This window comes from Sphingobium sp. 3R8 (genome assembly GCF_020166615.1).
Lineage (GTDB): Bacteria > Pseudomonadota > Alphaproteobacteria > Sphingomonadales > Sphingomonadaceae > Sphingobium > Sphingobium bisphenolicum.
On record NZ_JAIQXR010000001.1, the window covers coordinates 227,701 to 284,213 of the forward strand.

Annotated in this window: 56 protein-coding genes and 4 tRNA genes (2 of these 60 only partly in view); 42 read left to right on the forward strand and 18 right to left on the reverse strand. The window is 64.1% G+C overall.

The annotated features are described in order from the left end of the window. The 9 genes from K9B33_RS01065 to K9B33_RS01105 all read right to left on the reverse strand — a co-directional run. Positions 1-664, reverse strand: partial view of a DUF4175 family protein gene (locus K9B33_RS01065; protein ID WP_224546041.1) — the 5' end (the start) only. Its footprint begins 1,445 nt before the window's first position; the window shows 664 of its 2,109 coding nt (coding positions 1-664); the start codon lies at positions 662-664; its stop codon lies off the left edge, out of view. Then, positions 661-1,806: a BatA domain-containing protein gene (locus K9B33_RS01070; RefSeq protein ID WP_224546042.1), complete on the reverse strand. Its 1,146-nt coding sequence runs from the start codon at positions 1,804-1,806 to the stop codon at positions 661-663. The genes K9B33_RS01065 and K9B33_RS01070 overlap by 4 nt, the downstream gene beginning before the upstream one ends. After that, entirely contained in the window at positions 1,803-2,696 is an 894-nt protein-coding gene (locus K9B33_RS01075) for a DUF58 domain-containing protein (protein WP_224546043.1), read from the reverse strand. The genes K9B33_RS01070 and K9B33_RS01075 overlap by 4 nt, the downstream gene beginning before the upstream one ends. Positions 2,697-2,709: 13 nt before the next feature. Further along, entirely contained in the window at positions 2,710-3,699 is a 990-nt protein-coding gene (locus tag K9B33_RS01080; protein ID WP_224546044.1) for an AAA family ATPase, read from the reverse strand. Positions 3,700-3,745: 46 nt separating this feature from the next. After that, a complete protein-coding gene (locus K9B33_RS01085) occupies positions 3,746-4,453 on the reverse strand; it encodes a DUF4159 domain-containing protein (protein WP_224546045.1) in 708 nt (235 codons plus the stop codon). Positions 4,454-4,469: 16 nt separating this feature from the next. Beyond that, entirely contained in the window at positions 4,470-5,807 is a 1,338-nt protein-coding gene (locus K9B33_RS01090) for a TldD/PmbA family protein (RefSeq protein WP_224546046.1), read from the reverse strand. Between the two features lie 20 nt (positions 5,808-5,827). Then, the gene (locus tag K9B33_RS01095; protein WP_224546047.1) at positions 5,828-7,462 is read right to left on the reverse strand and encodes a TldD/PmbA family protein; all 1,635 of its coding nucleotides are present in this window, start codon (positions 7,460-7,462) and stop codon (positions 5,828-5,830) included. Positions 7,463-7,735: 273 nt separating this feature from the next. Continuing rightward, positions 7,736-7,812, reverse strand: a tRNA-Pro gene (locus K9B33_RS01100). 105 nt (positions 7,813-7,917) lie between these two features. Then, positions 7,918-8,211 (reverse strand): JAB domain-containing protein, encoded by a 294-nt coding sequence (locus K9B33_RS01105; RefSeq protein WP_224546048.1) that lies wholly within the window; start codon positions 8,209-8,211, stop codon positions 7,918-7,920. Positions 8,212-8,361: 150 nt separating this feature from the next. On the opposite strand from K9B33_RS01105, the gene thyA reads away from it, so the two are divergent. From thyA to K9B33_RS01125, 4 genes are all read left to right on the forward strand, one after another. Continuing rightward, the gene (gene thyA / locus K9B33_RS01110) at positions 8,362-9,300 is read left to right on the forward strand and encodes a thymidylate synthase (protein WP_224546276.1); all 939 of its coding nucleotides are present in this window, start codon (positions 8,362-8,364) and stop codon (positions 9,298-9,300) included. A 119-nt stretch (positions 9,301-9,419) separates the two neighbouring features. Continuing rightward, complete coding sequence (locus tag K9B33_RS01115) at positions 9,420-10,715, forward strand: 3-methyl-2-oxobutanoate dehydrogenase (2-methylpropanoyl-transferring) subunit alpha (RefSeq protein ID WP_224546049.1); 1,296 nt, start codon at positions 9,420-9,422, stop codon at positions 10,713-10,715. 38 nt (positions 10,716-10,753) lie between these two features. Further along, the gene (locus K9B33_RS01120) at positions 10,754-11,758 is read left to right on the forward strand and encodes an alpha-ketoacid dehydrogenase subunit beta (protein WP_224546278.1); all 1,005 of its coding nucleotides are present in this window, start codon (positions 10,754-10,756) and stop codon (positions 11,756-11,758) included. 5 nt (positions 11,759-11,763) lie between these two features. Then, positions 11,764-13,086, forward strand: coding sequence for a dihydrolipoamide acetyltransferase family protein (locus tag K9B33_RS01125; RefSeq protein ID WP_224546051.1), 1,323 nt, complete (start codon positions 11,764-11,766; stop codon positions 13,084-13,086). Positions 13,087-13,127: 41 nt separating this feature from the next. Here the strand turns inward: K9B33_RS01125 and K9B33_RS01130 are convergent, their stop codons facing one another. Next, positions 13,128-13,583: a hypothetical protein gene (locus K9B33_RS01130; protein ID WP_390902448.1), complete on the reverse strand. Its 456-nt coding sequence runs from the start codon at positions 13,581-13,583 to the stop codon at positions 13,128-13,130. A 198-nt stretch (positions 13,584-13,781) separates the two neighbouring features. On the opposite strand from K9B33_RS01130, the gene K9B33_RS01135 reads away from it, so the two are divergent. From K9B33_RS01135 to K9B33_RS01150, 4 genes are all read left to right on the forward strand, one after another. After that, complete coding sequence (locus tag K9B33_RS01135; protein WP_224546053.1) at positions 13,782-14,936, forward strand: AI-2E family transporter; 1,155 nt, start codon at positions 13,782-13,784, stop codon at positions 14,934-14,936. Between the two features lie 42 nt (positions 14,937-14,978). Continuing rightward, positions 14,979-15,055: transfer RNA gene (locus tag K9B33_RS01140), tRNA-Asp, on the forward strand. A gap of 82 nt (positions 15,056-15,137) precedes the next feature. Further along, positions 15,138-15,214, forward strand: a tRNA-Asp gene (locus K9B33_RS01145). 81 nt (positions 15,215-15,295) lie between these two features. Then, positions 15,296-15,372: transfer RNA gene (locus tag K9B33_RS01150), tRNA-Asp, on the forward strand. Between the two features lie 81 nt (positions 15,373-15,453). Here the strand turns inward: K9B33_RS01150 and aqpZ are convergent. The 5 genes from aqpZ to K9B33_RS01175 all read right to left on the reverse strand — a co-directional run bounded on the left by aqpZ (position 15,454) and on the right by K9B33_RS01175 (position 17,998). Next, entirely contained in the window at positions 15,454-16,185 is a 732-nt protein-coding gene (gene aqpZ / locus K9B33_RS01155) for an aquaporin Z (RefSeq protein ID WP_224546055.1), read from the reverse strand. 260 nt (positions 16,186-16,445) lie between these two features. Continuing rightward, complete coding sequence (locus K9B33_RS01160) at positions 16,446-16,688, reverse strand: DUF2842 domain-containing protein (protein WP_224546057.1); 243 nt, start codon at positions 16,686-16,688, stop codon at positions 16,446-16,448. Beyond that, complete coding sequence (locus tag K9B33_RS01165; RefSeq protein WP_224546058.1) at positions 16,685-17,272, reverse strand: 5-formyltetrahydrofolate cyclo-ligase; 588 nt, start codon at positions 17,270-17,272, stop codon at positions 16,685-16,687. The genes K9B33_RS01160 and K9B33_RS01165 overlap by 4 nt, the downstream gene beginning before the upstream one ends. Before the next feature lie 203 nt (positions 17,273-17,475). Next, the gene (locus tag K9B33_RS01170) at positions 17,476-17,811 is read right to left on the reverse strand and encodes a cell division protein ZapA (protein ID WP_224546060.1); all 336 of its coding nucleotides are present in this window, start codon (positions 17,809-17,811) and stop codon (positions 17,476-17,478) included. After that, positions 17,804-17,998, reverse strand: coding sequence for a hypothetical protein (locus K9B33_RS01175; RefSeq protein ID WP_224546062.1), 195 nt, complete (start codon positions 17,996-17,998; stop codon positions 17,804-17,806). The genes K9B33_RS01170 and K9B33_RS01175 overlap by 8 nt, the downstream gene beginning before the upstream one ends. Positions 17,999-18,191: 193 nt before the next feature. On the opposite strand from K9B33_RS01175, the gene tkt reads away from it, so the two are divergent. The 3 genes from tkt (at position 18,192) to K9B33_RS01190 (ending at position 22,556) form a co-directional block, all read left to right on the forward strand. Next, positions 18,192-20,153, forward strand: coding sequence for a transketolase (tkt, locus tag K9B33_RS01180; RefSeq protein ID WP_224546063.1), 1,962 nt, complete (start codon positions 18,192-18,194; stop codon positions 20,151-20,153). Between the two features lie 43 nt (positions 20,154-20,196). Further along, on the forward strand, positions 20,197-21,207 hold the full coding sequence (gap, locus tag K9B33_RS01185; protein WP_224546064.1) for a type I glyceraldehyde-3-phosphate dehydrogenase: 1,011 nt from the start codon (positions 20,197-20,199) through the stop codon (positions 21,205-21,207). A 146-nt stretch (positions 21,208-21,353) separates the two neighbouring features. Next, positions 21,354-22,556, forward strand: coding sequence for a phosphoglycerate kinase (locus K9B33_RS01190; protein WP_224546065.1), 1,203 nt, complete (start codon positions 21,354-21,356; stop codon positions 22,554-22,556). 20 nt (positions 22,557-22,576) lie between these two features. Here K9B33_RS01190 and K9B33_RS01195 read toward each other — a convergent pair whose 3' ends face one another. Further along, entirely contained in the window at positions 22,577-23,776 is a 1,200-nt protein-coding gene (locus K9B33_RS01195; protein ID WP_224546066.1) for an MFS transporter, read from the reverse strand. Positions 23,777-24,039: 263 nt separating this feature from the next. Here K9B33_RS01195 and K9B33_RS01200 point away from each other — a divergent pair, with 263 nt between their 5' ends. From K9B33_RS01200 to aac(6'), 27 genes are all read left to right on the forward strand, one after another. Further along, on the forward strand, positions 24,040-24,945 hold the full coding sequence (locus K9B33_RS01200; protein ID WP_224546282.1) for a fructose bisphosphate aldolase: 906 nt from the start codon (positions 24,040-24,042) through the stop codon (positions 24,943-24,945). Between the two features lie 210 nt (positions 24,946-25,155). Next, on the forward strand, positions 25,156-25,863 hold the full coding sequence (gene thiE, locus K9B33_RS01205; protein WP_224546067.1) for a thiamine phosphate synthase: 708 nt from the start codon (positions 25,156-25,158) through the stop codon (positions 25,861-25,863). 211 nt (positions 25,864-26,074) lie between these two features. Continuing rightward, positions 26,075-27,172, forward strand: a complete 1,098-nt coding sequence (locus tag K9B33_RS01210) for a L,D-transpeptidase (RefSeq protein WP_224546068.1) — start codon at positions 26,075-26,077, stop codon at positions 27,170-27,172. Beyond that, positions 27,169-27,744: a M23 family metallopeptidase gene (locus tag K9B33_RS01215; protein ID WP_224546069.1), complete on the forward strand. Its 576-nt coding sequence runs from the start codon at positions 27,169-27,171 to the stop codon at positions 27,742-27,744. Before K9B33_RS01210 ends, K9B33_RS01215 begins: the two co-directional genes overlap by 4 nt. A 221-nt stretch (positions 27,745-27,965) precedes the next feature. Beyond that, positions 27,966-28,532: an elongation factor P gene (gene efp, locus K9B33_RS01220; RefSeq protein ID WP_066602282.1), complete on the forward strand. Its 567-nt coding sequence runs from the start codon at positions 27,966-27,968 to the stop codon at positions 28,530-28,532. Positions 28,533-28,537: 5 nt separating this feature from the next. Next, on the forward strand, positions 28,538-28,918 hold the full coding sequence (locus K9B33_RS01225) for a hypothetical protein (RefSeq protein ID WP_224546071.1): 381 nt from the start codon (positions 28,538-28,540) through the stop codon (positions 28,916-28,918). A 38-nt stretch (positions 28,919-28,956) separates the two neighbouring features. Then, positions 28,957-29,772 (forward strand): inositol monophosphatase family protein, encoded by an 816-nt coding sequence (locus tag K9B33_RS01230; RefSeq protein ID WP_224546073.1) that lies wholly within the window; start codon positions 28,957-28,959, stop codon positions 29,770-29,772. A gap of 129 nt (positions 29,773-29,901) precedes the next feature. After that, the gene (locus K9B33_RS01235; RefSeq protein WP_088184016.1) at positions 29,902-30,276 is read left to right on the forward strand and encodes an NADH-quinone oxidoreductase subunit A; all 375 of its coding nucleotides are present in this window, start codon (positions 29,902-29,904) and stop codon (positions 30,274-30,276) included. Then, on the forward strand, positions 30,267-30,821 hold the full coding sequence (locus tag K9B33_RS01240) for a NuoB/complex I 20 kDa subunit family protein (RefSeq protein ID WP_224546074.1): 555 nt from the start codon (positions 30,267-30,269) through the stop codon (positions 30,819-30,821). The genes K9B33_RS01235 and K9B33_RS01240 overlap by 10 nt, the downstream gene beginning before the upstream one ends. A 1-nt stretch (position 30,822) precedes the next feature. Then, positions 30,823-31,617 carry an NADH-quinone oxidoreductase subunit C gene (locus tag K9B33_RS01245; protein WP_224546076.1) on the forward strand — a complete coding sequence of 265 codons (795 nt, stop codon included), beginning with the start codon at positions 30,823-30,825 and terminating at the stop codon, positions 31,615-31,617. Next, positions 31,617-32,852 carry an NADH-quinone oxidoreductase subunit D gene (locus K9B33_RS01250; protein WP_224546078.1) on the forward strand — a complete coding sequence of 412 codons (1,236 nt, stop codon included), beginning with the start codon at positions 31,617-31,619 and terminating at the stop codon, positions 32,850-32,852. The genes K9B33_RS01245 and K9B33_RS01250 overlap by 1 nt, the downstream gene beginning before the upstream one ends. After that, entirely contained in the window at positions 32,852-33,520 is a 669-nt protein-coding gene (locus tag K9B33_RS01255) for a complex I 24 kDa subunit family protein (RefSeq protein WP_224546081.1), read from the forward strand. Before K9B33_RS01250 ends, K9B33_RS01255 begins: the two co-directional genes overlap by 1 nt. After that, complete coding sequence (locus tag K9B33_RS01260) at positions 33,517-33,666, forward strand: hypothetical protein (protein ID WP_224546083.1); 150 nt, start codon at positions 33,517-33,519, stop codon at positions 33,664-33,666. The genes K9B33_RS01255 and K9B33_RS01260 overlap by 4 nt, the downstream gene beginning before the upstream one ends. Then, complete coding sequence (nuoF, locus tag K9B33_RS01265; protein WP_224546085.1) at positions 33,666-35,009, forward strand: NADH-quinone oxidoreductase subunit NuoF; 1,344 nt, start codon at positions 33,666-33,668, stop codon at positions 35,007-35,009. The genes K9B33_RS01260 and nuoF overlap by 1 nt, the downstream gene beginning before the upstream one ends. Before the next feature lie 2 nt (positions 35,010-35,011). Continuing rightward, positions 35,012-37,018, forward strand: coding sequence for an NADH-quinone oxidoreductase subunit NuoG (gene nuoG / locus K9B33_RS01270; protein ID WP_224546088.1), 2,007 nt, complete (start codon positions 35,012-35,014; stop codon positions 37,016-37,018). Continuing rightward, positions 37,015-38,064: an NADH-quinone oxidoreductase subunit NuoH gene (gene nuoH, locus K9B33_RS01275; RefSeq protein ID WP_224546090.1), complete on the forward strand. Its 1,050-nt coding sequence runs from the start codon at positions 37,015-37,017 to the stop codon at positions 38,062-38,064. The genes nuoG and nuoH overlap by 4 nt, the downstream gene beginning before the upstream one ends. Then, positions 38,061-38,546, forward strand: coding sequence for an NADH-quinone oxidoreductase subunit NuoI (nuoI, locus tag K9B33_RS01280; RefSeq protein ID WP_224546092.1), 486 nt, complete (start codon positions 38,061-38,063; stop codon positions 38,544-38,546). The genes nuoH and nuoI overlap by 4 nt, the downstream gene beginning before the upstream one ends. A 29-nt stretch (positions 38,547-38,575) precedes the next feature. After that, a complete protein-coding gene (locus K9B33_RS01285) occupies positions 38,576-39,187 on the forward strand; it encodes an NADH-quinone oxidoreductase subunit J (protein ID WP_224546094.1) in 612 nt (203 codons plus the stop codon). Next, complete coding sequence (gene nuoK / locus K9B33_RS01290; RefSeq protein WP_224546096.1) at positions 39,184-39,489, forward strand: NADH-quinone oxidoreductase subunit NuoK; 306 nt, start codon at positions 39,184-39,186, stop codon at positions 39,487-39,489. Before K9B33_RS01285 ends, nuoK begins: the two co-directional genes overlap by 4 nt. Before the next feature lie 10 nt (positions 39,490-39,499). Next, a complete protein-coding gene (gene nuoL, locus K9B33_RS01295) occupies positions 39,500-41,566 on the forward strand; it encodes an NADH-quinone oxidoreductase subunit L (protein ID WP_224546098.1) in 2,067 nt (688 codons plus the stop codon). Then, positions 41,566-43,113: an NADH-quinone oxidoreductase subunit M gene (locus tag K9B33_RS01300; RefSeq protein WP_224546099.1), complete on the forward strand. Its 1,548-nt coding sequence runs from the start codon at positions 41,566-41,568 to the stop codon at positions 43,111-43,113. Before nuoL ends, K9B33_RS01300 begins: the two co-directional genes overlap by 1 nt. Next, complete coding sequence (nuoN, locus tag K9B33_RS01305) at positions 43,113-44,549, forward strand: NADH-quinone oxidoreductase subunit NuoN (protein WP_224546101.1); 1,437 nt, start codon at positions 43,113-43,115, stop codon at positions 44,547-44,549. The genes K9B33_RS01300 and nuoN overlap by 1 nt, the downstream gene beginning before the upstream one ends. Before the next feature lie 2 nt (positions 44,550-44,551). Further along, entirely contained in the window at positions 44,552-45,253 is a 702-nt protein-coding gene (locus K9B33_RS01310; protein WP_224546284.1) for a biotin--[acetyl-CoA-carboxylase] ligase, read from the forward strand. Positions 45,254-45,263: 10 nt separating this feature from the next. Continuing rightward, positions 45,264-46,043 (forward strand): type III pantothenate kinase, encoded by a 780-nt coding sequence (locus K9B33_RS01315; RefSeq protein WP_224546103.1) that lies wholly within the window; start codon positions 45,264-45,266, stop codon positions 46,041-46,043. Then, positions 46,043-47,680: a ribonuclease J gene (locus K9B33_RS01320; protein WP_224546104.1), complete on the forward strand. Its 1,638-nt coding sequence runs from the start codon at positions 46,043-46,045 to the stop codon at positions 47,678-47,680. The genes K9B33_RS01315 and K9B33_RS01320 overlap by 1 nt, the downstream gene beginning before the upstream one ends. 9 nt (positions 47,681-47,689) lie before the next feature. Next, complete coding sequence (locus tag K9B33_RS01325; protein ID WP_224546106.1) at positions 47,690-47,959, forward strand: DUF1467 family protein; 270 nt, start codon at positions 47,690-47,692, stop codon at positions 47,957-47,959. After that, entirely contained in the window at positions 47,956-48,420 is a 465-nt protein-coding gene (gene aac(6'), locus K9B33_RS01330; RefSeq protein ID WP_224546107.1) for an aminoglycoside 6'-N-acetyltransferase, read from the forward strand. Before K9B33_RS01325 ends, aac(6') begins: the two co-directional genes overlap by 4 nt. Positions 48,421-48,430: 10 nt before the next feature. On the opposite strand, the gene K9B33_RS01335 is transcribed toward aac(6'), so the two are convergent. Next, positions 48,431-51,103 carry a hypothetical protein gene (locus K9B33_RS01335; RefSeq protein WP_224546108.1) on the reverse strand — a complete coding sequence of 891 codons (2,673 nt, stop codon included), beginning with the start codon at positions 51,101-51,103 and terminating at the stop codon, positions 48,431-48,433. A gap of 80 nt (positions 51,104-51,183) precedes the next feature. On the opposite strand from K9B33_RS01335, the gene K9B33_RS01340 reads away from it, so the two are divergent. From K9B33_RS01340 to K9B33_RS01355, 4 genes are all read left to right on the forward strand, one after another. Continuing rightward, positions 51,184-51,486, forward strand: a complete 303-nt coding sequence (locus tag K9B33_RS01340; protein ID WP_224546109.1) for an Hpt domain-containing protein — start codon at positions 51,184-51,186, stop codon at positions 51,484-51,486. 89 nt (positions 51,487-51,575) lie between these two features. After that, positions 51,576-52,742 (forward strand): hypothetical protein, encoded by a 1,167-nt coding sequence (locus K9B33_RS01345; RefSeq protein WP_224546110.1) that lies wholly within the window; start codon positions 51,576-51,578, stop codon positions 52,740-52,742. A gap of 46 nt (positions 52,743-52,788) precedes the next feature. Next, on the forward strand, positions 52,789-53,889 hold the full coding sequence (locus K9B33_RS01350) for a DUF2336 domain-containing protein (protein ID WP_224546111.1): 1,101 nt from the start codon (positions 52,789-52,791) through the stop codon (positions 53,887-53,889). Further along, positions 53,886-55,268: a sensor histidine kinase gene (locus K9B33_RS01355; protein ID WP_224546112.1), complete on the forward strand. Its 1,383-nt coding sequence runs from the start codon at positions 53,886-53,888 to the stop codon at positions 55,266-55,268. The genes K9B33_RS01350 and K9B33_RS01355 overlap by 4 nt, the downstream gene beginning before the upstream one ends. 93 nt (positions 55,269-55,361) lie before the next feature. Here the strand turns inward: K9B33_RS01355 and K9B33_RS01360 are convergent, their stop codons facing one another. Beyond that, positions 55,362-56,513: the 3' portion of a citrate synthase gene (locus K9B33_RS01360; protein ID WP_224546113.1), read on the reverse strand. Its footprint extends 135 nt past the window's final position; only the last 1,152 of its 1,287 coding nucleotides appear in the window; its start codon lies off the right edge, out of view — the gene reads right to left on this strand; the stop codon is at positions 55,362-55,364.

Below are 56,513 nucleotides of genomic sequence, written 5' to 3' on the forward strand. Positions count from 1 at the left end.
GCATCGCGAGACGGGGAGCGCTTGGCTGCGGATCGAACCGCAGCGTCCATTCCAGCCGCGCGCCCTGCGGCGCGCGCGCATCGAGCGAGGCGGAATCGCGCACCGGCATGCCGGTATAAGCGGGCGGGATGATGCGCAGATTTTGCGCAATCAGGCGCGGGATGCCGGGCCGGGCGGGCAGGCCTTCCAGCGCGGGTGCCAGGGTCGGCGGCCCTTCGCCGGGACGCGGCCACAGCAGGGCGACGACGACCACCGCTACGGCCACGAGACTGAACGCCAGCAGCGACCGGCGCGACCAGTCGGGCCTCAGATCCTCTGGCGTGCCATGATCGATCCGCGCCGCGATGCGATCGCGCTGAAGCACCTGCAACGGCGCAAGCGGGGCATGTTGGGCGAATAGCAGCGCGCTGCTGTCCTCCAGTTCCGGGCGATTATTGTCGAGGCTGCGGACCAGCCAGGCGCGATCGAAGCGAGCGGCGCGCCGACGCGCGATAAAAAATGCAATGGCGCTGCCGATCGCGACCAGCAACAGGGCGAAGGCCGGTCCCCCCAAGCGCCAGCCGACGGCGCCGGCAGCGACCAGTAACGGCAACGCCAACGCCCACGTATCGGTCAATGCCCGCCAGCGTGCGGGCGCGATCCAGCGCGCGAGCAGCGCCGTCATGGCGCGACGCCCCTGCTGCGGCGCGTCGCCATCCAGCGCTCGACCAGCAGCGCCAGCGCGATCAGCAGGGCCAGCCAGGGCCGCAAGGATTGCGGCGGCTGGTCATAGCTGCGCCCGCCCGTCAACGGTGCATAATCGGCGGCGGCGACGCGCGCAGGTGGCGCCAAGGGGGCTAACAGCGCGCGCAATTGAACGGGGAAATCCGCGCCCGCCAATATGGGCATCTGCGCCGGCGTCAGCGCGCGCGTGAAATGCAGCAGGCGTCCCTTGCCCATCGGCAGCGCCTCCGCCACCGGGACGCCCAGTTCGTCGCGCCAGACCGGCAGGGCAGGGCGGCCGCCCGGCAAGCGTGCATCGCTCGCCGCCAGCACCGTGCCGCCTTCCGCCTCCCGGCGCAGGACGCCGTCCGGCAAGGTGCCGCCTGCCAGCCAGACCAATATCCGTCGCCGGTCGGGCAGCGGGGCATCGATCGACGCCATGTCGATATCCGCCTCACGTCCCGCTGGCTGCCATGCCAGCGCGGCGGCGCGGATGTAGCGCAGTGCCTCGCGATGATCGGCATCGACGCGAACGGACAGGCCCGGCGGTGGTGCCAGCTTGACGTCGGCATCCGCCATGTTCCCACCCGTAATCCGCCATGTCACCTTACGCGACAGGCGCAGCCGATCGGCGTCCGCGCCGTCGATGATTGAGGGCGTGACGATAGTCAGCGGCGTTCCGGCCGGCAATTCCGCGTCGATCTGCCGGATCAGGCTGGCGATCGGCAGCGGTCCGGCCGGCCGGGGCGCATTGATCGCCGGGAAGCCCGGCGCGATCCAGCGGAGGCGGCTGTCCCCGAACGCCGCGGCGTCAAATTGCACGCCCGGCACCACGGCGACATAGGGGCTGCGATCGGCCGCGCCGAACAGGATCGGCTGCGCCAGCCACAATGCCGCCAGCGCCAGCAACGCCATCCTTGCCAGCAACAAGGGCCATTCGTCGAAACGCAGCCGGGAGCGCGGCTTCGGCTTCTGCCGCAGCCAGCGCAGCGCGGCGAAATCGGTCGGCCGTTGCTCGCTCTTGCGCGCGATATGGATGACCAGCGGCACGACCAGCGCGAAAAGCGCGGCCAGCGCCGCCGGGAAGAGCAATCCCATGCTCATGCATAGTCCGCCGCGCCATGGACGGAAAAGAGGCGGCGCAGCGGCAGGTCGATCGGTTCGTCCAGCACATGTGCGGCATGGCGGATGCCCGCGCCGTCCAGCCGGGCGTGCAGCGCGGCGCGGGCTTCCCCGAAGCGGGCGATGAATCCGGTCCGCAATGCCGCGCCGTCCCCCAGATATTCCTCGCCAGTCTCAGGATCGCGAAAGCGATAGCCGCCGTCGAAGGGGAAATCCCGTTCGGCGATGGTCAGCATCTCGATCACCAGCGCTTCGCGCCCGGCCGCCGCCAGTTTCTCCGCCAGCGCCACCGCGCCGTCATCGAAACAGTCGCTCAACAGGATGACCAGGTCATGCGCACCGATCCGCTCCCACACCGGCCCCAGTTGCGCCTCCGCCGCAAAGCCGCGCGCGGGATGGACGGTCAGCAGGTCGAGCAGCAGCCGGTCGCGCTGGCGCGCGCCGGTCGCGGGCGGCAGCAATGCCAGCCCCTCGTCACCCAGCGCCATGAAGCCGAAGCGGTCGCCCTGTGCCATCGCCAATTCGGCGATGGCCGCGGTGATGCTTTTGGCCGCGTCGAGACGGCAATAGTCAGGACGCGTGGCGTCGGCCTGCCCCATGGAGGCGCTGGCGTCGATCATTATCCACACCGCGACCGGGCTTTCGCGCTCGGCTTCGCGCACGAAGAATTTGTCCGACCGGGCGTAGAGTTTCCAGTCGATCTGTCGCAATTCGTCGCCCGGTTCGTAGGCGCGATATTGGGCGAACTCCAGCCCCGCGCCCCGGCTGTGGCTCCGGTGCTGGCCCAGCCCATGCGATCCCACCGCCCGACGCGTGACGAGCCGCAGGCCGCGAAGGCGGCTGCGCACGTCAGGGGGGATCAGGTCGACCATCGCCGGGCCGGGTTCAGGCGAGCGGCACGGCGCGGATCAGGGCGGCGACCACGTCGTCGGCGCTGCGCCCCTCCGCTTCGGCGGCGAAGGACAGCAACAGGCGATGGCGCATCACCGGCGCGGCGAGCGCGGCGATATCCTCGCGCGTTGCGGCCAGACGACCATGCAGCAGCGCGCGCGCCTTGGCGCACAGGATCAGCGACTGGCCGGCGCGCGGCCCTGCGCCCCATTTCACATATTTGCGGATATCTTCCGGTGCGCCGTCGCCGGGGCGGCTCGCGCGCACGATCCGCGTCACCCAATGGAGCAGGTCGTCGCTGAAATGCACGTCGCGCACCAGCCGCTGGAGCGCCAGCACCTCCTCGCCCTCCATGACCATCGGGACCATGCCAGCCGTCGCCCCGGTGGTCTGGGCCAGGATCGCGCGTTCTTCCGCTTCGGTCGGATAATCGACGCGGACATGGAGGAGGAAGCGGTCGAGTTGCGCTTCGGGCAGGGGGTAGGTGCCGGCCTGCTCCAGCGGGTTCTGCGTCGCCAGCACGAAGAAAGGCTTGGGAAGTTGATGCGTCACGCCGCCATAGCTGACCGTCTTTTCCTGCATCGCCTCCAGCAGCGCCGCCTGCGTCTTGGGCGGGGTCCGGTTAAGTTCGTCGGCCAGCAGCAGGTTGGTGAAGACCGGCCCTTGTTGAAAGCGGAAGCTGCGATGGCCGGTGCCATGATCCTCCTCCAGCAATTCGGTGCCCAATATGTCGCTGGGCATCAGGTCGGGGGTGAACTGGACGCGGCGGAAATCGAGCTTCAACGCGTCGCCCAGCGACCGCACCAGCAGTGTCTTGCCCAGCCCCGGCACGCCTTCCAGCAGGCAATGGCCGCCCGCCAGCAGGCCGATCAGCAATTGCTCCACCACATCGGCCTGACCGACGATCGCCTGCCCGATCCCCGCGCGCAATTGGGTCAATCGCGCAAGACGGGCCTGGATTTCGGCTTCGGTAATTTCGGTCATGTCATGTCCCTTGATGGACGAATGGCGGGAACGGGGAAGGGGGCTGTCACACCGACAGCGCATACATCACGATATTGACCGCGAACTTCGTATTGTCCTCGGCCAGGAAGCGCTTGTTGCGCCAGTCATAATCCCATTCGCAGCCATAATCCTTGTTGCTGTACAGAACGCCCAGCCGACCGTTCACCTCTATCCCTTTCAGATAGTCGTGGACCAGATCGTCGCCCCAGCCATTGAGTTCCAGTCCGGTGTTGGGCGGCCCATCATCGAATTTGAAGAAGCTGCGGTAGAGGCCATGGCTCTTGGGCAGCGTCTTCAACGCCTTCGGCCCGAAAATCTTCGCCATTTGCGCCTCGAACGAGCGGGCGAACAGGCCGTCTATGTCATGGTTGCAATCGTCGACCATCACGAAGCCGCCATTGCGGACATAGCGTTCGAAATTGCGGCGTTCGGCCGCCGAAAATTCGACCAGCTTGTGCCCCGCCATGTAGCAGAAGGGCCCGGTCAGCATCTTGGGGTCCGACAGGGCCACCACATGCTCCTTCGGGTCCACGCGCAGCGTCGTATAGTCGATCAGCGATGTGACGATGTTCGACGGCGTTCGCTGATCGACGTCCCAGTCGCCCGAGTCGTATCGCAACCGCGTGAACCAGAAATCATACCCCCCGGCTGCCGCGGCGGCGGCGAACGGCCGGGCCAGCAACCCGCTGGCCAGACCGCCCGCCATCAACCGGAGAAAGTCGCTGCGCGTCATGCCTTGGGCGTCGACCTCACACCGCGTCCGACAGCGAGGTGAACGTGAAGTCGCGCAGCTTCATCGGCGGGATCACCATGACCATGTCCGATTCGTCGCTCTTCACCCGCACCGGCTTGCCGAACTCCTCGACATTGTTGAGCATGATGACGGGGCTTTCGTTGAAGCGGAAATTCTTCACCGGATATTTGATCTGGCCATTTTCGATATAGAAAGTGCCGTCGCGGGTCAGGCCGGTCAGCAGCACCGTCTGCGGATCGACCATGCGGATATACCAGGTGCGCGACACCAATATGCCGCGTTCGGTGGTGCGGATCAGGTCGGCGGTCGACTTGGTGCCGCCTTCCATGATGACGTTGCCGAACTGCGCCTGTTCCGGCCTGCCCTGCTTTTGCGACCAGAAACGGCTGTAATTCATGTTCACCAGCTTGCCGTTCTGAATGATCGGCAGCTTCTTGCGCGGCAGGTTGTCGCCATCGTCCCAGGGCAGCACCGCCGCGCCGGGATAGGCGGGGTCGGTGAACATCGTGACCTGCGGGCCATAGACCTGCTCGCCCAGCTTGTTGCCGCCGCCCTTTTTCGACAGGAAGCTGCGGCCTTCATCGGCCGATCGTGCGTCGAAGAAGAACATCATGAAGGCGACCAGCCCGGCCGCCGCCGCCGGTTCCAGGATCACGGTATATTTGCCCGGTTCCAATGCCTTGGCCTCGGCCGACGCGCTCGACTTGCGCATGGCGACGCGAATATCCTCGCCCGCGTTGAAGGTCGCGACGTCCTGCACATTATGCCCGACCCAGCCCGACCCGCGCCCATCCTCGGTGCGGACGGTGCAGGTATAGTCGGAACTGGTCGACGTCTGGTATCCGTAATTGCCCTTGCTGTTCAGGAAGGCGACGAAGCCCGCCTGATCCTCCAGATAGCCTGCCGCGATCAGCTTCTCGGCGCGGCAGGGGCCGATCGAATCGGTCGCTACCTTGGCGCGATAGGCCGCGTCGATACCCGCCGTCGATGCGCTGAACGTATCGGTCTTCATATAGGTCTGCTTGGGCAGCGCCGGCATGAATTCCGGATTTTCCGGGGCCAGCTTGGCCAGCTCCTCGGCGCGGCGCACCACGCGCTCCAGCGCGGCGTCGTCGAACTGGTTGATCGTCGCGGTGCCGACGCGCTTGCCGAACGCGACCTGCACGGACAGTTCGATATTGTCGGTGATGCCCGCGGTGGACACGTCATTGCGCGCGAAGCGAACATTACCGCGGATCGCGCCGATCAGTTGGGCGGTGCATTCGTCCGCCTTGGAAAAGCCCACGACCTTGGTCAGGATCGTCTTGGCCTGTGCTTCGGAAAGGATGCTCATATCTTTGTCTCCCTAACCGATCAGCCGAGCGAACGGGCGGTGTTGATGACGTTGATGCCGTTGAAGCGCGCGGTCGACGATCCGTGCGACACGGCCGAAACCTGTGCCGGCTGGCCCTTGCCGTCGAAGAAGGAGCCGCCCAGGCGATAATCGCTGGCGTCGCATACCCCGGCGCACCCGTTCCAGAATTCGGGCGTGCGGATCTGGTAGGCGACATCCTCGATCTGCTGGGTGATCTTGCCCTGCTTGATCTCGTAGAAGAGCTGCCCGCCGAACTGGGCGTTATAGCGCTGCTGGTCGATCGAAAAGCTGCCGTCGCCGATGATGTAGATACCATCCTCGACATTGGAAATCATGTCGGCGACGCTCATCTTGGCCTTGCCCGGCTCCAGGCTGACATTGGCCATGCGCTGGAACTGCACGTTGGACCAGCTATCGGCATAGGCGCAGCCGTCCGACGCGGCCTTGCCCTCGATATGGGCCTGGTCGCGGATCGCCTGATAGCCGACCAGCTTGCCGTCGCGGATCAGATCCCACTTCTTGGTCTTCACGCCTTCGTCGTCATAGGACACGGCGCCCAGGCTGCCCGGCTGGGTCTTGTCGGCGACGATGTTCACCTTGTCGCTGCCATATTGGAAATGGCTTTGCAGCTTGTCCATCGTGGCGAAGCTGGTGCCGGCATAATTGGCTTCGTAACCCAGCACGCGGTCGAGTTCGAGCGGATGGCCGACCGACTCGTGGATCGTCAGCCAGGTATGCGACGGGTCGAGCACCAGATCATATTTGCCGGGCTTGACCGAAGGCGCCTTGATCTTTGCCATCGCCTGCTTGGCGGCGGCGACGGCGTCTTCCTTCATATCATAGGACTGGCCATAGACGGTGACGCCATTGGGCAGCACGGTCTTGCCGCTGGCCGCCCCGTCCAGATATTCATAGCCCAGCCCCATCGGCGCCGACAGGCCTTCGCGCACGCGGAACTTGCCGCTCGCCTTGTCGACCGCGGTGACTTCCATCGGCGCCCAGATGCGATGCACGTCCTGGTCGATATAGCTGCCGTCGGTGCTGGCGAAATATTTCTGCTCGTTCACCAGGAACAGGATGGAACGGATGAAGCTGGCTCCGGCGTCCAGCGCCGCGGCATTCACGCCCATCAGCAGGTCGACCTTGTCCTTGATCGGCACGGTCATGCTGTTCTTGACGATCGGCGTGCGCCAGCTGACCTCGCCCACGCCCGTCACCGGGGCGAGCTGGACCGGCGCGCTCTGGCCCGGCGCATTGGCCTTGGCGATGGCGACGGCTTGGCCCGCGGCCTTGGCGACGGCTTCCTTGGTCATCTCGTTGGTGGCGGCAAAGCCCCAGGCGCCATTGGCGATCACGCGGATTCCCACGCCGGTCGATTCGGTGTTCACCACATTTTCGACGTTGCGTTCGCGGGTGATGACGAACTGGCGCAGATAGCGACCGACCCGCACGTCGCAATAGGATGCGCCCGCGCTCTTGGCCGCGTTCATCGCGGCGTCGGCCAGTGCCTTCTTCACCGCCACGTCGATGGCGCTGTTCAGTTCCTCGGCGGCAATCACCTTGCCGAACATGGATGGGAGAAGGAGTCCTCCTGCGCCCGCGGCGCCAAAGGCCAGAAAATCGCGTCTGTGCAAGGCTTGTCTCCCGCCTGACTATGCCCGCAGGACGCGGGTCGGATTATATGTGGATCACGGTTTGCGGCCGTATCGGCTTGATAAGGTGGATCATCGCCGTCCGGACCGGCGGGGTCAAACATCTTTTACGGATGCACAAGAAGGCGGACTATGCTTTCGACAGATGTCATCTGTCGAAAAATACTCGCTGCCAAAAGCCGCACAGGCACGACAAATCGGCGGAGAAGGCTATGCCATCCCGCTGATATATCGTCATATCTGACTATGAAAATGTGGTCGGGGAAAGAGGATTCGAACCTCCGGCCCCTGCCTCCCGAAGACAGTGCTCTACCAGGCTGAGCTATTCCCCGACCGATGCCGAAGCCGCTTTGTGGGCGGCCCCGTAAGGCAGGAGTGGGCCTATAGAGGGGGCTTTCCGGACTGGCAAGCGGGCAATGACGCTTTTTTTGCAGTGGTTAGAGAAGCCCTGCCGCGCGGAAGCTGAAGCGGCTTTCGCCCGCATGGATCAAGTGATCGGCCAGCCGGATCTCCAGCGGCCGCAAACGACGCGCAATGGTTCGCGTCAGGGCGACATCGCGCCAGCAGGGCAGGTGTGACGCATGGCCGCCGCGTCGCTGGATCAGGGCGACCCAGCTGCCTTCGTCTCTCAGCAGGTGGTGCAGCACGCCATGCCAATCCTGGCGCAGCGTCAGCAGGCGTTGCGGTCGCCAGGCGCCATCCAGAATCGCGATCGCCAGTTCGTCCTCCATGCGTGCAGGATGCCGCGATCGCCATCCGGGGGGCAGCGGAACAAGAACCCTTTCGGACGGTGATTGCATATCCCGGTCCGATTGGCGCGGCCGCCGTCATGGGCTAAAGCATCGGGCTATATCCATTCGCAGGAACCCGCCTTGACCGACATGCCTTCCTCGTCCGTGCCCCATTATGAGCAGCAATATCTGGACCTGATGCGGCATATCTGGCGGCATGGCGACGAACGGGTCGATCGCACCGGGGTCGGCACCCGCTCGATCCTGGGTGCGACGATGCGATTCTCGCTGGCCAATGATGCGGTGCCGCTGCTGACCACCAAGCGGGTCTATTGGAAGGTCGCGGCGCGCGAGATGCTGTGGTTTCTGACCGGCGACACCAATATCCGCGAACTGGTGCGGCAGGGCGTGCATATCTGGACCGACTGGCCGCTCGACGCCTATCGCAAGGCGACCGGCGAGGATATAGACCGCGACACGTTCGAAATGCGGATCGTCGGCGACGATGATTTCGCCCGGCAATGGGGCGATCTGGGTCCGGTCTATGGCGCGCAATGGGTGAACTGGCCGCGCTATGAGGCGGTCGGCGACGGACTCTATCGAAAGGCGGATCAGGGCCATAACCAGATCGCCGATCTGGTGCAGGCGATTCGCGTCGCTCCCGGCTCGCGCCGCCTGCTGTTCACCGGCTGGAACGTGGCGGAAGTGGCGCAGATGGCGTTGCCGCCCTGCCATATGACCTATCAGTTCCAGGTGTCGGACGGCAAGCTCAACGGCTTGTTGTTCCAGCGTAGCTGCGACCTTGGCCTGGGCTTCGCCTTCAATATTTTCGGCCTCTCGATGATCACCCGGATGCTGGCGCAGCAGTGCGATCTGGAACCGGGCGAGGTGGTCTGGCAGGGCGGCGACGTCCATCTCTATCTGAACCATGCCGCGCTGGTGGAAGAGCAGATGGATCGAATCCCATCCGGCACACCCAAATTGCGGATCAATCGGCGGCCTTCGAGTATTTTCGATTATCGGATCGAGGATTTCGATGTCCTTGATTATGCGCCACAGGCCCATATTTCCGCGCCGGTGGCTATCTGACGAGACAGCGAGCCGGACAGTAGTAAAAGGAAAATGGGTAAGGAAGGCTTGCCTTTTGTGGCGTTGTAATTTAATAATTGCGTCAAGCAAGATTATTGCAATGCATCATAGGAGGCAGGATGAGCGATCCGACCGGATCAGGCGGTATTGAGGGGCAGCCAGGGCGTAATCTGCCGCCGCTGCGCCTGCACGTGCCCGAGCCGCCCGCGCGGCCCGGCGAAAGCGCCGACTTCACCCATTTCGACATTCCCGCCGCCGATGCGGCGCCCCGCCCGGACGAGGCGGCGCAGCCCGACGCCATGCGCGACATGGCCTATGGGCTGATTCGCGTGCTGGATGAGGATGGCGCGGCGGTGGGCGCCTGGAACCCCAAGCTCCCGCCCGAAACGCTGTTGCGGATGCTCCGCACCATGGCGCTGACCCGCGCCTTCGACGCACGCATGTTCCGCGCCCAGCGCCAAGGCAAGACCAGCTTCTACATGAAATCGACGGGTGAAGAGGCGGTGTCGATCGGCGCGGCGCTGGCCCTGTCGCGCGACGATATGTGCTTTCCCAGCTATCGCCAGCAGGGGATTTTGCTCGCGCGCGACTGGCCGCTGGTCGACATGATGAACCAGATTTATTCCAACAAGGGCGACCGGCTGAAGGGCCGTCAGTTGCCGATCATGTATTCGGCGCGGGACGCGGGCTTCTTCTCCATCTCCGGCAACCTTACCACCCAATATCCGCAGGCGGTGGGCTGGGCGATGGCCAGCGCCGCGCGCGGCGACACGCGCATCGCCGCGACCTGGTGCGGCGAAGGATCGACGGCGGAAGGGGATTTCCACTCGGCCTGTACCTTCGCCAGCGTCTATCGCGCACCCGTCATCATGAATGTCGTGAACAACCAATGGGCTATCAGTAGCTTTTCAGGTTTTGCCGGAGCCGAGTCGACCACCTTCGCCGCACGCGCCGTGGGCTATGGCATCGCCGGCCTGCGGGTCGATGGCAACGACATCCTCGCCGTCTATGCCGCGACGCGCTGGGCCGCCGATCGGGCGCGGTCCAATGCCGGGCCGACCCTTATCGAGCATTTCACCTATCGCGTCGAAGGGCATAGCACATCGGACGATCCGACCGCCTATCGCTCTGCCGAGGAAAGCAGCCTCTGGCCGCTGGGCGATCCGATCGCGCGGCTCAAAGCCCATTGCATCGGCTTGGGCATCTGGGACGAGGATCGTCACGCCGCGATGGACAAGGAATTGGCCGAACTGGTCCGCGACGCTGCGCGCGAGGCGGAGAAGAACGGCATATTGGGCCACGGCCTCCACCATCCGATGGAGAGCATGTTCGAGGATGTGTTCGAAGAGATGCCCCGGCACCTCAAGGAACAGCAGCAGCAGATGCTGGACGAATGGAAGGCGGCAGGACTGTGAGCGAAGTCATGACACAGGAAACTGCCGACACCATCCACATGAACATGATCCAGGCGATCAACAGCGCCATGGACGTGATGATGGAGCGTGACCCGACCGTGGTCGTGATGGGCGAGGATGTCGGCTTTTTCGGCGGCGTTTTCCGCGCCACCGCGGGCCTTCAGGCGAAATATGGCAAGAACCGCGTGTTCGATACGCCGATTACCGAATGCGGGATCATCGGCGTGGCCGTGGGCATGGGCGCCTATGGCCTGCGCCCGGTGCCGGAAATCCAGTTCGCCGACTATATCTATCCCGCGCTCGACCAGCTCGTGTCCGAAGCCGCGCGGCTGCGTTACCGCTCGGCGGGCGAGTTCATCGCCCCGATGACGGTCCGGTCGCCCTTCGGCGGCGGCATTTTCGGTGGCCAGACCCACAGCCAGTCGCCCGAGGGCATCTTCACCCATTGTTCGGGGATCAAGACGGTGATCCCGTCCACGCCCTATGATGCCAAGGGACTGCTGATCGCCGCGATCGAGGATAATGACCCGACCCTATTCTTCGAGCCCAAGCGCATCTATAACGGCCCGTTCGACGGCCATTATGATACGCCGGCGACCAGTTGGGCCGGTCATGCCGATGCGCAGGTGCCGACCGGCTATTACCGCATCCCGTTGGGCAAGGCGCGGATCGCGCGGGCAGGCGGCGCGCTGACCGTCCTCTGCTACGGCACGATGGTCCATGTCGTCGAGAATGTGGTCGCGACGCTGGGCATCGACGCGGAGATCGTCGACCTGCGCAGTCTGGTTCCGCTGGACATCGACACGATCGAGGCGTCGGTGAAGAAGACCGGCCGCTGCCTGATCGTGCATGAGGCGACGCGAACCAGCGGTTTCGGCGCGGAATTGCTCGCTCAGGTGCAGGAGCGTTGCTTCTACCATCTCGAAGCGCCGATCGAGCGCGTCACCGGCTTTGACACGCCCTATCCGCACAGCCTGGAATGGGCCTATTTCCCCGGGCCGGTGCGTATCCGCGAAGCCATCAACAAGATCATGAAGGACTAAGGGTCATGGCGCTGTTCACGTTCAAGCTGCCGGACATCGGCGAAGGCATCGCACAGGCGGAGGTCGTCGGCTGGCACGTCAAGGTCGGCGATCGGGTCGAGGAAGACCAGCCGATCGCCGACATGATGACCGACAAGGCGACGGTCGAGATGGAAAGCCCGGTTGCGGGCACCGTGGTGCGTCTGGCCGGCGAGCCGGGCGACCAGATCTCTATCGGCGCCATGCTGGTGGAGATCGAGGTGGAAGGCGAAGCCGCCGCCGTGCCGCCGCCATCGGTGGAGACGATCGAGGCGGAAACGCCGGGCGAGGCGGTGATCGAGGCAACAGAAACTCCCCTTCCTGGAAGTTCAAACGAGTCACGTGCCTCGTTTGAAGGGCCGGGGGTGGATGGCGAGCATCGCCAGCCTTCCGCCGTCGAAACGCCGGAGCCGCCTGCGGCGGCACCCACCCCCAACCGGAGGGGAGAAGAACCTGTCCTCGCGTCGCCCGCCGTCCGCGCGCGCGCCAGGGAATTGGGCGTCGATCTCGCCCAGGTGAAGCCGTCCGGCGACCATGTCCGCCATTCTGACCTCGACGCCTATCTGCTCTATGGCCAGGGGCAGGGCTATCGCCCCGCGGGACGATCGGCGAAACGCGCCGACGAGCAGGTCAAGGTCATCGGCATGCGCCGCCGCATCGCGGAGAATATGGCCGCGTCCAAGCGCGCCATTCCCCACTTCACCTATGTCGAGGAAATTGACGTCACTGCGCTGGAGGATCTGCGCGAGCAGCTCAATGCGAACCGCGGAGACCGGCCCAAGCTGACCATGTTGCCGCTGCTGATCGTGGCGCTGTGCAAGGCGCTGCCCGACTTCCCGATGCTCAACGCCCGCTATGATGACGAAGCGGGCGTGGTCACGCGCCATGGGTCGGTGCATCTGGGGATGGCGACGCAGACCGATTCGGGGCTGATGGTGCCGGTGATCCGCGACGCGCAGGACCGCAATGTCTGGCAACTGGCGAGCGAAATCCGCCGACTGGCCGACGCCGCGCGCAGCGGCAAGGCGAAGTCGGAGGAACTGTCCGGCTCCACCCTGACGCTCACTTCCCTGGGTCCGCTTGGCGGGATCGCCACCACGCCGGTCATCAACCGGCCCGAAGTCGCGATCATCGGCCCCAACCGCGTGATCGAACGTCCTGTATTCAAGGGCAAGGAGATCGTTGCGGCGAAGCTGATGAACCTGTCGATCAGCTGCGACCACCGCGTGGTCGATGGCTGGGATGCGGCGAGCTTCGTCCAGGCGGTGCGCAAGCTGCTGGAGGCGCCGGCCTTCCTGTTCGTGGACTGATCGGCATGACGGACCGGGCGGCGTCGGCGTCGCCCGGTTCCCTACCGCATGACCGCGCGATAGCTTAATCGTCCGGCCCGGCCTGGCGGCACGGCTTCGGGCAGTTGCCAGCGTATATGGGTGACATCCTCCGCCACGGCCCGACGCACGCCGCCCAGCGGGGTCGGCAGCCAGAGCTGGTCCAGCCGGCCCCAATGGCCGCCACCATCGACCGACACCTGCATATGGGGATCGCTGATGTCCGGGCGGGTGCCGTGCGGCACCGCGCGTGTGACGGCATAGTCGCGCACGGGCTGGGCGCCATCATTGCGCCAATGGACGATCACGATCAGCGTGTCGCCGGGGCCGACCCGGTCGGCGCTCTCCAATGTCCGGCGCGGGCGGCCGTTGATGTCGGTCGATACGCGCTCCACGAACATTTGCGTGCCCAGCCGGATCGCCGGCTGCGCGGTGGCAGGATGCGCGGCCATCAGGCCCGTCGCCACAGCCAGCGCCATAGGAACCGGAGCCCAAAGCATCCGCGTCATTCTCTTCCCCGTTCTTGCGTCCCCTGCGGCCGTGATTAGCGAGGGCGCGCAAATATTTGGTTAAGCCCGCCTTTTCCGCTCATGTTGGGGCGATGACGCCCTTTGTAAATTGACGCTGCACCGCGGGCGGCGCACATCGGACGGGAACGAAAAGGGAATCGACCGCGCGTGACCATGAATGAGCAGCAAGAGGTCAACCGGCGTCGCGACCGGCTGCTCGCGTCGATCGCGCTGACGTCGGGCATCGGCCTGATCCTGGCGCTGCCCTTCGCCCTGCGCGCGGGGGCGGAATTTTTCCTGCCGCTGACCGCCGCACTGGTCATCGCCATCGCGCTGGTGCCGTTGCTGGAATGGATGGAGCGGCGCGGGTTGCCGTCGGGGCTGGCGGCGCTGATCGCGATGATCGGCTTTCTCGTCGTCGCCAATACCGCGCTGGTGCTGATCGTGGTGCCGGCGACCGACTGGTTCCGCATCCTGCCCCAGCGCCTGCCGCAGATTCAGGCGAACCTCGCCCCGCTGATCGACTTCTACGCCAATCTTCAGCGCTTCGTCGACGAAACGGTGCGGATGGTGGCCAACGGGCCGGTTGCGGCGGCGCAGACGGCCGCGGTCGATGCACCGCGGTCGCTGTTGCAATTCGCCGCCACCTCCGCTCCCTCGGCGATCATCCAGATGGTGTTCGCGCTGCTCATCATCTATTTCTTCCTGGCGGGCTGGACCCGGTTGCGACGCCGCACGATCAACAGCCGTGGCAGCTTCGACGGCGCCATGGCGGTGGCCCGGGTGATCCAGAATATGGTCGATGCGACGTCGGCCTATGTCATCACCATCGCCACCATCAACCTGTGCCTGGGCCTGGCCATCGCCTTCGCGCTGTGGCTGATCGGCATGCCGTCTCCGCTGATGTGGGGCGGCATCGTCGCGCTGCTGAACTTCATTCCCTATTTCGGGCCGATGCTGGCGGCGATGCTGCTTGGACTGGGCGGCCTGATGGTGTTCGACGACGTCTATGTCGCGCTGCTGCCGGCGGCATTGCAGGTCGGTTTTCACCTGGTGGAGGCCAATGTCGTTACGCCGATGCTGCTGGGCCGGCGGCTGACGATGAACCCGCTGCTGATTCTCGTCTCGCTGGCCTTCTGGGGCTGGGTATGGGGTACGCCCGGCGCGTTGCTCGGCGTGCCTCTGCTCATCATCATCCAGACCGTGGTGTCGGCGGCCGGAACCCCCGATATTGCCGGTTTCCTGTTCGAGCAGGGGACGTTGACGGTCGCCCCGCGCAAAGAAAATGACGAGAAAGAGGAAAGTCCCGTTGCGGACGGTTGACAGCATCGGCGGACGCTCATAGACGGCGCTTCCACACCAAACGCGGGTGTAGCTCAGTTGGTTAGAGTGCCGGCCTGTCACGCCGGAGGTCGCGGGTTCGAGCCCCGTCACTCGCGCCACTTTCCCTGACAGGAAGGTGGAAATGGTGTTCCAGGCAGCATCGTCTGGTGATCGGCAAGATCACGAAAGATGCCACCCTGCGCGGGTGTAGCTCAGTTGGTTAGAGTGCCGGCCTGTCACGCCGGAGGTCGCGGGTTCGAGCCCCGTCACTCGCGCCACTCTCCCTGACGGGAGGGTGATTTCTCCCAGATTTGCATCATCTGGCGGCTTTCGGGCCGGAAAACATGCAAGCGCCTTACGCGGGTGTAGCTCAGTTGGTTAGAGTGCCGGCCTGTCACGCCGGAGGTCGCGGGTTCGAGCCCCGTCACTCGCGCCATTCCCCGTTCCGACCGGGAGTGGCGCTATCGCGTAACATGATCGGGCCGACGCCATCGGCCCCGGCCCGACCCAGACAATTTTACAGATTCTCGCCCACGATAGCTGGTGCGAGCGGCTCTTCCGCCAGCCAGCGATAGGCGCCGCCGGCGACCAGCGCGCCGATCATCGGGGCCAGCCAGAACAGCCATAGTTGTTGCAGCGCCATGCCACCGACCAGAAGGGCCGGGCCGGTGCTGCGCGCCGGATTGACCGATGTGTTGGTGACCGGGATGCTGATGAGGTGGATGAGAGTCAGCGCCAGCCCGATCGCGATCGGCGCGAATCCGGCGGGCGCGCGGCTGTCGGTCGATCCCAGGATGATGATGAGGAAGCCGAAGGTCAGCACCGCTTCGATCGCCAGCCCTGATCCCAGCGCATAGCCGCCGGGCGACAGCGGCCCGAAGCCGTTCACCGCCAGGCCATTGCCGGCCAGCGCATAGCCCGGCTGGCCGCTGGCGATGTACAGCAGCAGCGCCGCCGCGATGACCGCACCCACCAGCTGGGCGACGACATAGGGAGCGATGTCGCGCACGGGGAAGCGGCCCCCGGCCCACAGGCCCACGGTCACCGCGGGATTGAGATGACAGCCGGAAATATGACCTATCGAATAGGCCATGGTCAGGACGGTGAGGCCGAAAGCCAGGCTGACGCCCAGCAGGCCTATGCCGACATCCGGGAAGCCCGCCGCCAGCACCGCGCTGCCGCAACCACCGAAGACCAGCCAGAATGTGCCGAATGCTTCGGCGAAAAGTCTCTTGCCCAACGGAACCATAGCATCCTCCTGTGAAGGGATATTCCCGCCACCGGCATGGTCTGGGTCCGGTGCGGGGTGGCGCCGCCCGGGGATTTCAGGAAAATATCGACATGAAGGATGGTCGCCCCGGCTGGAGCGCCACGCAAAGCTGGCCGACGCATGGACATGCCTTCGTCCCCCAATTCGGAAGCGCCGAAACCTGTCCCGGAACAGCGGGATTACCCGTTACGGCCCCTCAACGATATCGGGATATCGTGAAATGCAGGGCCTGTCACTGCCTATCCGCGGCGCCAGCGCCCGGTTTCCATCCAGGCAAGCAACCGCCTGAGCGGCAGCACCCAGATCCACACGATCCCCAGCACGACATAGATGGGCGCCTGCGCCCACATCGGCAGCGCGCCGATCAGGCCCGACAGGCTGCCCACCAGCACCGCCCACAGCGCGATCAGCCCCACGATCGCGAACATCCCTACGGGCTTGCGCCAGCTCGGCTGGTGGTAATGGCGCGGGTCGATGCTCACAGTTCCGGTCCTTCGATCAGTTCGACTTCGGTCATGATGATGTCCAGCGGCAGATCCCACGGGTCGGCGGGCAGGGTGTCGATCTCCTGCGCGGACCAGGCGATACCGACCCGCAGCGCATCGGGGAAACGGGCGAAGGCGCGGTCATAATAGCCGCCGCCCTGGCCCAGCCGGTTCATCGCCCGGTCGAACCCGACCAGCGGCGCGACGATGACGTCGGGCGTCACCGGCCCGTCGCCCGGTTCGGGGTGGCTGGTGCGGAACGGACCGGGCACCAGTTGATCTTCGGGCTGCCAGACCAGGAAATCCATGCTGCCCAGCCGGTCGAGCACCCGCGGCAGCGCCACGGTCTTGTCCAGCGCCTGCAACTGCGCCGCCATGCGCTGGGCCGGGGCTTCGTCATCGACCGCCATGTAGAGCGCCACGACCTGCGCATCGGCGATCCGGCGCGCCAATGGCGACGGGATCGCCTTGAACGCCAGCCGATGCGCGAGCGGGTCGAGCGCGGCGACGAAATTGGTTCGGCGCTGCCGTGCGATCGCGCGCAATGCCGTCTTGTCGGCGGCGGGGGTGTCGTCGCTCATCATGGCCTTCTGGAAGAAGCGGGGCGGGGGAGGGTGACGGGACCGCCTTGGCCGTGTGCTGGAATATCCTCTGACGCCTCAACGTCAGGTGGGGACCATGTAGATCGGGCCGGAGCCCGCCCAGGGACAGCCCCCTTGGATGTGATTATCGCCTCAGGGATGTTCGCTAAAGCTCGTACCAGGCAGAACCCGTCTCCACCAATCTAGGCGTTCGCGGTCCGGGCGGCAAGCCGGTCGCGCAGCTTTTCTATCCGCCCGGCCAACGCTTCGATCGCGCGGGCGCTCGGTTCGTCGTCGCCATCCAGCGGCAGGCGGGTCTGCCGTCCCGCCACTTCGCGTTTCAGGTCGTTCAACTCGTCGGCCAGGAACAGCGCGGCGAACAGCAGGGTGCGCACCTCGGTCAGGCCGGGCGTGCTTTGCTGCGCCACCCGCGCCTTGTCCTCGATCAGCGTGGCGAGATGGCCCAGATGCGCCTCTTCCCCGTCGCGGCAGCGGATCGGATAATGTCGCCCGGCGATCACCAGCGTCGTTTCAGCCATGGGCATGCCCTTTCAGCGTGTCGATCAGATCGTCCAGGGATCGCAGCGCGGCGCGCGCGGCGCCCTGGTCCAAAGCGGGGAGGGGGTTGGCCGGGGCGGTATCCACCAGACCCGCCACATCCTGTTCAAGCCGGCTTACAGCACGCTCCAGCGTGCCGATCGCCTGCATCATGCGGTCGCTTGCCATCGTCCATCCATAGCGAAAGTCGGGGCCATGCAAAAGCAGTCTTTCTGGCCGATTACAGCGGGCTTCTCACGCTTCGTGCCGCCGCTGCGGTTGACGCATGGGGCTTGACGCGACAAAGGGGGCGCGATCTCGACTCGCCTGCATACGCGCGGGCGCGGTCTTTTGCATGTTTCAGGAAAGACGCCCGCCCGCCATGACCGTTTCCGAAAAGTCGCTCGCCAACGCCATCCGGGCGCTGTCCATGGATGCCGTGCAGGCCGCCAATAGCGGTCATCCGGGGATGCCGATGGGCATGGCCGATGTGGCGACCGTGCTGTTCGGCGATTATCTGAAATTCGATCCGACCCAGCCCAAATGGGCCGATCGCGACCGCTTCGTGCTGTCGGCGGGCCATGGCTCGATGCTGATCTACGCGCTGCTGCACCTGACCGGCTACGCCCGCCCCACGATCGAGGACATCGCTAATTTCCGGCAGTTGCACAGCCCCTGCGCCGGTCACCCGGAGAATTTCGAGCTGGCGGGCGTGGAAGCGACCACCGGCCCGCTGGGGTCGGGCCTTGCCACCGCCGTCGGCATGGCGATCGCCGAGCGTCACCTGAACGCGCAGTTCGGCGACGATCTGGTCGATCACCGCACCTGGGTGATCGCCGGCGATGGCTGCCTGATGGAAGGCATCAACCATGAAGCCATCGGTCTGGCCGGTCACCTGAACCTTGGCCGCCTGATCGTGCTGTGGGACGATAACAAGATCACCATCGACGGCGCCGTCGACCTGTCGAGCAGCGAAGACGTCCTCGCCCGCTACGCCGCCACCGGCTGGCATGTCGTGTCGTGCGATGGCCATGACGTCGCCGACGTACGCCGTGCGCTGGCCGAAGCGGTTGCCGACAGCCGCCCCTCGATCGTCGCCTGCGCCACCAAGATCGGCTATGGCGCGCCGAACAAGGCTGGCACATCGGGCGTTCACGGCTCGGCGCTCGGCACCGACGAAGTCGCGGCCGCCCGCGAGTTTCTCGGCTGGACCGCCGAACCCTTCGTCATCCCGGCCGACATTGCCGACGCCTGGAAGGCGATCGGCGCCAAGGGCCGAGATGTTCGCGCTGCGTGGGAAGGCCGCCTTGCAAGTGACGAGAAGGCTGCTGAATTCACCCGCCGCATGGCTGGTGACCTGCCCGCCGACTTTTCGCTCGACGCTTATATCGACACGCTGATCGCCAATCCGCAGAAGGTCGCGACCCGCAAAGCGAGCGAACTGGCGCTGGGTGCGATCAATGATCTCTTGCCCGAAACGCTGGGCGGTTCGGCCGATCTTACCGGCTCCAACAACACCAAGACCAAGTCGACCGGTCCGCTGACGAAGGACGATTATTCGGGCCGTTACGTCTATTATGGCATCCGCGAATTCGGCATGGCCTGCGCGATGAACGGCATGGCGTTGCATGGCGGCGTGATCCCCTATGGCGGCACCTTCCTCGTCTTTTCCGACTATATGCGCGGCGGCATCCGTCTCGCCGCGCTCCAGCAGCAGCGCGTCATCCATGTCCTGACCCATGACTCGATCGGTCTGGGCGAAGACGGTCCGACCCACCAGCCGATCGAACATGTCATGTCGATGCGCATGATCCCGAACCTCGACGTCTATCGCCCGGCCGACATCGTTGAGACGGCGGAATGCTGGGAACTGGCGCTCAAGGACGCGACCGGCCCGTCGGTGCTGGCGCTGACCCGCCAGAACCTGCCGCAGTTGCGCACGGAAAAGAGCGAAAATCTGTCGGCGAAGGGCGCCTATCGCCTTGTCGCCGCCACCGCCGCGCGCAAGGCGGTGATCATCGCCACCGGTTCGGAAGTCGAAATCGCCGTCGCCACCGCCAAGGCGCTGGAAGAGCAGGGCATCGGCGTCGATGTCGTCTCCATGCCCAGCTTTGCCCATTTCGATGCGCAGGATGCCGCCTACAAGGCCGATATCCTGCCCGCCAATGTGCTGCGCGTCTCGATCGAGGCCGGCACGACCTTCGGCTGGGAACGCTATACCGGCCTCGACGGCCTGCGCTTTGGCATCGACGGCTTCGGCGCATCGGCCCCGGCCGAAGACCTCTACGATCATTTCGGCCTGACCGCCGCCAAGATCGCGCCGCAGATCGCGGCTGCGCTCTAAATTCATAACCAACCGAACAACAACACCTCAGGAGGCTAGTGCAGTGGCAACGAAGGTAGCAATTAACGGTTTCGGACGTATCGGCCGCCTGGTGGCGCGCGCCATTCTCTCGCGCACCGACCATGACCTCGAACTGGTCAGCATCAACGATCTGGGCGACGTCAAGTCCAACGCCCTGCTGTTCAAGCGCGACTCCGTCCATGGCAATTGGGCCGGCGACGTCAGCGTGGACGGCGATTTCCTCGTTGTCGATGGCAAGAAGATCAAGGTGACGGCCGAGCGCGATCCCGCTAACCTGCCGCATGCCGACCTGGGCGTCGAAATCGCGCTGGAATGCACCGGCATCTTCACCACAAAGGACAAGGCCAGTGCGCATCTGACCGCTGGCGCCAAGCGCGTGATCATTTCCGCGCCCGGCACCAATGTCGATCGTACCGTAGTGTTCGGCGTCAACCATGACGCGCTGACCGCCGACGATATCGTCATTTCGAACGCCAGTTGCACCACCAACTGCCTGGCCCCGCTCGCCAAGGTGCTGAACGATGCCATCGGCATCGAAAGCGGCTTCATGACGACGATCCACAGCTACACCAACGACCAGAACACGCTGGATCAGTTGCATAGCGACATGCGCCGCGCCCGCGCCGCCGCCCTGTCGCAGATCCCGACCTCCACCGGCGCCGCCCGCGCGGTGGGTGAGGTTCTGCCCGAGCTGAAGGGCAAGCTGGACGGATCGTCGATCCGCGTGCCGACCCCGAACGTCTCGGTCGTGGACCTGAAGTTCATTCCGAGCCGCCCGACCACGAAGGACGAGGTCAACAGCCTGCTCAAGGCCGCGTCGGAATCCGGCCCGCTCAAGGGCGTGCTGGGCTATTCGGACGAGCCGCTGGTCTCGATCGACTATAATGGCGATCCGCGCAGCTCGACCGTTGACAGCCTGGAAACCGCCGTGGTCGATGGCAAGCTGGTCCGCGTGCTGAGCTGGTACGACAATGAATGGGGCTTTTCGAACCGCATGATCGACACCACCGGCGTCGTCGCGAAGTTTCTGTAAGATCAAGGTTGAAGGGCAGGCGAAAGTCTGCCCTTTTCGTCATCCCAGCGAAAGCTGGGATCTCGCTTTCTTCCTCACCATGGGAAAGGGAGAGAGGTCTCAGCCTTCGCTGGGATGACGTCTGTTTAGGCTCAGGAGAAATAAAGATGACCAAGCCGTTCAAGACGCTCGACGATATGGGCGACATCACCGGCAAGGTGGTGCTGGTGCGCGAAGACCTGAACGTGCCGATGCAGGACGGTTCGGTCAGCGACGACACCCGTCTGCGCGCGGCGATGCCGACCGTGCTGGAACTGGCCGATCGCGGCGCCAAGGTCCTGATCCTCGCCCATTTCGGTCGCCCCAAGGGCCAGAAGAACCCTGAATTTTCCCTGTCGAAGATCACCCGTCCCCTGACGCAAGTACTGGGCCGCGAAGTCCAGTTCATCCCCGATTGCCAGGGCGAGGCCGCCGTAGACGGCATCGCGGTCATGCGCCCCGGCGACATCGCCATCCTCGAAAACACCCGCTTCCACGCAGGCGAGGAAAAGAACGACCCGGCTCTGGTGGACGCCATGGCGGCGATCGGCGACCTGTACGTCAACGACGCCTTCTCCGCCGCGCACCGCGCCCATGCCTCGACCGAAGGGCTGGCCCGCAAGCTGCCCGCTTTCGCCGGTCGCTCGATGGAAAAGGAACTGGACGCGCTCCAGGCCGCGCTCGGCGAACCGGTCAAGCCGGTCGCGGCCGTCGTCGGCGGCGCCAAGGTGTCGACGAAGCTCGACGTGCTCAACAATCTCGTGAAGCAGGTCGACCATCTCATCATCGGCGGCGGCATGGCCAACACCTTCCTTTATGCCCGCGGCGTCGATGTCGGCAAGTCGCTGTGCGAAAAGGATCTGAGCGATACTGCCGAGGCGATCTTCGAAGCCGCCGAAACCGCCGGCTGCATCATCCACCTCCCCTATGACGTGGTTGTGGCGAAGGAATTTGCCGCCAACCCGCCCTCGCTGCGCACCTGCAACGTCCATGAAGTCGCGGAAGACGAGATGATCCTAGACGTCGGCCCCGCCGCCGTCGAGGCATTGGGCGATGCGCTCAAGAACTGCCGCACGCTGGTCTGGAACGGCCCGCTCGGTGCCTTCGAGATCGCGCCGTTCGACGCCGCGACCGTGGCGTTGGCCCGCACCGCAGCAGCTTTGACCAAGGAAGGCCAGTTGACGTCGGTTGCCGGCGGCGGCGACACCGTGGCGGCGCTCAACCATGCGGGCGTGGCCGCCGACTTCACCTTCGTCTCGACCGCTGGCGGCGCCTTCCTCGAATGGATGGAAGGCAAGGAACTGCCGGGCGTCAAGGCGCTGACGGCCTGACCCGATAGCGACATGGGGCGTCAGCGCGCGATGCTGGCGCCCCGGTCGAACAGCAGGAAGGCCAGGGTGGCGACGCCGCCGATGGCCGCGCCCGCCAGGGCGCTGGCGGTCCAGCCGCCCGCTTCATAGCTGACCGATCCGATCACCGACCCCAGCGCGCCCACCAGGAACATCACGGTCACATAGGCCGCATTGATCCGCCCGCGCGCATGGGGATCGAGCGAGAAGATCAGCTTCTGCCCAGTAATCTGGCTCATCTGCACCGCGCCGTCGATCAGCACCGCCATGATGGTGAAGCCGATCAGGCTACCCGCCGCCACCGTCCAGTCGGCCAGCAGGAAGCCGGCCGTCAGTCCGACCATGCCGATCAGCGAGGCGGGCCGGGTCAGGCGACGGTCGGCCATCCATCCTGCCACCGGCGCCACCAGCGCGCCACCCGCCCCGGCCAGCGCAAAGGCGCCGATCCCGGCATGGCCCAGGTGAAATTCATGAATCAGCGCCAGCGGCGCGGCGGTCCAGAACAGGTTGAACGCCGCGAACATCGCCGCCTGGTAAAAAGCGCGCATCCGCACGACGCGATGCTTGACCAGTTGCGCGAAGGTCGATGCCAGCACCGCCCCATAATGCATGCCGCCCTTGGGCGTGCGCCGCGGGCAGGCGGCGAGCAGCGCAACGCCCACCATGGCCATCACGACGGCCGAAACGATGAAGGTGGCCCGCCAGCCGACCGACCCCGCCAGAAAGTTGGCGATCGGCCGCGACAGCATGATGCCGAACAGCAGCCCGCTCATCACCGTGCCGACCACGCGGCCCTGCTTCTCCGGCGCGGCGAGGTGCGAGGCGAGCGGCACCAGCACCTGAGCGCCGGTCGCGCCGACGCCGGTCAGGATGGACGCCACCAGAAAGCTGCTCGGTCCGTCGGACAGCGCGATGGCGATGCAGCCCATGATCGTCGCCGCGATCGACGTCAGCACGATCCGCCGGTTTTCGAACAGGTCCGCCAGCGGCACGATCAGGAACAGGCCTGCGCCATAGCCAAGCTGGGTCAGCGTGGTAATCAGTCCCGCGATACTGGCGGACATGCCGATCTGCGGTCCGATCACATCGATCAGCGTCTGGGCATAGTAGAGATTGGCGACCATCACGCCGCACGCCACCGCCATCAGGAGGATCATGGCGGGGGAGAGATCGGCGGGTCTGTCGGCGGGGATGCTGGTCATGCCTGCCCTATGGGTCGCAAGCAGCAACCTTTCAAGCCGCCGCCGCCTGATTCATTGTGCGGCGCAACGCGGCTGGCGGGAATAGGGCCTTTCCCTCCTGCTGCGGCATCAGCAGGCCCCTTGCGGTGCGGCATGGGACTGGCTACCAGCCCGAAGACCGGCGACAATAATGGAAAGTCGCGCCCGGCCGGCAGATGATGGAGCGTCTGCCGATAGTCTATTTCGTGCCGCCGGGGGCGGCGCCCAAGGGAAGGTATGTGCAGATGCTGGATCAGGATATGAAGCAGAAGATCGCTACGGGTGAGGGCTTTATCGCCGCGCTCGACCAGAGCGGCGGATCGACGCCCAAGGCGCTCAAGGGCTATGGCGTGGAGGAAGACGCCTGGTCCAGCGAAGATGAAATGTTCGGCCTGATCCACGCCATGCGCAGCCGCGTCATCACCTCGCCCGCCTTCACCGGCGACAAGGTACTGGGCGCGATCCTGTTCGAGCGCACCATGGACGGCACCGTCGACGGCAAGCCGACCCCGCAGGCGCTGCTGGAGCGCGGCGTGGTCCCCTTCATCAAGATCGACAAGGGTCTGGAGGATGAGGCGAACGGCGTGCAGTTGATGAAGCCCAATCCCGATCTGGACATCCTGCTGCACCGGTCGAAGGCGCTGGGCGTGTTCGGCACCAAGGAACGCTCGGTCGTGAACCTTGCCAACCGCGAAGGTATCGCCGCCGTGGTCGCGCAGCAGTTCGAAGTCGGCCAACAGGTTCTCGCCGCCGGTCTGATGCCGATCATCGAGCCGGAAGTGAACATCAAGTCGCCCGAACGCGCGGAAGCCGACCAGATTTTGCTGGAGGAAATCCTCAAGAATCTCGATGCCTTGCCCGAAGGTGTTCAAGTGATGTTGAAACTGTCGTTGCCGACCAAGCCCGGCCTGTTCGATCCGCTGGTCGATCATCCCGCCGTGCTGCGCGTCGTCGCCCTGTCGGGTGGGTTCGCCCGTCCCGAAGCCTGCGTCGAACTGGCCAAGAATCGCGGCATCATCGCCAGCTTCAGCCGCGCGCTGCTCAACGATCTGCGTCACCAGATGACTGATGACGAGTTCAACGCGTCGCTGGGCGAAGCGATCGACGAAATCCACGGCGCCTCGACCGCCAAGCAGCCGGTCGCGGCCTGATTGGGAAAGGCCGGGCGGCGCATGTCCGCCCGGCCATTTCATTGATAACACTCCGTTCGCCCGGAGCTTGTCGAGCTCTGTCGTGAGCGCCTTCCCTTGCAGGCAGTCGAAGGGGGCTTCGGCAGGTTCAGCCCGAACGGATGAGAGGCTGGACATTGCATTCCAGCATAGCGCCCTTGGCCTCGCCTCCTGAATGGCTATAAAGCGCCCATGACCGATTTCACCGATGAAGAGCTGGCGCTCGATCCGCATTTCGCCGACCAGTTCGAACCGGGCTTCCGCCCCGCCTGCCAGCTTTACCTGATCTCCCCGCCGGCCATCGACCACTGCTTCCTCGATCAACTCGCCGCCGCGTTCGATGGCGGCAGCGTCGCGGCGTTTCAATTGCGGCTCAAGGGGATCGACGATCACGCCATCGCTGCGCTCGCCCCGCCGATCCAGGCGCTGTGCGCGGAGCGGGATGTCGCCTTCATCGTCAATGACAGCATCGGCCTCGCCAAGCGCCTCGGCGCAGACGGCGTCCATTTGGGGCAGGAGGATGGCGACCCGCGCGACGCACGCGAACAATTGGGGCCGAAGGTGCAGATCGGCGTGACCTGCCATGACAGCCGCCATCTGGCGATGGAAGCGGGGGAGGCGGGGGCCGACTATGTCGCGTTCGGCGCCTTCTATCCGACGACCACGAAAGAGACGCTCCACCGCGCGGAACCCTCGATCCTGGGCTGGTGGACGACGCTGTTCGAACTGCCCTGCGTCGCGATCGGCGGCGTGACCGCGGAGAATGCCGCACCTTTGGTCGCCGCGGGCGCGGACTTCCTGGCGGTCAGCAGCGCGGTCTGGAACCACCCCGACGGCGCGAAGGCGGGTGTCGCCGCCTTTGCCGAAGTTCTGGCCAGCAAGCCGCCGCCGCCACGCTGAGCCGGTCGGGCACGGTACGGATAAGGGCGATATCAAGATTCTCCCCCGATCTTGCTTGGGAAGGGGGACGATCCGCAGAATGGTGGAGGGGAAGGGCGCACCGGTGCGTCTATTCCTCTACCACCGCTTAATCCGCCACATCACGCCTTGCGTCCTCGCACCCTTCCGCCCCGTCGCGCGTTCTCTCCTCGTCTGAACGGAGAGGATCACCTTGAAAAACCATCTGTTGCTCGTCGCCCTGCTGTGCAGCGCCTGCAATGTCAGCGTCACCGATGCCAATAGCAGCGCGCCTGCGGACAATGCGGCCCAACCCGCCGACAACAGCGCCGTCGCTGCGTCCGCGGCAAAGAACGACGCCTATGCGTTTGAAGTCGTGACGGAGCAGAAACCCCAGCAGCCCAATCGCTTCCTCATGGCCCAGGTCGCGCTCGACCGCTGGGGTTTTTCGCCCGGCGTCCTCGATGGCAAGGACGGCATGAGCTTCAAGGCGGCGCTGCGCGGTTTCCAGGAAGCGCATGACCTGCCCATCACCGGCAGTTTCGATCAGAAGACCAGCGCGGCCCTGCTGGAAGGGGAGCCGCGGCCGACCACCTATCTGGTGAAGATCCCCGACGATTTCGCCCGTGGTCCGTTCTTCGATCTGCCGCGCGGCGACCTCAATGAGCAGGCGAAGCTACCCGCACTCACCTATCGCAACCTGCTGGAAAAGGTCGCCGAACGCTTCCACACCACGCCCGAAGCCCTGATCGCGCTCAATCCGCCCAATACGAAGGTCGGCGCCGGCACGACCATCCGCGTGCCTGCGATCGACAACCAGCCGGTTGCAGTGATCGAGGGGGACGAACGCGGCTGGGGCGAAACGCTCGCCAGCCTGGGCGTGGCCAGGGACCAGCCGCAGGCCGACCATCTGGTGGTCGACAAATCCGAAGGGCTGCTCAAGGTCTATAACGCGGAAAACCGCCTGATCGCGCAATTTCCGGTGACGACGGGATCGCAGCATGACCCGCTGCCGCTGGGCGAATGGACGATCAAGGGGGTGAGCCGCAATCCCGATTTCCATTATAATCCCAAACTTTTCTGGGACGCCTCTTCAAAGGATGAGAAGGCGGTGCTGAAACCCGGCCCCAACGGCCCGGTCGGCGTGGTGTGGATCGACCTGTCGAAGGATCATTATGGCATCCACGGCACGCCCGAACCGCAGACGATCGGGCGTACCGAAAGCCATGGCTGCATCCGCCTGACCAACTGGGACGCGGCGCGTCTGGCCCAGATGGTCAAGAGCGGGATCAAGGCCAAGTTCCAGGCATGAGGCGGCCGCGACTGTGGGGCAGTATCGCTGTGGCGCTGCTGTTCTGCATTGCTTTCGCGCATTTCTGCGTTCGGATCGTGCCGGCGGACGGGCCATCCGTGCTCGCGCCTGTGCCCCGCGCCGCCAGGTCTGCGGACGCCGGCCCGTTGCTGATTCCCGTCGAGGGCGTGCGGGCGTCGGCCCTGGCCGACACCTTCACCCAGGCCCGCGCGAATGGCGCGCGTCCGCATGATGCGATCGACATCATGGCGGCGCGGGGCAGGGCGGTGCTGGCCGCCGCCGACGGCAGGGTCGAAAAAATCTTCTGGAGCCACGACGGCGGTCGCACCCTCTACCAGCGCTCGGCTGACGGGCGACTGCTCTATTATTACGCCCATCTCGACGGCTATGCGCCGGGCCTGCGCGAAGGGCAGGGGCTGCGCTGCGGCCAGCGCATCGCCATGGTGGGCAGCACGGGCAACGCCGATCCGAGCGCGCCGCATCTTCATTTCGCGGTCCATGCGATGACGCCCGGCGAATCCTGGTATGGCGGGCGCGCGATCAATCCCTATCCGCTGCTGGTGCGCCGCTGACCTGTCCTACAGACCGCCGAAATGCTATGACGGGCGTCTGCGCTCTTTCCCATCGTCGGGTTTCTCCACGACTTGCCTCTGAAAAATTCGCCATGCGTCATATGCGAGAAGTTCCGGAACTTCCGGCCCCTTGCCCTTCTGCTCGTCCCGCTGTAAAGGCGCGCCCAGCCTCCAAGAGGCCGGCTCTTTTCCACCTTCAGACATATAGGCAGGCTCTTCCCATGGCGAAGATCAGCGGCGTGGACATTCGTCCCGGCAACAATATCGAATATGAGGGCGGCCTGTGGCGCGCCGTCAAGATCCAGCACACCCAGCCCGGCAAGGGCGGCGCCTATATGCAGGTCGAACTCAAGAACCTGATCGACGGCCGCAAGAACAATGTCCGTTTCCGCTCCGCCGAAAGCGTCGAGCGCATCCGCCTCGACACCAAGGATTTCCAGTATCTCTATGCCGAAGGCGACATGCTCGTCTTCATGGACAATGAGAATTACGAGCAGATCAACCTGCCCGCCGAACTACTCGGCGAAGCGGCCGACTTCCTGCAGGACGGCATGGAAGTGACGCTGGAAATGTACGAAGATCGTCCGATCAGCGTGCAGTTGCCCGACACGATCGAAGCGACCGTGGTCGAAGCCGACGCCGTGGTGAAGGGGCAGACCGCTTCGGCCAGCTACAAGCCCGCGATCCTCGACAATGGCGTGCGCGTCATGGTCCCGCCGCACATCGTCAGCGGCACCCGCATCGTCGTGGACGTCTATGCCCGCGAATATGTGAAGCGCGCCGACTGATGCCTATGGACCGCAGCACGGCATGGGCCGCTCGGTTGGCGCTTGGCCTCGCGATCGCCGTCATGCCGGCCGCGGTCCCCACCCAGGCTATGGCGCAGGCGCAAGCCGCGCCGACCAAGGCGCAACTCGACAGTGCGGCCTATGTGCTGCGCATCGTCACAAGCGCGCTCCAGTCGAACGAGGTCGAAGCGCCGGTCAAGAGTGCGCTGTTCGACTGCCTCTATTCCAATGCGGTCTCCAAGGTCAGCGAGGCGACGGACAAGGTCATCGCCGCCAATGCCGGCAAGGTCGACCGGAAAGACCCGTCGCAGATGCTGGCCGTGATCGCCGGCGTATGCGGTTATCGCCCTGCCGCCCCGGCCGCCAGGCCCGCCCCGAAGAAATAATCCAGCAGGCCGTCCCACCGGGGCGGCGGAGACATAATATGGTATCGCACTCCGGCCTTCTCACCGTCATGGAACGCGCCGCGCGCAAGGCCGGCTCGAAGCTGCGCCGCGACTTCGGCGAAGTCGAGCATCTTCAGGTGTCCCGCAAGGGGCCGGCCGACTTCGTGTCCAAGGCCGACCAGCAGGCGGAAAAAACGCTGGTCGAAGAATTGCAGAAGGCGCGCCCCGACTGGGGCTTCCTGCTGGAAGAAGGCGGCGTGATCGAGGGCGATCCGACCAAGCCGCGCTGGATCATCGATCCGTTGGACGGCACCACCAACTTCCTGCACGGCATCCCGCATTTCGCCATCTCGATTGCGGTCGAAGAACCGCAATATGGCAGCGGCAAGCGCGAGATCACGACTGGCCTCATCTACCAGCCGGTCACTGACGAGAGCTATTGGGCGGAAAAGAGCCGCGGCGCCTGGCGCCACGACCAGCGCCTGCGAGTCTCGGCCCGCCGCGACCTGGCCGACTGCGTCATTGCCACCGGCATTCCGTTCATGGGCCATGGCGACATGGCGCAATGGACCCGCATCTACGGTGCGGTCGCGCCTTCGGTTGCGGGCATTCGCCGCTTCGGTGCGGCCTCGCTCGATCTCGCCCATGTCGCATCGGGCCGCTATGACGGCTATTGGGAAAGCGGCCTGCAGCCCTGGGATGTCGCCGCCGGCCTGCTGCTGGTGCGCGAAGCGGGCGGTTTCGCGAGCGATTTCCGCGGCGGCGACCAGGCGATCGAGCGCAAGGAAGTGATCGCGGGCAATGATGCGATCCATAGCAAATTGCACAAGTTGGTGGCGGGCGCGCTGCGCTAAAGCCCCATCCGGCCAAGCGCTTCAAGCGCTTGGCCTTTTTGCGATTCATTCTCACCGCCTTGGCCCCTTGCTTCGCATATGCAGCAGGCCTAAAGCGCCCCCAACAACCTTTTCGCCCAGGGGAATCCGTTGGTCGATCTTGCCCAATATCTGCCGATCCTGATCTTTCTCGGGGTCGCACTGCTGCTCTCCGGCACCTTCGTCTTCCTGCCGATGCTGGTGGGTCGGCTGACCGGCGCGCACAAGCCCGAACCGGCCAAGCTCAGCGAATATGAATGCGGCTTCCCCGCGTTCGAAGAGCCACGCAGCCAGTTCGACGTGCGCTTCTATCTGGTCGCCATCCTCTTCATCATCTTCGATCTTGAAGCGGCGTTCCTGTTTCCCTGGGCGGTAAGCCTCGACCAGATCGGCTGGGCCGGCTGGGCGACGATGATGATCTTCATAGCGGAGCTGGTGCTTGGCCTCGTCTATGCGTGGAAGAAGGGAGCACTCGATTGGGAGTAGAACTCTATAACCCTGCGCCCGGCACCTTGCCCCCGCAGGGCACGCAGCCCGATCAGGACTTCTTCAACGCGCTGAACAGCGAAGTGAATGACAAGGGTTTCCTGGTCACCTCGACCGAAGACCTGTTCACCTGGGCGCGCACCGGTTCGCTGTGGTGGATGACGTTCGGCCTGGCCTGCTGCGCGGTCGAGATGATCCACGTCAACATGCCGCGTTACGACATGGAGCGCTTCGGCGCCGCGCCGCGCGCGTCCCCGCGCCAGTCGGACGTGATGATCGTCGCAGGCACGCTGTGCAACAAGATGGCTCCGGCGTTGCGCAAGGTTTACGACCAGATGTCCAACCCGAAATATGTGATTTCGATGGGCAGCTGCGCCAATGGCGGCGGCTATTATCATTATAGCTATTCGGTCGTGCGTGGCTGCGACCGCATCGTGCCGGTCGACATCTATGTGCCGGGTTGCCCGCCGACCGCCGAAGCCCTGCTATATGGCGTGATGCAGTTGCAGCGGAAAATCCGCCGTATCGGGACGATCGAGCGCTAATATGGGACATTCCGCACCCAAGATCGCGACCATCGACGGGATCGCCGAGGAAATCGCCGCCCTGCTGGGAGCGATGCTGATCGACACCGTCGATCATGCCGACGAACTGACCTTCATCGTCGTGCGCGACGATCTGGTGAACGCCATGGTCGCACTGCGCGACATGGCGCACTATCAGCAGCTAATGGAAATCGCCGGCGTCGATTATCCCGATCGCCCGGAGCGGTTCGAGGTCGCCTATCATCTGCTCAGCGTCACGCGGAATCACCGTATTCGTGTGAAGGTATCGACCGATGAAGATACGCCGGTCCCCACCGTCACGCATCTCTGGCCGGTCGCCGGCTGGCTGGAGCGCGAAGTGTTCGACATGTACGGCGTCGTCTTCGACGGCAATACCGACCTGCGCCGCATCCTGACCGACTATGGCTTCAAGGGGCATCCGCAGCGCAAGGACTTCCCGCTGACGGGCTATGTCGAGCTGCGCTATTCCGAGGAGGATAAGCGCGTCGTCTATGAGCCGGTGAAGCTGGCCCAGGATTTCCGCAGCTTCGACTTCATGAGCCCGTGGGAAGGCGCGCAATATGTGCTGCCCGGCGACGAAAAGGCCGCTGCGCCTGTTGCTCCGGCTGCAACCGCCGCTGCTCCGACGCCCAAGGTGACGGAGAAGAAGGGCGAGAGCGGGGCGGGTGAGCCGACCGATAGCAAGGCGAAGGAAAAGTCGGCGGATGCGCCGGCCAAGCCCGCTGCGGCCACCGATGAAGGCAAAGGTGCAGCCAAGCCGGAGGACAAGGCATAATGTCCGATTATCTGGAAAAGCTGGATCATCAGATCAACGCGGACGATCCGTCCTACGGCGATACCGAAATCCAGAATTACACGATCAACTTCGGTCCGCAGCATCCTGCAGCCCACGGTGTTCTGCGTCTGGTCATGGAACTGGACGGTGAAATCGTCGAGCGCTGCGACCCGCATGTTGGCCTGCTGCATCGCGGCACCGAAAAGCTGATCGAATATAAGACCTATATGCAGGCGCTGCCCTATTTCGACCGGCTGGACTATTGTTCGCCGCTCGGCATGGAGCATAGCTATGTTCTGGCGGTCGAAAAGCTGCTGAACCTGGAAGTGCCGCTGCGCGCGCAATATCTGCGCGTGTTCTTCGCGGAACTGACCCGCATCTGCAATCACATGCTGAACCTGGGTAGCCACGTGATGGACGTCGGTGCGATGACGCCGAACCTGTGGCTGTTCGAAATCCGCGAGGATTGCCTCAACTTCTTCGAACGCGCGTCGGGCGCCCGTATGCATTCGGCCTATTTCCGGCCAGGCGGCGTGCACCAGGACGTGCCGCTCAAGCTGCTGACCGATATCGCCGACTGGCTCGACGGTCGCTTGCCACGCCTGTTCGAGGATGCGATCAGCCTGGTGGCCGACAACCGCATCTTCAAGCAGCGCAATGTCGACATCGCGATCGTGTCGAAGGAAGACGCGCTGAAATGGGGCTTTTCCGGTCCCATGATCCGCGGGTCGGGCATCCCTTGGGATATCCGCAAGTCGCAGCCTTATGACGTGTATGATCGGATGGAATTCGACGTGCCTGTTGGCACAGCCTTCGACTGCTACGACCGGTTCATGGTCCGCGTCGAGGAAGTCCGCCAGTCCGCCCGCATCATGAAGCAGTGCCTGAACGAAATGCCCGAAGGCCCGATCGCCAGCTTCGACCGCAAGGTGGTGCCGCCCAAGCGCGGCGAGATGAAGCGCTCGATGGAAGCGCTGATCCATCACTTCAAACTCTATACCGAGGGCTTCCATGTGCCTGCAGGCGAAGTCTATGTGGCGACCGAAAGCCCCAAGGGCGAATTCGGCGTCTATCTGGTCAGCGACGGCAGCAACAAGCCCTATCGCTGCAAGATACGCCCGACCGCCTTCAGCCACCTGCAGGCGATGGATTTCATGATGAAGGGCCACATGCTGGCCGACACCACCGCTGTCCTCGGCGCCATGGACATCGTGTTTGGAGAGTGTGACCGCTAATGGCTGACGCAGTGCATATCCCGGACGAGGCCGAAACCCGTGCGCGCTGGGGCGCGTTCGAGTGGACCGCTGAAAATACCGAACAGGCCAAAAAGGTCATTGCGCGCTACCCCGCCGGGCGTCAGCAGTCGGCGGTGATGCCGCTACTCGACCTGGCCCAGCGTCAGGTCGGGGCGGAAACGCAGACCAACGGCTGGCTGCCCGTGCCGGTGATGGAGTATATCGGGCGTCAGCTCGATATGCCCTATATGCGCGTCTATGAGGTCGCGACCTTCTACACCATGTATAATCTGGCCCCGGTCGGCCGCTATCATGTGCAGGTATGCGGCACGACGCCCTGCATGTTGCGCGGGTCGGACGATGTGTTTTCGGCCTGCAAGAACAAGGGGCTGGTCAAGGGCGGCACGACCCCCGACGGCCTGTTCACCCTTAATGAAGTCGAATGCCTGGGCGCTTGCGCCAACGCGCCGATGGTCCAGATCAATGACGATAACTACGAAGATCTGACCTATGACAGCATGAGCGCGATCCTGGAGACGCTGGCCTCTGGCGGCCAGCCCAAGATCGGTCCGCAGATCGACCGGCAGACCAGCGCGCCCGAAGGCGGCCCGACGACCCTCAAAGAGATGGTCACCGAAAATCACGATTATCGGGGTGAATGGGCATGAGCGCGCTGATCGCCATCATCCTGGGCATCATCGTGTTCGTGATCGCGCTCAAGATCATCGGCGCGGTGCTGGGCCTGGTCATAGGGCTGGCGCTGGCTGTCTTTGCCTATTTCGTGGCTGAAAAACTGATCGGAAAGGGCCGGTAATGGCCGACGACACCGCACCTCCCGCGCCGCCTCCCTTCGTGGGGCCGCTGTCCGACAAGGACCGCATCTTCACCAATGTCCATGGCTTCCAGGATTGGGGCATCGACGCGGCGATGAAGCGCGGCGATTGGGACGATACCAAGAAGCTGATGGAAATCGGCCAGGACGCGATCATCGACATCGTCAAGGCGTCGAACCTGCGCGGCCGTGGCGGCGCTGGCTTCCCGACCGGCATGAAGTGGAGCTTCATGCCCAAGGAAAGCAAGGATGGCCGTCCGAGTTTCCTGGTCATCAACGCCGACGAATCCGAGCCGGGGTCTTGCAAGGACCGCGAAATCATCCGCCACGATCCGCACAAGCTGATCGAAGGCGCGCTGATCGCCGGTTTCGCGATGCGGGCGCGCGCTGCCTACATCTACATCCGCGGCGAGTTCATCTACGAAGCTAAGGTGCTCTTCGCCGCCGTCGAGCAGGCCTATGAAAAGGGTTTCATCGGCAAGAATGCCTGCGGGTCTGGCTATGATTTCGACGTCTTCGTCCATCGCGGCGCGGGCGCCTATATCTGCGGCGAGGAAACCGCGCAGATCGAAAGCCTGGAAGGCAAGAAGGGCCAGCCCCGTCTGAAGCCGCCTTTCCCGGCGGGCGCGGGCCTTTATGGCTGCCCGACTACGGTGAACAATGTCGAGAGCATCGCGGTCAGCCCGACGATCCTGCGGCGCGGCGCGGCCTGGTTTAACGGCTTTGGGCGCGAGAATAATCGCGGCACCAAGCTGTTCCAGATCAGCGGCCATGTGAACAAGCCCTGCGTCGTCGAGGAATCGATGTCGATCCCGTTTCGCGAACTGATCGACCGCCATTGCGGCGGCATCCGTGGCGGCTGGGACAATCTGCTGGCGGTCATTCCCGGCGGGTCGTCGGTGCCGCTGGTCCCCGCCAGGGAGATCATGGACGCACCGATGGACTTTGACGGCCTGCGCGCGCTCGGCTCGGGCCTTGGCACCGCGGCCGTCATCGTCATGGACAAGTCGACCGACATCGTTCGCGCCATTTCGCGTCTTTCCTACTTCTACAAGCATGAGAGCTGCGGCCAGTGCACGCCCTGTCGCGAAGGCACGGGTTGGATGTGGCGTGTGATGGAGCGGCTGCGCACCGGCGACGCCGATCAGAGCGAAATCGACATGCTGTTCCAGGTGACCAAGCAGGTCGAAGGCCACACCATCTGCGCGCTGGGCGACGCGGCGGCCTGGCCGATCCAGGGGCTGATCAAGCATTTCCGTCCGGAAATCGAGCGCCGCATCAATGAAAACAAGGGTAGCGCCCCCGTCATGGAGGCAGCGGAGTAATCATGCCGAAGGTCAAAGTTGACGGCGTAGAACTCGACGTCCCGGCGGGCGCCACAGTCCTCCAGGCGTGCGAGCTGGCGGGGAAGGAAATTCCGCGCTTCTGCTATCATGAGCGGCTGTCCATCGCGGGCAATTGCCGCATGTGCCTGGTCGAAGTGAAGCCCGGACCGCCCAAGCCGCAGGCGTCCTGTGCGCTCCCGGCGGCCGAAGGTCAGGACATCCGCACCGACAGCGAAATGGTCAAGAAGGCCCGCGAAGGTGTGATGGAGTTTCTGCTCATCAACCACCCGCTCGATTGCCCGATCTGCGATCAGGGCGGCGAGTGCGATCTTCAGGATCAGTCGGTGGCCTATGGCCGTGGTTCGTCGCGCTATGACGAAAATAAGCGCGCCGTTACCGAGAAAAATATGGGGCCGATCGTCAAGACGGTCATGACCCGCTGCATCCAGTGCACCCGTTGCGTGCGCTTTGCGGAGGAAGTCGCGGGCGTGCCGGAAATCGGCGCCATCTATCGCGGCGAGAATATGCAGATCACCACCTATCTCGAACATGCCGCCAAGAGCGAGCTGTCGGGCAATGTGGTCGACCTGTGCCCGGTCGGCGCGCTGACCGCCAAGCCCTACGCCTTTGAAGCGCGTCCGTGGGAACTCAAGAAGACCCATGCGATCGACGTGATGGACGCGGTCGGCACCAACATCCGTCTCGACAGCCGGGGTCGTCAGGTGTTGCGCGCCGTGCCGCGCATCAACGACGACGTGAACGAGGAGTGGGCGTCGGACAAGACCCGGCACAATGTCGATGGTCTGGTCCGCAAGCGCCTCGACAAGCCCTATGTCCGCAAGGACGGCAAGCTGGTGCCGGCGACTTGGGCGGAAGCCTTCGCCGCCGTCGCAGCGGTCCAGCATTGCGGCAGCGTGGCGGCGATCGCCGGCGACCTGCTCGATTGCGAAACCATGTTCGCTGGGCGCGCGCTGGTCGAGAAGCTGGGCGGCACGATGCTGGAGGGTCGCCAGACCGGCTTGTCGTATGACGTGTCGAGCCTGTCGTCGGTGGTGTTCAACACGCCGCTCGCTGATCTGGAAACGGCGGACGTCATCCTGCTGGTCGGCACTAACCTGCGCTGGGAAGCGCCGCTGGTGAACACGCGCATTCGCAAGGCGATCAAGAAGGGCGCGAAGGTCTTCGTTGTGGGGCCGGAGTTCGATCTGACCTACAAGGTCGAATGGCTGGGCAATGATGCCTCGCTGCTGGCGAATCTCCCCGAAGCCTTACTGGAAGCGTTCAAGGGCGCGGCCCGTCCGGCGATCATCGTTGGTGGCGGCGTGCTGGCCAAGGACGGTGCGCATGGCGATACGCTGGCGCTGGTCGAGACGCTGGGCCTCGTGAAGGATGGCTGGAACGGTTACAATGTCCTGCATTTTGCGGCGGCCCGCATGGGCGGCCTGATGCTGGGCTATGCGACCAAGGGCGGCATCAAGGCTGTGGCGCAGGCCGCCCCCAAGCTGCTCTTCTCGCTCGGTGCCGACGAAGTCGACTATTCGGCCTTCGGCAGCAGCTTCAAAGTCTATATCGGCCACCATGGCGACAAGGGCGCGCATGCGGCGGACGTGATCCTGCCGGGCGCGAGCTATGCCGAAAAGGCCGGCACCTACGTCAATCTGGAAGGCCGCGTGCAGTTCGGTGAGAAGGCCGTGTTCGCGCCGGGCGACGCCCGCGAGGACTGGTCGATCCTGCGTGCGCTGTCCGAAGCGCTGGGCGCGAAGCTGCCGTTCGACAGCTTCGACGCGCTGCGCGCCGAAATGGTCAAGGCGGTTCCGGCGCTCGGCGTCGAGGGGCTGGCTGATTATGGCTGGTCGATCCCCGATCTGCCGACCGGCGCGACCGGCGAACTGGCTTCGCCGATCAAGGATTTCTACCTAACCAACGCCATCTGCCGCGCCAGCCCGACGATGCAGCAATGCTCGTCCGAGCTGATCCATGGTGAGAGCTTCGCGGAGGCCGCAGAGTGACCGCTTTCTTCCAAAATCTGGGTATGCCGTTCGAAGGCGCCTGGCTGCTGTCGACGATCATCGGCATATTGGTGATCGCCCTGCCGGTGATGCTGGCGGTGGCGATGCTGATTTACGCCGACCGCAAGATCTGGGCGGCAATGGCGCTGCGCAGGGGGCCGAACGTCGTCGGCCCGTTCGGCCTGCTTCAGTCTTTCGCGGACGGCGCCAAGGTGTTCCTCCAGGAAACCATCATCCCGTCGGCCGCGAACAAGGCGCTGTTCATCATCGCGCCGATCATCACCTTCACCGTGGCATTGATGGCCTGGGCCGTGGTCCCTTTCCAGCTTGGCGTGGTGCTGGCCGACATCAATGTGGGCTTGCTCTACATTCTCGCGATTTCGTCGCTCGGTGTTTACGGCATCGTGCTGGCAGGCTGGGCATCCAACTCCAAATATCCCTTCTACTCCGCGATTCGTGCCAGTGCGCAGATGATCTCCTATGAAGTCTCGATCGGCTTCATCATCATCACCGTGGTGCTATGGGCGGGCAGCTTCAACCTGACCGCAATCGTGGAGAGCCAGAAGGGCTATTATGGCTTCCTGAACGGCAACGGCTTCAATCCACTGCTCTTCCCGATGGCGATCATGTTCCTGATCTCGGCCCTGGCCGAAACGGCGCGCGCGCCCTTCGATCTGACCGAAGCGGAAAGCGAACTGGTCGCGGGTTACCAGACCGAATATTCGTCCATGGCCTTCGCGCTCTACTGGCTGGGCGAATATGCCAACGTCATCCTGATGTGCGCGCTGAACGCGATCCTGTTCTGGGGCGGTTACCTGCCGCCGGTGGATTGGGCGCCGCTCTATTATGTACCGGGCATCCTCTGGCTGTTCGCCAAGATCCTGTTCTTCTTCTTCGTCTTCTCTTGGGTGAAGGCGACGGTGCCCCGCTACCGTTATGACCAGTTGATGCGGCTGGGCTGGAAGATTTTCCTGCCGACCTCGCTCTTCTTCGTTTTTCTGGTATCGGGCTTCCTCATGCTGACGCGCTATGGAGGCGCACAATGAGCCTCGGTTACTACGTCAAGAGCTTCACCCTCTGGGAGTTCGTGAAGGCGCACTGGCTGACCTTGAAATATTTTTTCAAGGCCAAGGCGACGATCAACTACCCTTACGAGAAGAACCCAATTTCGCCGCGATTCCGCGGTGAACATGCGCTGCGCCGCTATCCCAATGGGGAAGAGCGCTGCATCGCGTGCAAGCTGTGCGAGGCCATCTGTCCGGCGCAGGCGATCACCATCGAGGCGCAGCCGCGCGACGATGGTTCGCGCCGCACCACGCGCTATGACATCGACATGACCAAGTGCATCTATTGCGGTTTTTGTCAGGAAGCCTGCCCGGTGGATGCGATCGTGGAAGGGCCGAACTTCGAGTTCGCGACCGAAACCCGCGAGGAGTTGATCTACGACAAGGCCAAGCTCCTGGAAAACGGTGACAAGTGGGAACGCGCGATCGCCGCGAACCTTGCCGCCGATGCCCCCTATCGTTAAGCCGCGCGCGTCAAAGGGAATATGAACCTGTGATCCACGTCCTCGCCTTCTACCTGTTCGCCATTTTGGTGGTGAGCAGCGGCGCGCTCACGATATTGTCGCGCAACCCGGTCCATTCGGTCCTCTGGCTGATCCTGGCTTTCTTTAACGCCGCCGGCTTGATGATTCTCGTCGGCGCCGAATTCATCGCGATGCTTCTCGTCATTGTCTATGTCGGCGCGGTCGCGGTGCTGTTCCTGTTCGTGGTCATGATGCTCGACATCGACTTCGCTGAGCTGCGCGCCGGTTTCGTCGATTATCTGCCCTTCGGGCTGCTGATCGCATTGGTGCTGCTGGCTGAAATCGTGCTCGGCATCGGCCTGTGGAGCGCTGGTCCCATCGAACTGGCACAGCGCGCCGCGCCGGTGAACCCGGAACTCAGCAACATCCAGGCGATCGGCGGGCTGCTTTACACCCGCTATATCTTCCTGTTCGAGGCGGCGGGCATCGTCTTGCTGGTCGCGATGATCGGCGCGATTGTCCTGACCCATCGCGCACGCGGCGGCGTGAAGGGCCAGAATATCGCCAAGCAGAACCGCCGTCGTCCGCAAGATGCGGTCCGCAATATCAATCAGCCCGTGGGGCAGGGGGTGGAGCTGTGATCGGCCTTCAACATTATATGGTGGTCAGCGCCATCCTCTTCGTGATGGGGGTGCTGGGCATCTTCATCAACCGCAAGAATGTCATCATCATCCTGATGGCGATCGAGCTGATCCTTTTGAGCGTGAACATCAACCTCGTCGCTTTCAGCGCCTTTCTGGGCGATCTGGTGGGCCAGGTCTTCAGCATGTTCGTGCTGACCGTTGCAGCGGGTGAGGCGGCCATTGGCCTCGCCACCCTCGTCATTTACTTCCGTGGTCGCGGCACCATCGCCGTCGACGATGTCAACCGGATGAAGGGCTGAGCCTCCTGACATGATCCAGCTTATCGTCCTTCTTCCGCTCCTCGCTGCAGCGATTGCCGGCCTTGGCAACAAGGCGCTGGGCAAGCTGCCGGCGAAGATCGTCACGACCGGCGCGCTCTTTGCCTCCTGCGCAATGAGCTGGCCGATCTTCATCAGCTTCCTGACCGGCAGCGCCGAAGCGCATGTCACGCCGCTCTTTACCTGGATCGAAAGCGGCAGCTTCGATGCCCAATGGGCGCTGCGGGTCGACGCGATGACCGCGGTCATGCTGGTGGTCATCACCAGCGTATCGAGCTTGGTCCACCTCTATAGCTGGGGCTATATGGATGAGGAGCCGGATCAGCCGCGCTTCTTCGCCTATCTCTCGCTCTTCACATTCGCGATGCTGATGCTCGTGACCGCGAACAATCTGCTCCAGATGTTCTTCGGCTGGGAAGGCGTGGGTCTGGCTTCGTACCTGCTCATCGGCTTCTGGTTCCGCAAGCCCAGCGCCAATGCGGCTGCGATCAAGGCGTTCGTCGTCAACCGCGTCGGCGATCTTGGCTTCATGATGGGCATTTTCGGCACCTATCTGGTGTTCAATACCATTTCGATCCCGGAAATTCTGGAAATGGCCCCGTCGATGGCCGGGTCGACCATTGGCTTCCTCGGCCATCGCTTCGACACCATGACGGTCCTCTGCCTGCTGCTGTTCGTCGGCGCGATGGGCAAATCGGCGCAGTTGGGCCTGCACACCTGGTTGCCGGACGCGATGGAAGGCCCGACCCCCGTGTCGGCGCTGATCCACGCGGCGACCATGGTCACCGCGGGCGTCTTCATGGTGTGCCGCCTGTCGCCGATGTTCGAAACCTCGGCCACGGCGCTGACGGTGGTCACCTATGTGGGGGCCGCGACCTGCCTGTTCGCCGCGACCGTCGGCACGGTGCAGACCGACATTAAGCGCGTCATCGCCTATTCGACCTGCTCGCAGCTTGGCTATATGTTCTTCGCGGCGGGCGTCGGCGCTTATGGCGCGGCGATGTTCCATCTGTTCACCCACGCCTTCTTCAAGGCGCTGCTGTTCCTGGGTGCCGGTTCGGTCATCCATGCGATGCACCATGAGCAGGACATGCGCTATTATGGCGGCCTGCGGAAAAGCATCCCGATCACCTTCTGGACGATGACGCTGGGCACGCTTGCCATCACCGGCGTCGGCCTGCCGCTCGTCGGCGTGGGTTTTGCCGGCTTCTATTCGAAGGACGGCATCCTGGAAGCGGCCTATGCCGCGGGTGGAGCGGGGACCGGCGCGTTCCTGGTCGGCGTGTTCGCCGCGCTGCTCACCAGCTTCTACAGCTGGCGTCTGGTGTTCCTGACCTTCTTCGGCAAGCCGCGCTGGACCCAGTCCGAGCATATCCAGCATGCGCTGCATGATGCCCACGGGCATGACGATCATGCCGCCCATGCGCATGACGATCACACCCATGCGGTGGACGGTCATGACGATCATCACGCTCATGATGCTGGCGACGGTACGGGCGGCTATCACCCGCACGAAAGTCCGCTGGTGATGCTGGTCCCGTTGATCGTGCTCAGCCTGGGCGCAGTGTTCGCCGGCTTCCTGTTCCACGACCAGTTCATTGGCCCGGAGGGCGGCATCGCATTCTGGAAGGGCGCGCTCGCGTTCGACAGCCATCTGATGCATGCCGCGCATGAAGTGCCGACCTGGGTCAAGTTCGCCCCGTTCACGGTGATGCTGACCGGTCTGTTCGTCGCCTGGTTGAGCTACATCAAGAACACCGACTGGCCGCAGCGTTTCGTCGCGACCTTCACCGGCCTCTACACCTTCCTGCTCAACAAATGGTATTTCGACGAGCTGTATCACTTCCTGTTCGTCAAGCCTGCCTTCGCCATCGGCCGCTTCTTCTGGAAGTTCGGTGACGTGGGCTTCATCGACCGCTTCGGGCCCAACGGGCTGGCTGCGCTGGTCGTGCAGGGCAACAAGATCACCCGTCGGCTTCAGTCCGGCTACCTCTACACCTACGCGCTGGTGATGCTCATCGGGCTTGCCGCGGCCGCAACCTGGGCGATGACACGATAATGGACGGCTTCCCCATCCTTTCCCTGATGATGGCAGTGCCGATGGCCGGGGCCATCGCCTGCCTGTTCGCGGGCGCGAATAATGCGCGCTGGATCGCGTTGATCGCGACGCTGGTCGATTTCGTCCTGGGCATCGTCCTGTGGATGAATTTCGACCAGGGCGGGCTGCAATGGCAGTTCCAGGAATATGCGCCGATTTTCGGTCGCTTCGCCTGGGCGCTGGGTATCGACGGGATCGCGCTGATGCTGATCGCGTTGACCGTGTTCCTGATGCCGATCTGCATCGGCGCTAGCTGGAACGCGATCAACAAGCGCGTCGGCGAATATATGGCGGCCTTCCTGTTCATGGAGGTGCTGATGATCGGCGTCTTCACGGCGCAGGATCTGTACCTCTTCTACATCATGTTCGAAGCCGGCCTGATCCCGATGTACCTCATCATCGGCATCTGGGGTGGCGCGGACCGTATCTATGCCTCGTATAAATTCTTCCTCTACACGTTGCTCGGCTCGGTGCTGATGCTGATCGCAATGATGTGGATGGTGCATGAGGCGGGCACCACCGAAATTCCGGCGCTGATGGCCTATAATTTCGATCCGCATGTCCAGACCTGGCTGTTCCTGGCCTTCTTCGCCAGCTTCGCGGTGAAGATGCCGATGTGGCCGGTCCACACCTGGCTGCCCGACGCGCACGTGCAGGCACCGACCGCCGGTTCGGTCATTCTGGCTGGCGTGCTGCTGAAGATGGGTGGTTACGGCTTCATCCGCTTCTCGTTGCCGATGTTCCCCGAAGCCTCGGCGCAGCTTGCGCCGCTGGTCTGGGGCCTGTCGATGATCGCGGTGGTCTACACCTCGCTGGTCGCGCTGGTGCAGTCGGATATGAAGAAGCTGATCGCCTATTCGTCGGTCGCGCATATGGCGATCGTCACGATTGGCCTGTTCGCCTTCAATCAGGCGGGTATCGAGGGCGCGATGATGGTCATGCTGGGCCATGGCCTGGTCGCAGGCGCGCTGTTCCTGTGCGTCGGAGTGGTCTACGACCGCCTGCATACCCGTGAGATCAATCGCTATGGCGGCTTGAGCATCAACATGCCGCGCTATGCCGTGCTATTCCTGTTCTTCACCATGGCGTCGGTCGGCCTGCCCGGCACGTCCAACTTCGTCGGGGAATTCCTGTCCTTGATGGGCGTGTACCAGGCGTCGAGCTGGGTGGCGCTTGTCTGCACGACGGGCATCATCCTGGGCGCAGCCTATATGCTCTACCTCTATCGCCGCATCTGCTACGGCGATCAGGTCAATGCCGACGCCGCCGCCATGCCCGATCTGTCGATCCGGGAGTTCTGGTTGATGGCGCCGATCGCGGCCGTGGTGCTGTGGATGGGCGTCTATCCCGAAAGCTTCCTGGCCCCGATGCGGTCCGACATCCGCGCGCTCGAGGCGCGTCTCGCCCCTGCGGCTCCCGCAGGAGATTCCAAGATCAAGATGGGTGCGCCCAAGCCAGCAAGCGAGGGCCATCATGAAGAAACACCGGCGCACGGGGAGGCGCACTAATGGTTGACTCCGCTTCCCTTCTGGCGGTCCTGCCGGAACTCATTCTGACGGCGGGCGGCCTTGTGCTGATGCTGGTCGCGGCCTTTGGCGGCGATGGCTCGGCCCGTGTCGTCAACTGGCTGTCGGTGATCACCCTGGCGATCGCGGGCCTGGCTTTGTCCTGTTCGCTCGCCCATGGTCCGGACGCCTTTGACGGCCTGTACCGCGCCGACGCCTTCTCCGTCTTCGCCAAGGCGCTGATCTATGGCGCCGCCGCTGCGGCCATCCTGCTTGCCCCGCGCTTCTTCTCGGTCGATGGTGCGCCGCGTCCCGAATATCCGGTTCTGATCCTGTTCGCCGCTATCGGCATGGGCATGATGGTGTCGGCGGGCGACATGTTGACGCTCTATGTCGGCCTGGAGATGAACAGCTTGGCCTCCTATGTGCTGGCCAGCTTCATGCGGCAGGATGAACGCTCTTCGGAGGCGGGTCTCAAATATTTCGTGCTGGGTTCGCTTGCCAGTGGCATCCTGCTCTACGGCATCTCGCTGCTCTATGGCTTCACCGGTAGCACCGGGTTCGACGGCATCGCCGTGGCGCTCGGTGACGGCGTGTCGAAGGGCGAGTTGTTCGGCCTGGTGTTCGTGCTGGCGGGCCTCGCCTTCAAGATCAGCGCCGTGCCGTTCCATATGTGGACGCCCGACGTCTATGAAGGTGCGCCGACCCCGGTCACGACCTTCTTCGCCAGTGCGCCCAAGGTCGCCGCGATGGGCCTGACCGTTCGCGTCGCGATCGAGGCATTGGGACCGGCTGGCCTCGACTGGCAGCAGATCGTGATCTTTGTCGCCCTCGCCTCGATCCTCTTCGGCGCTGTCGCGGCGATCGGCCAGACCAACATCAAGCGTCTGATGGCCTATTCGTCGATCAACAATGTCGGCTTCGCGCTGATTGGCCTGGCTGCGGGGACGCCTGCCGGTGTCGCCGGCACGATGAGCTATATGGCCATTTACGTGCTGATGACGATCGGTGCTTTCGCCTGCATCCTGCAAATGCGCGATGCCGACGGCAAGCCGATCGAAACCATCACCAGCCTTGCGGGCCTGTCGCAGTCGCGCAAGGGTCTGGCCGCCGCGCTCGCCATCTTCATGTTCTCGATGGCTGGCATCCCGCCGCTCTTCGGCTTCTGGGCGAAGTTCCTGGTTTTCGACGCCGCGGTCGCCGCGGGCCTGACCGCACTGGCCGCCTTCGGCATCGCCGCCTCGGTGATCGGCGCCTTCTATTATCTCAAGATCATCAAAACGATGTATTTCGACGAACCGACCGTCGCCTATGAGGCCAAGGGCGGCCCGGTCGAGAATATCGTCTTGACGGCCTGCGCCGTGGTGATCGTGCTGGGCTATCTGCTCAACCCCGTACTGGATCAGGCGAGCGCTGCCGCGGCAGCGTCGCTCTTCTGACGCTGCTGCGCTTCGTCGAGGAAACCGGCTCCACCAACGCCGACATGCTGGCGTTGGCGGGGCAGGGGGCGGCTGACGGCATCTGGCTGCGTGCGGGTCGCCAGACCGGGGGCAGGGGCCGCATGGGACGTGCCTGGGAAAGCCCGGACGGCAATCTCTATTGCTCCACGCTGGTCCGGTTGCAGTCGAACGATCCGTTGCCCCATACGCTGGCGCTGGTCGCCGCCAATGCAGTGCACGCGCTGGTTGCGCCACTCTGCCATGGGCAGGCGCGGATCAAATGGCCCAACGACATATTGGTCGACGGCGCCAAGATCGCCGGCATCCTGCTGGAGCGTGCAGGGGACGCGATCGTGGTGGGCATCGGCATCAACGTCACCGACCATCCCGAAGGACTGGATCGCCCCGTTACCAGCCTGACAGCACAAGGCGCGGCGAATGTGCAGGCACACGCGCTTCTCGATCGACTGGCGCAGCTATTCAGCCATTGGCTCTCCATCTGGCGCGCGCAGGGCATTGATCCGATCCGCACCCACTGGCTGCTCAACGCTCACCCGACCGGCACGGCGATGCGCGTCGTGCAACCCGATGGCGGGGCGATCGAAGGTACGTTCGACACGCTCGACCGCCACGGCATGTTGATCCTGCGCTTGGCGAATGGGCAGAGCCATGCCATTCACGCGGGCGACATCATTCTCAACTGAAGGACGAGCCATGCTTCTCGCGATCGACGCGGGTAACACCAATGTCGTTTTCGCGCTGCTCGATGGGCGCGAAATCCGGGCACGCTGGCGGATCGCCACCGATCCGCGGCGCACCGCCGATGAATATGCCGTCTGGTTGAACCAGTTGCTGCAACTGGAAGGCTATGCCATCGCCGATGTCGATGCCGTCATCATCGCCACGGTGGTGCCGCGCGCGCTGCATAATCTGCAAGTGCTGGCCGATAAATATTTCAAGACGCCGGCGCTGATTGCGGGTCAAGGCTCCGTCGAATGGGGCATCGAACTGGACGTTGCCGAGCCGGCGTCGGTGGGCGCCGACCGGGTTGTAAACGCGATCGCCGCGCACCATCTTTACGCAGGCGACCTGATCGTCATCGATTTCGGTACGGCGACGACCTTCGACGTGGTGGATTATCGTGGCGCGTATAAGGGCGGCATCATCGCGCCGGGGATCAACCTTTCGCTCGATGCGCTGGTAGCGGCCGCGGCGAAGCTGCCAAAGATCGCGATTACCGCGCCTGAAGATCGATCGGTTATCGGCCGAACGACCGAAGCGCAGATGCATATCGGCGTCTTCTGGGGCTATGTGGCGATGATGGAGGGGCTGGTCGCCCGCATGAGGGCCGAGATCGGCCGACCGACCAGAGTGATTTCGACGGGGGGGCTGGCGGTCCTCTTCAATGACAATAGCGATATTTTCGATGCGATCGCGCCGGACCTGACGGTTCAGGGCCTCGCGCTGATGCACGAACGGAGTTTGAAAACATAATGACACCCAAGGATGAACTGATCTTCCTGGCCCTCGGCGGGTCGGGCGAGATCGGCATGAATGTCAATCTCTACGGTTGCCAGGGCAAATGGGTCATGGTCGACCTCGGCATGACCTTCGGTGACCCTAGCTATCCCGGCATCGAACTGGTGCTGCCGGATTTGAGCTTCATCGAGGAGCGCCGCGACGACCTGCTCGGCATCGTCCTGACGCACGGGCATGAGGATCATATCGGTGCGATTCCCTATCTCGCCGCCGATCTCGGCGTTCCGCTCTATGCCACGCCGTTCACGGCGGGCCTCATTCGCCTTAAGCTGGAAGAAGAAGGCCTCTCGAAGGAGGTCAAGCTGCATGTCATCCCGAATGAAGGCAGCTTCAATCTCGGCCCGTTCGGCTTCCGCTACGTGCCGCTCGCTCATTCGATTCCCGAAGGCAATGCCGTGCTGATCGATACGCCCTATGGTCGTATCTTTCACACCGGCGACTGGAAGCTGGACGAACAGCCCCTGCTGGGCCAGCCCTCCACCCCGGCCGAACTGACCGCCATCGGCGACGAAGGCGTGCTGGCGCTGGTGTGCGACAGCACCAACGTCTTCAATGACAAGGCCAGCGGCTCCGAAGGCGATGTGCGCGAGGGGTTGATGAAGACCGTGGCGGACGCCAAGGGGCGCGTGCTGGTCACGACCTTCGCTTCCAACGCGGCGCGCGTGCAGACGCTGGGCGAGGTTGCCGCGGCGACCGGGCGCAAAGTGTGCGTGGCGGGCCGTTCGCTCGATCGCATCATCAGCACCGCCAAGGCGGCGGGCTATCTCAAGGATTTTCCGCCGACCGTCGACTGGGACGATGTGATGCATCTGCCGCGCAGCGAGGTGATGATTATCGCCACCGGCGGCCAGGGCGAAGTGCGGGCGGCGCTCGCCCGCATCGCGTTCGACAGCCATCCGATCAAGCTGGCGGAAGGCGACACGGTCGTCTTCTCCTCCAAGCAGATACCCGGCAACGAGATCGCCATCGGCCGCATCCAGAATGCGCTGGCGCAGAAGAATATCCTGATGGTCACCGACCGCCAGGCCGAAGTGCATGTGTCCGGCCATCCCGGCCGCCCCGAGCTCGAAGCCATGTATCGCTGGATACGCCCGGAAATCCTGTTGCCGGTCCATGGCGAGCGCCGCCATATGGCGGAACAGGCCAGGCTCGGCATCACCAGCGGCATCCGCCATGCGGTGGTTCAGTCGAATGGCGATGTGCTGCGCCTGGCGCCCGGTGCGCCGACGATCATCGGCCAGCAGGATACCGGCCGCCTGGTGTTGGACGGCGACGTCATCCTGCCCGCCGACGGCGCGACGATCAATGAAAGACGCAAGCTGGGTCTCCATGGGCAGATCAGCGTCGCGGTAGCGATCGACCGCAAAGGCAAGCTGATCGGCCAGCCCGCATTGCGCACGCAAGGCGTACCCGTGGAGGAGGACAAGGCGGCATTCCTGGCCGAAGCGGCCGATGAAGCCGCCGCCGCCGTGCCCAAGGGATCGCTGGAGGAAGAGGCGTTGCGCGAACGCGTGCGTCTGGCCGTACGTCGCACCGCAACCCGCTGGACCGGCAAGAAGCCGATAGTGGACGTGCTGCTGGTTCGGGCCTAGTTACGTTCCATGAACCTATACGCCATCTTCGCTATCTATTTCCTGATGTGGGTGATCAGCGCCTTCATCATGCTCCCCTTCGGCATCCGCACGCCCGATGAAACCGGCGAAGTGCTGCTGAAGGGGCAGGCGGACAGCGCGCCCAGCAACTTCCGGCCCGGTCTGGTCATGCTGCGCGCCACCATATTGGCGACGATCCTATTCGGCCTCTATTACGCCAATTATGTGCAGGGCTGGGTGACGCTGGACATGCTGCCCGGATACCACACCTCCCGATGAGCGGGCGGGCGGCGCAGATTGTGCGCGCTGCTGCCGGTCACGCACCGTCCTGGGCGCGGATTCGCGCCGCGCTCTGGCCGGATGCGTCCGTCGCCGATCATCATGACGACATTGCCGATATGATGGCGAACGAAGAAGGCGATCTTGCTGCCTTCGTCGTCCTTGATGATCGGGGTGATGCGATCGCCCTTGTCGAGGCATCGCTGCGGCGCGACTATGTCAACGGCTGCGACACCAGTCCGGTCGTTTTTGTCGAAGGTCTTTATGTGACGCCTGCGGTGCGGCACGAAGGCATAGCGAAAGCCCTGATCGATGCCGTCGCGATCTGGGGACAGGCCATGGGCTGCACGGAAATGGCGTCGGACGCGGACATTGGCAATCTGGCCAGCCACGCCTTTCATCGGGCCGCCGGCTTCGTCGAAACAGAGCGGGTCGTCTACTTCCGCAAAGCGCTCGATTAAACGGCAGAAGTTACTGCCGCAGTCGTTCGATCGCCTGTGCGAGAGCGACATAGAGCTTGCCCATGTCGGACGAAAGCACCGCAACGCCCAGTGCATTGCCGTCGCGCGCCGACAGGATGATCCGCAACATCGCCTCGAAATCATGGATATAGCGGTTCACATGATCGCGAAACTCGGCGTCATTGTCATAATGGAGCGCGATTTCCCGCGATTCGCCCGCATCCAGCAACTTCACCGCGCGGCGGGTAAAGACACCGCGATCGCCCTTCAGATAAGCCGACCAGGCCGAGTCGGTGACATCGTTGGACAGAATCTTGGCGACGTCGATCGCCGTACTATTGAGCGATTCGATCAGCAAGGCGGATCGCCGCGCGAAATGATCGCGATCGCGGCTTTCCGATGCGCGTTCCGCTTCCTCGATCCGCTGTTCGACGCTGGCGCTGGTGTCGGCGATCGTCAGCAACTGGCGGGTGAGGCGTTCGGATGCCTGATGCGCTGCCTTGACCGCTTCTTCCGCGACCCGCGCAACCTGTTCGATCTGCGCCGTCACCTTTTCGCCGATCACGGCCTGTAGAGCTTCGTCGCTGGCCTGCGCCAATTGCTGCGCGGCATCGGGGATGGCGCGGCCCAGCGCCTGACGCGCGCGTTCCGCCGCCTGATCGGCCGTATCCTTGACCCGCAGCAGCGCTGTCACCAGCAATGGCCCGGCGCCTTCGGTAATGCGTGTCGCGTCCTGATGCGCGGCGTCGAGCGTCGTGCGCAGGCGCTCCACCAGCCCGCGATTCGCTTCCAGTCCGCCTTGCGTACTCTCCAGCCACTCGGTCAGGCGGCTGCCCTGGCCACGCAACATTTCCTCGGCTTCCGCGGTGCGGCCCACCAGCGCTTCGGAAATCGCCTCCAGCCGCTCCATTTCGGGTGCGGTGCTGCCCAGCAGGGTTCGGCTCTGCTCCAGTCGGGCATCGAATCGTTCGAGCGCGGCGGGATAGGTTTCGTCCAGCTCCCGCACACTCGAATCGAGCGCGACCAGCAAGGTTTCGGCGCATCCGATCAGCTTTTCCGCGGTCATGCCGCCCGCCGACAGCGCCTTGTCGATTCGCAGCGTTTCTTCGGTCATGCGGACGAGCGCGCCGGTCAGGCGTTCACCGCGCGCCAGGGCGCTGTCCTCCAGTGCGGCGAAGCGGCCTTCGGTCGAAGCGATAGTGTCGTGCAGGCTGCTATGCAGGCTCGACATCAGGCTACGCTGGCCTTCGATCATGTCGTTGACCTGATGCAGGCGGCTTTCGACGTCGCCGATCGAATCGCTGAGGCCGGCGACGGTGTCGTCTCCAATCGCGGTCAGGCTTTCGCGCGAGCGGGCGATCAAGGCGTCGAGTGTCGCCGCCTGGCTGGTCAGGCCGCCGTCGGTGACAGCGAGCGTTTCCTGCGCCTGCTGCAACGCAACGTCGAGGCGACGACGCAGGTCCGTTTCCATCGACTCCATGTCGCGCTCGAATAGGGTAAGCGCCTCCTCGCTTGCCCCGCTGATGCCGGTCCGGGCCGCAGCCACCAGCGCTTCCAACGCTTCGGTACGACGGGACAAGGCCTCGTCGGTGGACGCCATGGCGTCCTTCATTCTACTCAGCGCGCTGTCCGTGCGTTCGCGCAGATCATGTTCGGTGCTATCGAGATCATGGGTCAGCGTCTGGCGGACCTGCGCGCTGGTTTCGGCCATGCCGGTCTGCGCTGCTTCGACCAGCGTGTTCAGAGCCGTGGCATGGGCTTCCAGATCCTGGCGACTGCGATCCATCGCCTGTCGCGCGCTCTGGGCGGTAGCGTCGATCCGGCCTGCGGCGATCTCGGCCATGCCGGTGACCTCCTCGGTCGCTGTTCGGGTCGTTTCCTGCAATTGCGTCAACTGGCTGGACAGGCTCTTGGTAGCGGAAAGTGTTCGCGCGCGCGCGTCATCGGACAGTTCGGCAAGGGCGTGGAGGCGGGCTTCCAGCGTGTCGATCCGTTCGGCCAGCGCATGGCCATTGTCCATCATCTGCGCCGTCATGCGGCCGGTGCGGTCCTCCAGTTCGGGGATCGATCCGATCAGCATGTCCATCCGCGCCACCAGCGCCATCGCGGCGCGCTCGGCCGTTTCCGCCCGCTCGGCCGTGGTGTGGGCGCGCGCGGCGATCAGTTCGGCGGATGCTTCCATATTGCTGCTGGCGGCCGCGCCATAGCTGTCGAGCAATTCCGCCTGGTCCTGCATCGCCTGCCGCGCGGTCTCCAACTGACTGCTGATACGGCCCAGGCGCAGTTCCAGCAGGTCGGCCTCGGTACGTAGCGCACGCGCGGTGTCGAGATAGCGACGCGATTCGGCGCGGCTGTTGCGGACCAGCAGCATATAGCCCACGCCCAGGAGGATCAGGGGAATGGCGAGCGTGACGATGGCGTTGGCCCAGGCGAACGGACCTGCGGCCAGATCGCCGGAGGTTGCGATCGCCCAGCCAGCAAAGCCGATCCAGCCGACCGCCAGAACCAGCAGACCCCAGCGAATGCGCTTTATCGTGCCGTCGCCGGCATCTTCCGCCGCATCATTCTCGTCAATATCGAGAACGGCTTGTTTCAAAAGCAAAATGTCGTCCGTCTGCGACTCGTTGCCGGTCGCGGTTTGTTCGTCTCGCCAGAACTCGACGATGGTGCTGCCCCCTGTCATGTCATCATCCTAGCATCTTTTCCGCCGACGCAAATGCCCTGTTACCAAAACTTAACGCAAGCCCGATAGCGTCTGTCGCCATGTCCTATGATCCTGGCGCCCTTCATGCCGCATTGGCCGCCGCCGTCGGCGAAGACAGCGCGCTGATCGCAGACCTGCGGGTCGCTTTCCTGGAAAGTGCTGCGCGACAGCTCGACCTGCTGGGCCGGGCACGCTGCGACGCCAATTGGGAGCTCGCCGCCTGGCGGCTCAAGGGATTAGCGGCCAGCTTCGGCCTCACCGCATTGATGGCGCTGGCCGACGAGGCGGCCGCCGCTGCGCCTGGCGATCCGCGCGTGCTTCGTCGTCTCCAAGCGGCGCTGGCGGGGCTCGATCAAACTTGATCGGCCGCCGCTGAAAGCCTTGCTTGCGCGAAGCGCTCCGCCTTGCGAAAAGGTCGCCGCACAACAATCGGGTCCACAAGCGTAACGACATGAGTTTCGCCGCTATTCTGAGCGCCAGTCGCGCATCGGGCGATTCGCCCGCGGGTTTGCGCGCGAGCCTGTATTTTGCCGGTCAGACGCTGGTCGAGTATCAGGCGCGGCAGGCGGCCCATGCAGGCGCCGATCGAATCATGATCCTGGTGAGTGTCATCACCCCGGCCCTGTCGCAGGCCGTCGACCGTCTGAGCGCCGACGGCATCGCCGTGGCGCTGGTGCGGGATATGGTGTCGATGGTGCGCGATGCGCCACGCGATAGCGACGTACTGCTGGTGGCGGATGGTGCAATAGTATCACAGTCGCATTTCGACGGCATCGGCGCGGCCCAGGGCAACGCCATGCTGGTGACGGACGACAGCCGCGCCAGTGCGCCGTTCGAACGGATCGACGCGGGGCAACGCTGGGCGGGCCTGGCGCGGATCAGTCCGGACTTGCTTTTCGGCACGCTCGACATGATCGGGGACTGGGATCTGGCGCTGACTTTGGTGCGCACGGCGGTGCAAAAGGGCGCCAGACGGATCACCGTGCCGCAGGACGATCTGCTGGAAGGGCGGGTCGCCCTGGTCGAGAGCCAGGCGCAGGCCGACTTGGTCGCGCAGGCTGTGACCGCAGCCGGATCATCGCGCGCTCATTCGCGTGGTGGCATCGAACATTATCTGCTGGCGCCGTTGGCCCGAATCGTCAGCCCGACGCTGATGCGGATGCAGGTCCCGGCGCTGCAGGTGCGGATCGCTGCCATCGCGCTGGGCGCCGTGGCGCTGGTGCCGATCGAACTGGGCTGGGCGCTGACTGGATTCTGCCTGTTGATGGGTGCTTTGCTACTGTCGGAAATCAGCGACCGGCTGGGCGATCTGGCGCTGCGGACGCCGCTCATGGGATGGTTCGCCTTCTGCGCGCCGGCGACCGTGCTGGCAGGGATGGTCTTTGCCGGTGGCACGACCTTGGCCGCCGATCTGGTGCTGCTGCTCGGCATCCTGATGGTGGCCGATCGCTGGGGGCGAACCGCGGCGGCGCGGTCGTGGATGATCTTCACGCCCGGTACGGCGCTGCTGTTGCTGATCCTGACGGGCTTTGTCGGCCTGATGGCGGAAGGCTTCCGTGTCGCCATTTTGCTAGCGATCGCGTCGGTCGGCGCCATTCTGCTGCGCAAGAGCGACTGAGCAATTTTCCCCGGCACGGTTTAGTGCATTTTAAGGACGTGCGATTATGCTGACCGGCATGAACGCCTATTCGTCCCTTACCGGTACGGCCATGGCGGGCAGCTGGCCAATGGCGCGGGTCATGGCCGGCTTGTCCGCCGTGCCGGTCGGCCATGCCATTGATCTGGCGATTTTCTTTCCCGAAGAAGGACACACGCGCCACGACGCCCTGATCGCCGAGACGCGTCGCCATGTCGGCGGATGCATCACCGCGATCGAGATGGCCCTGCGCCTGTCGCTGGCACATGCGCCCGATGTCGCCGCGGCGCTGGACCGGTGGCCGGCTCCGGTAGCCTGGTCGATGGTGCGTGCGCATCCCAGCCTGCTCGGGCCCGGACTGCTGGCGCATATGCAGATGCGCGCTGGCGTCACGATGATGCTTCGCCAGTTTGGACAGGCCGATGTCGAACAACTGGAAGAAATCGATGGGGCCTCGGCGCTTTCGATCGACGATCCTTTGCTGGGCGACGCCTTGTCGGGGCTGACGCTGGCCGAGGCACGGTGGGTTGCCGCCGGCGGGGAAGACGCGCCGATGAAGCCCGACCTTCCCGCCGAACATTTCGCCGAACTGATGTGGATGGTCGCTGCGTGCCTGACCGTCGTGGCGCAGCGGACCATGGTCGATGGCGACGATCGGCTGCTGGCGGCCTTCGACCGGTCCGGCTGGGCATTGATGGCCGATCATGACGAGGCAGCATGTCCGATCGTTCAGGCGGATCGATTAGTGCGTCGCATGGGGGAAGAGGCCGACGCGCCCGACCTGTTGGGCCATTTGCTGGAACGACGACGGTTCCTGCTGTTTGCTGCGGTCATCGCGCGGCAGCTCCGGCTGGAGAGCGTCCAGGTGGTCGAAATGCTGGTGATGGGATCACTGTCGCAGGTCGCTATCTTGTGCCGGGCGCTGGGCGGGTCGGGTGCCGATTATCGGCATTTGCTGCTGGCGTTGCGCCCGGTGCGTCCGTCGCTGTCCGATGTGGCGATCGTGACCGAGGCGGATCGCTATCACGCGTTGAGTCAGGAACAGGCCGACAATGTGGTCGCCGCCCTGCGGACATCGGCCGCCTTGCGTGCGAAACTGGACCATCTGCGCGCAGTGGCCCCCCTATGAACATGCCGTCCCGTCCCGGCATTCTTCGCGCGGCCCTGTCGGCCGACGGCCGTTTGCTGAGCGCAGACGCGCCGCTGCTGGCGCTGCAAAGAGAGGCCGGCGCGGATCTTGGTGCGCCGTTCGCGGTGCCGCAATTGATGGCGATCGCCAGACTGGCGGCGCGGCTGGGCGTTCTGGTGTCGCGGCCGGTCGTGGCGGCGGCGCAGCGCGGCGACATCGATATGTGGGTGCGGGCCAAGCCGGAAAGCGACAAGGGCGTCAGTCTGTCGGTCGTGGACTGGCGTGAACGGCCAGCCGCGCCGCTACCACCCGACGATGGCCGACGCGAAGCCGATATGGCGGCGTTGGCCGATGGCTGGACCTGGCAGATCGACACCCAATTGCGGTTCCAGATGGTGTTGGCGGGGAATGGCGACAGCGGTGCGCTGCCGACCAACCCGCCCGTGCCGGGAGCGCGCTTTTCCAGCTACTTCCAGCTGGAAGCGGATAGCGACGGCGACATGGCCATGCTTCGCGGCTTTGCCCAGCGATGCGCGTTTCGCGATCAGCGGGCGGTGATGGCGAGCGATATGGCGCGCCGTTTTCGACTGTCGGCTTTTCCGATGTTCGATCATGGCGGACAATTGACCGGCTATCGTGGCACCGCCTTCCCACTGGAAAGAGCGGTGGTCGCGCCCGTGGCGGAAGATGCGCCGCTGACCTTGTATCCTGTCGAGTTCGGGCGACGGCTCGATCGCTCGCTGCGACAGCCTCTGGGCCGCATCATCGCAAACGCCGATACGATCAGCGCGCAACTCGAAGGGCCGCTCCGCCCTGATTATGCCGGCTATGCCAACGACATTGCGGCCGCGGGCCGGCATCTTATGGCGCTGGTCGACGATCTGGCTGATTTGCAGGCAATCGATCGCCCGGATTTCAGCGTCGTCGCCGAAGAAGTCGACCTGGCCGATCTGGGGCGCCGGGCCGCGGGCTTGCTGGCGGTCAAGGCGCTGGATCGACGGATCACCATCGTCGCGCCAGCCCCTGATGCGAGCTTGCTGGCGATGGGGGAATTTCGCCGGATACTCCAGATATTGGTCAATCTGATCGGCAATGCCGTGCGCTATTCGCCGGAAGGAACGCAGGTGCGAATCGCGACCGAATGGGAAAGCGGTCAGGCGCGCATCGCTGTGATCGACCAGGGCGCGGGTGTCGCACCGGCCGATCGCGAGCGCATTTTCGAGAAATTCGAGCGGCTGGGGCGCGACGATGCCGGGGGCAGCGGGCTTGGCCTCTATATCTCCCGCCGCCTCGCCCGGGCGATGAATGGCGACATTCGCATTGGCGGAGCGCCGGGCGAGGGGGCGCGCTTCATCCTGTCGCTGCCGGTCGGGGGCTGATCTGGCGGCCGCACGGTTTCAAGGCGGGGCATCGCCATAAAAAACGGCGCCCAATGAGCGCCGTTCTTCATAACAATATTGGTCCGCTGGCGATCAGCGCTTGTCGACCGCGACATAGTCGCGCTGCGTCGGGCCGGTATAGAGCTGACGCGGACGACCGATCTTCTGCGCCGGGTCGGAAATCATTTCGTTCCACTGCGCGACCCAGCCGACGGTACGGGCGAGCGCGAAGAGCACGGTGAACATTTCGGTCGGGAAGCCGATTGCCGACAGGATCACGCCCGAATAGAAATCGACATTCGGGTAGAGCTTCTTTTCGACGAAATAGGGATCGTTGAGCGCGATCTGCTCCAGTTCCTTGGCGACGTCGAAAACGGGGTCGTTGACGCCCAGCTTCTCCAGCACGTCCTTCGCGGTCTTCTGCATCACGGTCGCGCGGGGATCGTAATTTTTGTAGACGCGGTGGCCAAAGCCCATCAGGCGGAACGGATCGTCCTTGTTCTTGGCGCGGGCGATATATTCGGGGATGCGATCGACAGTGCCGATTTCGCGCAGCATGTTGAGCGCGGCTTCGTTGGCGCCGCCATGCGCCGGGCCCCAGAGGCAGGCTATGCCGGCCGCGATGCAGGCGAACGGGTTGGCGCCCGACGAACCGGCAAGACGCACGGTCGAGGTCGATGCATTCTGCTCATGATCGGCGTGCAGGATGAAGATCTTGTCCATCGCGTCCACGATCACCGGATCGGGGACATAATCCTCCGCCGGGACCGAGAAGGTCATGCGCAGGAAATTGGCGGTGTAGCTCAGGTCGTTACGCGGATAGACGAAAGGCTGACCGACCGAATATTTATACGCCATGGCGGCGATCGTCGGCATCTTGGCGATCAGGCGGTGGCTCGCGATGCGGCGCTGTTCCGGATCGTTGATGTCGGTCGAGTCATGATAGAAGGCCGACAGGGCGCCGACCACGCCGACCATGATCGCCATCGGGTGCGCATCGCGACGGAAGCCGCGGAAAAATGCCGACAACTGTTCATGCACCATGGTGTGGCGCGTGATCGTGGTGGTGAAGTCTTCCAGCTCCTTCTGCGACGGCAGTTCGCCGTTCAGCAGCAGGTAGCAGACTTCCATGAAGCTGGATTCTTCGGCCAGTTGGCCGATCGGATAGCCGCGATGGAGCAAAATACCTGCGTCACCGTCGATATAGGTCAGGCCGGATTCGCAGCTTGCGGTAGAAGTGAAGCC

Coding starts and splice junctions, on each gene's coding strand:
- K9B33_RS01175 (WP_224546062.1), bottom strand. CDS start 17,998: ATGGCAAGCGACCGCATGATGCAGGCGATCGGCACGCTGGAGCGTGCT.
- K9B33_RS01260 (WP_224546083.1), top strand. CDS start 33,517: ATGAGCGCGCTGATCGCCATCATCCTGGGCATCATCGTGTTCGTGATC.
- efp (WP_066602282.1), top strand. CDS start 27,966: ATGGCGAAGATCAGCGGCGTGGACATTCGTCCCGGCAACAATATCGAA.
- K9B33_RS01225 (WP_224546071.1), top strand. CDS start 28,538: ATGGACCGCAGCACGGCATGGGCCGCTCGGTTGGCGCTTGGCCTCGCG.
- K9B33_RS01105 (WP_224546048.1), bottom strand. CDS start 8,211: ATGGAGGACGAACTGGCGATCGCGATTCTGGATGGCGCCTGGCGACCG.
- K9B33_RS01130 (WP_390902448.1), bottom strand. CDS start 13,583: ATGGCGCTGGCTGTGGCGACGGGCCTGATGGCCGCGCATCCTGCCACC.
- K9B33_RS01090 (WP_224546046.1), bottom strand. CDS start 5,807: ATGAGCATCCTTTCCGAAGCACAGGCCAAGACGATCCTGACCAAGGTC.
- nuoI (WP_224546092.1), top strand. CDS start 38,061: ATGAGCCTCGGTTACTACGTCAAGAGCTTCACCCTCTGGGAGTTCGTG.
- K9B33_RS01190 (WP_224546065.1), top strand. CDS start 21,354: ATGACCAAGCCGTTCAAGACGCTCGACGATATGGGCGACATCACCGGC.
- thiE (WP_224546067.1), top strand. CDS start 25,156: ATGACCGATTTCACCGATGAAGAGCTGGCGCTCGATCCGCATTTCGCC.
- K9B33_RS01080 (WP_224546044.1), bottom strand. CDS start 3,699: ATGACCGAAATTACCGAAGCCGAAATCCAGGCCCGTCTTGCGCGATTG.
- K9B33_RS01245 (WP_224546076.1), top strand. CDS start 30,823: ATGGGACATTCCGCACCCAAGATCGCGACCATCGACGGGATCGCCGAG.
- thyA (WP_224546276.1), top strand. CDS start 8,362: ATGCCTTCCTCGTCCGTGCCCCATTATGAGCAGCAATATCTGGACCTG.
- K9B33_RS01255 (WP_224546081.1), top strand. CDS start 32,852: ATGGCTGACGCAGTGCATATCCCGGACGAGGCCGAAACCCGTGCGCGC.
- K9B33_RS01345 (WP_224546110.1), top strand. CDS start 51,576: ATGAGTTTCGCCGCTATTCTGAGCGCCAGTCGCGCATCGGGCGATTCG.
- K9B33_RS01350 (WP_224546111.1), top strand. CDS start 52,789: ATGCTGACCGGCATGAACGCCTATTCGTCCCTTACCGGTACGGCCATG.
- K9B33_RS01075 (WP_224546043.1), bottom strand. CDS start 2,696: ATGGTCGACCTGATCCCCCCTGACGTGCGCAGCCGCCTTCGCGGCCTG.
- K9B33_RS01335 (WP_224546108.1), bottom strand. CDS start 51,103: ATGACAGGGGGCAGCACCATCGTCGAGTTCTGGCGAGACGAACAAACC.
- K9B33_RS01320 (WP_224546104.1), top strand. CDS start 46,043: ATGACACCCAAGGATGAACTGATCTTCCTGGCCCTCGGCGGGTCGGGC.
- K9B33_RS01325 (WP_224546106.1), top strand. CDS start 47,690: ATGAACCTATACGCCATCTTCGCTATCTATTTCCTGATGTGGGTGATC.
- K9B33_RS01195 (WP_224546066.1), bottom strand. CDS start 23,776: ATGACCAGCATCCCCGCCGACAGACCCGCCGATCTCTCCCCCGCCATG.
- nuoG (WP_224546088.1), top strand. CDS start 35,012: ATGCCGAAGGTCAAAGTTGACGGCGTAGAACTCGACGTCCCGGCGGGC.
- K9B33_RS01230 (WP_224546073.1), top strand. CDS start 28,957: ATGGTATCGCACTCCGGCCTTCTCACCGTCATGGAACGCGCCGCGCGC.
- K9B33_RS01085 (WP_224546045.1), bottom strand. CDS start 4,453: ATGACGCGCAGCGACTTTCTCCGGTTGATGGCGGGCGGTCTGGCCAGC.
- K9B33_RS01120 (WP_224546278.1), top strand. CDS start 10,754: ATGAACATGATCCAGGCGATCAACAGCGCCATGGACGTGATGATGGAG.
- K9B33_RS01115 (WP_224546049.1), top strand. CDS start 9,420: ATGAGCGATCCGACCGGATCAGGCGGTATTGAGGGGCAGCCAGGGCGT.
- K9B33_RS01250 (WP_224546078.1), top strand. CDS start 31,617: ATGTCCGATTATCTGGAAAAGCTGGATCATCAGATCAACGCGGACGAT.
- nuoF (WP_224546085.1), top strand. CDS start 33,666: ATGGCCGACGACACCGCACCTCCCGCGCCGCCTCCCTTCGTGGGGCCG.
- K9B33_RS01170 (WP_224546060.1), bottom strand. CDS start 17,811: ATGGCTGAAACGACGCTGGTGATCGCCGGGCGACATTATCCGATCCGC.
- K9B33_RS01200 (WP_224546282.1), top strand. CDS start 24,040: ATGCTGGATCAGGATATGAAGCAGAAGATCGCTACGGGTGAGGGCTTT.
- nuoN (WP_224546101.1), top strand. CDS start 43,113: ATGGTTGACTCCGCTTCCCTTCTGGCGGTCCTGCCGGAACTCATTCTG.
- K9B33_RS01215 (WP_224546069.1), top strand. CDS start 27,169: ATGAGGCGGCCGCGACTGTGGGGCAGTATCGCTGTGGCGCTGCTGTTC.
- K9B33_RS01340 (WP_224546109.1), top strand. CDS start 51,184: ATGTCCTATGATCCTGGCGCCCTTCATGCCGCATTGGCCGCCGCCGTC.
- aqpZ (WP_224546055.1), bottom strand. CDS start 16,185: ATGGTTCCGTTGGGCAAGAGACTTTTCGCCGAAGCATTCGGCACATTC.
- K9B33_RS01125 (WP_224546051.1), top strand. CDS start 11,764: ATGGCGCTGTTCACGTTCAAGCTGCCGGACATCGGCGAAGGCATCGCA.
- K9B33_RS01165 (WP_224546058.1), bottom strand. CDS start 17,272: ATGAGCGACGACACCCCCGCCGCCGACAAGACGGCATTGCGCGCGATC.
- K9B33_RS01355 (WP_224546112.1), top strand. CDS start 53,886: ATGAACATGCCGTCCCGTCCCGGCATTCTTCGCGCGGCCCTGTCGGCC.
- nuoL (WP_224546098.1), top strand. CDS start 39,500: ATGATCCAGCTTATCGTCCTTCTTCCGCTCCTCGCTGCAGCGATTGCC.
- K9B33_RS01070 (WP_224546042.1), bottom strand. CDS start 1,806: ATGAGCATGGGATTGCTCTTCCCGGCGGCGCTGGCCGCGCTTTTCGCG.
- K9B33_RS01315 (WP_224546103.1), top strand. CDS start 45,264: ATGCTTCTCGCGATCGACGCGGGTAACACCAATGTCGTTTTCGCGCTG.
- tkt (WP_224546063.1), top strand. CDS start 18,192: ATGACCGTTTCCGAAAAGTCGCTCGCCAACGCCATCCGGGCGCTGTCC.
- K9B33_RS01300 (WP_224546099.1), top strand. CDS start 41,566: ATGGACGGCTTCCCCATCCTTTCCCTGATGATGGCAGTGCCGATGGCC.